49 protein-coding genes and 2 other annotated features (1 of these 51 only partly in view) are annotated in these 57,671 nt (G+C 46.4%); of the genes, 34 read left to right on the forward strand and 15 right to left on the reverse strand.

All coding sequences use genetic code 11. The annotated features are described in order from the left end of the window. Positions 1-1,371 carry the 3' portion of a cardiolipin synthase gene (gene cls, locus MKY01_RS06830; RefSeq protein ID WP_339285972.1) on the forward strand. The gene continues 69 nt to the left of window position 1, outside the view, so 1,371 of the gene's 1,440 nt are visible here — the last part of the coding sequence; its start codon lies off the left edge, out of view; its stop codon occupies positions 1,369-1,371. A 348-nt stretch (positions 1,372-1,719) separates the two neighbouring features. Beyond that, positions 1,720-2,631, forward strand: a complete 912-nt coding sequence (locus MKY01_RS06835) for a YitT family protein (RefSeq protein WP_282319107.1) — start codon at positions 1,720-1,722, stop codon at positions 2,629-2,631. 55 nt (positions 2,632-2,686) lie between these two features. Here the strand turns inward: MKY01_RS06835 and ligD are convergent, their stop codons facing one another. The 5 genes from ligD to MKY01_RS06860 all read right to left on the reverse strand — a co-directional run bounded on the left by ligD (position 2,687) and on the right by MKY01_RS06860 (position 7,995). Continuing rightward, complete coding sequence (gene ligD, locus MKY01_RS06840; protein ID WP_339285974.1) at positions 2,687-3,577, reverse strand: non-homologous end-joining DNA ligase; 891 nt, start codon at positions 3,575-3,577, stop codon at positions 2,687-2,689. Between the two features lie 40 nt (positions 3,578-3,617). Further along, positions 3,618-4,568, reverse strand: a complete 951-nt coding sequence (locus tag MKY01_RS06845) for an RNA ligase family protein (protein WP_339285976.1) — start codon at positions 4,566-4,568, stop codon at positions 3,618-3,620. Positions 4,569-4,603: 35 nt separating this feature from the next. Beyond that, positions 4,604-5,716 carry an endospore germination permease gene (locus MKY01_RS06850; RefSeq protein WP_339285978.1) on the reverse strand — a complete coding sequence of 371 codons (1,113 nt, stop codon included), beginning with the start codon at positions 5,714-5,716 and terminating at the stop codon, positions 4,604-4,606. 177 nt (positions 5,717-5,893) lie between these two features. Next, complete coding sequence (locus MKY01_RS06855) at positions 5,894-6,763, reverse strand: VOC family protein (protein WP_339285980.1); 870 nt, start codon at positions 6,761-6,763, stop codon at positions 5,894-5,896. A 317-nt stretch (positions 6,764-7,080) separates the two neighbouring features. After that, the gene (locus MKY01_RS06860) at positions 7,081-7,995 is read right to left on the reverse strand and encodes a Ku protein (RefSeq protein ID WP_047841984.1); all 915 of its coding nucleotides are present in this window, start codon (positions 7,993-7,995) and stop codon (positions 7,081-7,083) included. A 256-nt stretch (positions 7,996-8,251) separates the two neighbouring features. Here MKY01_RS06860 and MKY01_RS06865 point away from each other — a divergent pair, with 256 nt between their 5' ends. From MKY01_RS06865 to MKY01_RS06895, 7 genes are all read left to right on the forward strand, one after another. Continuing rightward, a complete protein-coding gene (locus tag MKY01_RS06865; protein ID WP_076209630.1) occupies positions 8,252-8,548 on the forward strand; it encodes a hypothetical protein in 297 nt (98 codons plus the stop codon). A 4-nt stretch (positions 8,549-8,552) separates the two neighbouring features. After that, positions 8,553-8,729, forward strand: coding sequence for an H-type small acid-soluble spore protein (locus MKY01_RS06870; protein ID WP_026081228.1), 177 nt, complete (start codon positions 8,553-8,555; stop codon positions 8,727-8,729). 259 nt (positions 8,730-8,988) lie between these two features. Then, positions 8,989-9,471, forward strand: coding sequence for a tRNA (adenosine(37)-N6)-threonylcarbamoyltransferase complex ATPase subunit type 1 TsaE (gene tsaE, locus MKY01_RS06875; RefSeq protein ID WP_076319083.1), 483 nt, complete (start codon positions 8,989-8,991; stop codon positions 9,469-9,471). Positions 9,472-9,473: 2 nt separating this feature from the next. Next, positions 9,474-10,322, forward strand: a complete 849-nt coding sequence (gene tsaB, locus MKY01_RS06880; RefSeq protein ID WP_036611559.1) for a tRNA (adenosine(37)-N6)-threonylcarbamoyltransferase complex dimerization subunit type 1 TsaB — start codon at positions 9,474-9,476, stop codon at positions 10,320-10,322. Between the two features lie 17 nt (positions 10,323-10,339). Next, positions 10,340-10,861, forward strand: coding sequence for a ribosomal protein S18-alanine N-acetyltransferase (gene rimI / locus MKY01_RS06885; protein WP_036611273.1), 522 nt, complete (start codon positions 10,340-10,342; stop codon positions 10,859-10,861). Continuing rightward, positions 10,858-11,913, forward strand: a complete 1,056-nt coding sequence (gene tsaD / locus MKY01_RS06890; RefSeq protein WP_076327293.1) for a tRNA (adenosine(37)-N6)-threonylcarbamoyltransferase complex transferase subunit TsaD — start codon at positions 10,858-10,860, stop codon at positions 11,911-11,913. The genes rimI and tsaD overlap by 4 nt, the downstream gene beginning before the upstream one ends. A 90-nt stretch (positions 11,914-12,003) precedes the next feature. After that, positions 12,004-12,362, forward strand: a binding site (T-box leader). Between the two features lie 66 nt (positions 12,363-12,428). Next, positions 12,429-12,765, forward strand: a binding site (T-box leader). A gap of 335 nt (positions 12,766-13,100) precedes the next feature. After that, positions 13,101-14,660 carry a 2-isopropylmalate synthase gene (locus MKY01_RS06895; protein WP_036611270.1) on the forward strand — a complete coding sequence of 520 codons (1,560 nt, stop codon included), beginning with the start codon at positions 13,101-13,103 and terminating at the stop codon, positions 14,658-14,660. A gap of 651 nt (positions 14,661-15,311) precedes the next feature. Here MKY01_RS06895 and MKY01_RS06900 read toward each other — a convergent pair. Continuing rightward, complete coding sequence (locus MKY01_RS06900; RefSeq protein WP_036611268.1) at positions 15,312-17,270, reverse strand: ABC-F family ATP-binding cassette domain-containing protein; 1,959 nt, start codon at positions 17,268-17,270, stop codon at positions 15,312-15,314. A 279-nt stretch (positions 17,271-17,549) separates the two neighbouring features. Between MKY01_RS06900 and MKY01_RS06905 the strand changes: the two genes are divergently transcribed. The 10 genes from MKY01_RS06905 to MKY01_RS06950 all read left to right on the forward strand — a co-directional run bounded on the left by MKY01_RS06905 (position 17,550) and on the right by MKY01_RS06950 (position 25,646). Beyond that, entirely contained in the window at positions 17,550-18,188 is a 639-nt protein-coding gene (locus tag MKY01_RS06905; protein WP_339285983.1) for a 5-formyltetrahydrofolate cyclo-ligase, read from the forward strand. Between the two features lie 15 nt (positions 18,189-18,203). Beyond that, on the forward strand, positions 18,204-18,707 hold the full coding sequence (gene moaC / locus MKY01_RS06910) for a cyclic pyranopterin monophosphate synthase MoaC (RefSeq protein ID WP_223869015.1): 504 nt from the start codon (positions 18,204-18,206) through the stop codon (positions 18,705-18,707). Positions 18,708-18,744: 37 nt separating this feature from the next. Beyond that, the gene (locus tag MKY01_RS06915) at positions 18,745-19,230 is read left to right on the forward strand and encodes a MogA/MoaB family molybdenum cofactor biosynthesis protein (protein ID WP_017690080.1); all 486 of its coding nucleotides are present in this window, start codon (positions 18,745-18,747) and stop codon (positions 19,228-19,230) included. A 214-nt stretch (positions 19,231-19,444) separates the two neighbouring features. After that, on the forward strand, positions 19,445-19,693 hold the full coding sequence (gene tatA, locus MKY01_RS06920) for a twin-arginine translocase TatA/TatE family subunit (RefSeq protein ID WP_036668966.1): 249 nt from the start codon (positions 19,445-19,447) through the stop codon (positions 19,691-19,693). A 78-nt stretch (positions 19,694-19,771) separates the two neighbouring features. After that, positions 19,772-20,554: a twin-arginine translocase subunit TatC gene (tatC, locus tag MKY01_RS06925; RefSeq protein ID WP_017690078.1), complete on the forward strand. Its 783-nt coding sequence runs from the start codon at positions 19,772-19,774 to the stop codon at positions 20,552-20,554. A 400-nt stretch (positions 20,555-20,954) separates the two neighbouring features. Continuing rightward, positions 20,955-21,236 (forward strand): co-chaperone GroES, encoded by a 282-nt coding sequence (groES, locus tag MKY01_RS06930; protein ID WP_017690077.1) that lies wholly within the window; start codon positions 20,955-20,957, stop codon positions 21,234-21,236. A 72-nt stretch (positions 21,237-21,308) separates the two neighbouring features. Then, positions 21,309-22,943, forward strand: a complete 1,635-nt coding sequence (gene groL / locus MKY01_RS06935) for a chaperonin GroEL (protein ID WP_036611259.1) — start codon at positions 21,309-21,311, stop codon at positions 22,941-22,943. Between the two features lie 198 nt (positions 22,944-23,141). Further along, positions 23,142-23,582, forward strand: a complete 441-nt coding sequence (locus MKY01_RS06940; protein ID WP_282319098.1) for a hypothetical protein — start codon at positions 23,142-23,144, stop codon at positions 23,580-23,582. Between the two features lie 586 nt (positions 23,583-24,168). Next, entirely contained in the window at positions 24,169-25,212 is a 1,044-nt protein-coding gene (locus tag MKY01_RS06945) for an NAD(P)/FAD-dependent oxidoreductase (protein ID WP_339285986.1), read from the forward strand. Between the two features lie 86 nt (positions 25,213-25,298). Then, positions 25,299-25,646 carry a hypothetical protein gene (locus MKY01_RS06950; protein ID WP_127551707.1) on the forward strand — a complete coding sequence of 116 codons (348 nt, stop codon included), beginning with the start codon at positions 25,299-25,301 and terminating at the stop codon, positions 25,644-25,646. 282 nt (positions 25,647-25,928) lie between these two features. Here MKY01_RS06950 and MKY01_RS06955 read toward each other — a convergent pair whose 3' ends face one another. Together MKY01_RS06955 and MKY01_RS06960 are read right to left on the reverse strand one after the other, a co-directional pair. Beyond that, positions 25,929-26,672 carry a hypothetical protein gene (locus tag MKY01_RS06955; RefSeq protein ID WP_076327286.1) on the reverse strand — a complete coding sequence of 248 codons (744 nt, stop codon included), beginning with the start codon at positions 26,670-26,672 and terminating at the stop codon, positions 25,929-25,931. A 94-nt stretch (positions 26,673-26,766) separates the two neighbouring features. After that, on the reverse strand, positions 26,767-29,886 hold the full coding sequence (locus MKY01_RS06960) for a glycoside hydrolase family 2 TIM barrel-domain containing protein (RefSeq protein WP_339285990.1): 3,120 nt from the start codon (positions 29,884-29,886) through the stop codon (positions 26,767-26,769). Positions 29,887-29,991: 105 nt separating this feature from the next. Between MKY01_RS06960 and MKY01_RS06965 the strand changes: the two genes are divergently transcribed. Continuing rightward, a complete protein-coding gene (locus tag MKY01_RS06965) occupies positions 29,992-30,846 on the forward strand; it encodes an AraC family transcriptional regulator (RefSeq protein WP_235200774.1) in 855 nt (284 codons plus the stop codon). 5 nt (positions 30,847-30,851) lie between these two features. Here the strand turns inward: MKY01_RS06965 and MKY01_RS06970 are convergent, their stop codons facing one another. Beyond that, positions 30,852-32,906, reverse strand: coding sequence for a helix-turn-helix domain-containing protein (locus tag MKY01_RS06970; RefSeq protein ID WP_339285992.1), 2,055 nt, complete (start codon positions 32,904-32,906; stop codon positions 30,852-30,854). Positions 32,907-33,402: 496 nt separating this feature from the next. Between MKY01_RS06970 and MKY01_RS06975 the strand changes: the two genes are divergently transcribed. From MKY01_RS06975 to MKY01_RS07000, 6 genes are all read left to right on the forward strand, one after another. Then, on the forward strand, positions 33,403-34,623 hold the full coding sequence (locus tag MKY01_RS06975; protein WP_036611244.1) for an amidohydrolase family protein: 1,221 nt from the start codon (positions 33,403-33,405) through the stop codon (positions 34,621-34,623). A gap of 61 nt (positions 34,624-34,684) precedes the next feature. Then, positions 34,685-35,851, forward strand: a complete 1,167-nt coding sequence (locus MKY01_RS06980) for a hypothetical protein (protein ID WP_036668987.1) — start codon at positions 34,685-34,687, stop codon at positions 35,849-35,851. A 256-nt stretch (positions 35,852-36,107) separates the two neighbouring features. Continuing rightward, positions 36,108-37,043, forward strand: a complete 936-nt coding sequence (locus MKY01_RS06985; protein ID WP_339285996.1) for a helix-turn-helix domain-containing protein — start codon at positions 36,108-36,110, stop codon at positions 37,041-37,043. A gap of 27 nt (positions 37,044-37,070) precedes the next feature. Continuing rightward, positions 37,071-37,559 carry a DinB family protein gene (locus tag MKY01_RS06990; protein WP_076216923.1) on the forward strand — a complete coding sequence of 163 codons (489 nt, stop codon included), beginning with the start codon at positions 37,071-37,073 and terminating at the stop codon, positions 37,557-37,559. 189 nt (positions 37,560-37,748) lie between these two features. Beyond that, positions 37,749-38,036 carry a hypothetical protein gene (locus MKY01_RS06995; RefSeq protein ID WP_101314123.1) on the forward strand — a complete coding sequence of 96 codons (288 nt, stop codon included), beginning with the start codon at positions 37,749-37,751 and terminating at the stop codon, positions 38,034-38,036. Positions 38,037-38,273: 237 nt separating this feature from the next. Next, positions 38,274-38,795, forward strand: coding sequence for a GNAT family N-acetyltransferase (locus tag MKY01_RS07000; RefSeq protein WP_127551347.1), 522 nt, complete (start codon positions 38,274-38,276; stop codon positions 38,793-38,795). Here MKY01_RS07000 and MKY01_RS07005 read toward each other — a convergent pair. Beyond that, a complete protein-coding gene (locus MKY01_RS07005) occupies positions 38,713-39,198 on the reverse strand; it encodes a hypothetical protein (protein WP_339285998.1) in 486 nt (161 codons plus the stop codon). The genes MKY01_RS07000 and MKY01_RS07005 overlap by 83 nt on opposite strands. 438 nt (positions 39,199-39,636) lie before the next feature. Between MKY01_RS07005 and rhaD the strand changes: the two genes are divergently transcribed. The 6 genes from rhaD to MKY01_RS07035 all read left to right on the forward strand — a co-directional run bounded on the left by rhaD (position 39,637) and on the right by MKY01_RS07035 (position 47,222). After that, a complete protein-coding gene (gene rhaD / locus MKY01_RS07010; protein WP_127551343.1) occupies positions 39,637-40,482 on the forward strand; it encodes a rhamnulose-1-phosphate aldolase in 846 nt (281 codons plus the stop codon). A 261-nt stretch (positions 40,483-40,743) separates the two neighbouring features. Then, the gene (locus MKY01_RS07015; protein ID WP_127551341.1) at positions 40,744-42,561 is read left to right on the forward strand and encodes an APC family permease; all 1,818 of its coding nucleotides are present in this window, start codon (positions 40,744-40,746) and stop codon (positions 42,559-42,561) included. 343 nt (positions 42,562-42,904) lie between these two features. Further along, on the forward strand, positions 42,905-43,867 hold the full coding sequence (locus MKY01_RS07020) for a sugar ABC transporter permease (protein WP_076327280.1): 963 nt from the start codon (positions 42,905-42,907) through the stop codon (positions 43,865-43,867). Continuing rightward, positions 43,864-44,685 carry a carbohydrate ABC transporter permease gene (locus MKY01_RS07025; RefSeq protein ID WP_036669010.1) on the forward strand — a complete coding sequence of 274 codons (822 nt, stop codon included), beginning with the start codon at positions 43,864-43,866 and terminating at the stop codon, positions 44,683-44,685. Before MKY01_RS07020 ends, MKY01_RS07025 begins: the two co-directional genes overlap by 4 nt. A 376-nt stretch (positions 44,686-45,061) precedes the next feature. Beyond that, on the forward strand, positions 45,062-46,420 hold the full coding sequence (locus MKY01_RS07030) for an ABC transporter substrate-binding protein (RefSeq protein ID WP_339285999.1): 1,359 nt from the start codon (positions 45,062-45,064) through the stop codon (positions 46,418-46,420). Between the two features lie 589 nt (positions 46,421-47,009). Then, positions 47,010-47,222 carry an immunity 17 family protein gene (locus tag MKY01_RS07035; protein ID WP_047842001.1) on the forward strand — a complete coding sequence of 71 codons (213 nt, stop codon included), beginning with the start codon at positions 47,010-47,012 and terminating at the stop codon, positions 47,220-47,222. Between the two features lie 253 nt (positions 47,223-47,475). On the opposite strand, the gene MKY01_RS07040 is transcribed toward MKY01_RS07035, so the two are convergent. Then, positions 47,476-50,064: a glycine betaine ABC transporter substrate-binding protein gene (locus tag MKY01_RS07040; RefSeq protein ID WP_127551337.1), complete on the reverse strand. Its 2,589-nt coding sequence runs from the start codon at positions 50,062-50,064 to the stop codon at positions 47,476-47,478. Then, on the reverse strand, positions 50,030-51,259 hold the full coding sequence (locus MKY01_RS07045; RefSeq protein WP_036611218.1) for a glycine betaine/L-proline ABC transporter ATP-binding protein: 1,230 nt from the start codon (positions 51,257-51,259) through the stop codon (positions 50,030-50,032). The genes MKY01_RS07040 and MKY01_RS07045 overlap by 35 nt, the downstream gene beginning before the upstream one ends. A 501-nt stretch (positions 51,260-51,760) precedes the next feature. Here MKY01_RS07045 and MKY01_RS07050 point away from each other — a divergent pair. Next, positions 51,761-52,336 (forward strand): transcriptional regulator, encoded by a 576-nt coding sequence (locus MKY01_RS07050; protein WP_036611216.1) that lies wholly within the window; start codon positions 51,761-51,763, stop codon positions 52,334-52,336. Positions 52,337-52,464: 128 nt separating this feature from the next. On the opposite strand, the gene MKY01_RS07055 is transcribed toward MKY01_RS07050, so the two are convergent. Beyond that, positions 52,465-54,096, reverse strand: a complete 1,632-nt coding sequence (locus tag MKY01_RS07055; RefSeq protein ID WP_164783421.1) for a helix-turn-helix domain-containing protein — start codon at positions 54,094-54,096, stop codon at positions 52,465-52,467. A 187-nt stretch (positions 54,097-54,283) separates the two neighbouring features. Then, positions 54,284-55,570 carry a DUF5050 domain-containing protein gene (locus MKY01_RS07060; protein WP_127551333.1) on the reverse strand — a complete coding sequence of 429 codons (1,287 nt, stop codon included), beginning with the start codon at positions 55,568-55,570 and terminating at the stop codon, positions 54,284-54,286. Between the two features lie 278 nt (positions 55,571-55,848). Here MKY01_RS07060 and MKY01_RS07065 point away from each other — a divergent pair, with 278 nt between their 5' ends. Further along, positions 55,849-56,835, forward strand: coding sequence for a Gfo/Idh/MocA family oxidoreductase (locus tag MKY01_RS07065; protein ID WP_164783423.1), 987 nt, complete (start codon positions 55,849-55,851; stop codon positions 56,833-56,835). 3 nt (positions 56,836-56,838) lie between these two features. On the opposite strand, the gene MKY01_RS07070 is transcribed toward MKY01_RS07065, so the two are convergent. Continuing rightward, complete coding sequence (locus MKY01_RS07070) at positions 56,839-57,633, reverse strand: MurR/RpiR family transcriptional regulator (protein WP_253506362.1); 795 nt, start codon at positions 57,631-57,633, stop codon at positions 56,839-56,841. Positions 57,634-57,671: the final 38 nt, after the last annotated feature.

The raw sequence follows: 57,671 nt of genomic DNA on the forward strand, positions 1-57,671 counted from the left end.
CGTAATCCGGCTAAAGCTGTGGCTTGGCTGTTTATTTTGTTCTGCGTGCCTTTGATCGGTTTTGTAGTGTACTATTTCGTGGCGCAGGATTATAACAAACGAAAAAAACTCCGTAAGGGTGGATCGCGCATCTTCCGTGAAATGAAGGAAACGATCTGGGAACAAGCCCACATCATTGGAGATGTCGAACAGATGCCTGGCGATCGTTTCAGCCACCAGCATCGATTGTTTAACCTGTTATCCCATCTGTCGGAGAGCCCGATTACAGGTTGTAACCACAGTACGGTGCTCACAAATGGTGAAGAGGCATTTGCGGCAATGCTGAGGGAAATGGAAAAAGCAAAGCACCATCTGCATGTGGAATTTTACATTTTCCGTGATGATGTCATCAGCACCAAGTTTCAGGATGTCATGATTCGCAAGGCACAGGAGGGCGTGAAGGTTCGGTTTATTTGTGACGGTCTCGGCAGTCACAAGATGAGCTGGAGTTTTATCCGCAAACTGCAAGATGCAGGTGTGGAGTTTCATTATTTTCTACCGCCACTGATTGCAACGATTGACCGAAGAGTCAACTACCGGAATCACCGTAAAATTGTTGTTGTGGATGGACAGGTTGGCTTCGTGGGTGGCATTAATGTAGGCGATGATTATCTTGGACAATATCCGGAGATCGGTTTCTGGCGGGATACACATGTGCAGATTGAGGGAGATGCCGTATATTTCCTGCAAAGTACATTCCTGAACGACTGGAAATTGGCTTCCGGTGAGCGAATTACCGAACCCCAACTTGCGGAATTATTTCCACCACATATCTGTAGCGGGGAAGAACGAATTCAGATTCTGGCCAGTGGGCCGGATCAGGACTGGGATGCCATTCAGGAAATGTGTTTTGGGGCCATTTCGGTAGCTTGTGAACGGATATACATTACCACACCTTATTTTATCCCTGATCCTGCCCTGTATGAGGCACTCAAAACAGCTGCTGTCAGTGGCGTTGATGTGAAAATTATCATTCCATATCAATCCGATTCAAAGCTTGTTCATTTGGCATCCCTTTCATATGTAGAGGAACTTCTGCGAGCAGGTGTTGAGTTTTTCCAATATCGCAAAGGTTTTGTACATGCCAAAGTGATGATTGTGGATGAGTTGCTTGCAACGGTAGGCACGGCCAATATGGATATGCGCAGTTTTTTTTGCAATTTTGAGTTAACGGCTGTCCTGTTCGAGTCCTCTCCGATTCGTCGTTTGATCACTGACTTTGAACGTGATCTCGGGGAATGCAGTCAGATCGATGGGGAGGTATTTCAGAAGCGTTCACGACGGCAAAAAGCCGCAGAAATGCTTTCTCGGATGCTTTCACCGCTTCTTTAGCCGATTTAGGGCAGATTTCTGAAGATAAGTTCACTTTTTGTGAATTTATCTTCTTTTTGCTAAGTATTTTGCGCAAATTTGATCTTTTATGATATAATAGATATATAAATCATGTCTTGGCGAAGGAGGGGAGTCTGCGGGAAAACAGGCTCCCTTTTGCTCTCTTTTGAAAGTGCAAACCGGGATGAATAACATTTTGAATCCATTTTATATCGCCTTTAGATGCTTGCGCTGTATAGCCAGGGCACATATAGAACGCAGTTTGCTGTTCTCCATATGTAGATTCACCCTGAGTATTTAAATGATTTATAAAATGGATTCACACACTGATTTAACGGGGGGGATACCATGTCCAATGTAACGGTGAAAGAACTAACAGCCAAGCAAGCTGACCGCGGGGTCAAAAGCTCGGTGTTTACATTAAAGCTGCTGCAACGTATTGTGATGATTCTGATCGGTGCTGCACTAATGGCTGTATCGCTTGAAGTGTTTCTCGTACCGAATGGTGTTATTGATGGTGGGATTACGGGGATTTCAATTATGGTGTCAGAACTTACACATCTGCCACTCGGAGTGTTCCTGACCTTGCTCAACTTGCCTTTCCTGATTCTGGGTTACAAGCAGATTGGTAAAACATTTGCGTTATCCACACTGCTGGGGATCGTGGTCATGTCCATCGGGACATCATTATTGCACCGTGTGCCTGCATTAACACCAGGGGAGCCTTTGCTCGGAGCTGTATTTGGCGGATTGATCCTGGGTGTGGGTGTTGGACTTGTCATTCGGTCTGGCGGTTCACTGGATGGTACGGAGATTGTGGCGATCTTGCTTAGTGAGAAGTCACCTTTGTCTGTAGGACAGATCGTATTGTTCATTAACGTATTTATTTTTGCAGGTGCAGGATTTGTATTCGGCTGGCCGAATGCCCTGTATTCCATGATTGCATATTATATTGCGATGAAGATGATTGATATTGTGAATGAAGGACTCGACCAGTCCAAATCGGTATGGATCATTAGTGAGAAATATCGTGATATCGGTTCAGCCCTGACAGACCGTCTTGGTCGTGGTGTAACTTTCCTGGATGGAGAGGGTGGATTCAGCGGGGACGAGAAAAAGATCATTTTTGTCGTGATTACCCGTTTGGAAGAAGCGAAGCTGAAGACCATCGTTGAAGATTGGGACCCGCAAGCCTTTGTGGCTATCGGTAACATTCATGACGTGAAGGGCGGACGTTTCAAGAAAAAAGGTATCCATTAGCGATTGATATATACATGAATGATAATAGCCGACACCCTTGTGATGAGGGAGTCGGCTATTTTTTCTTCAAATGTTTGAGAATGAGCTCTACCGGTTGGGGTTCAACAGCTGCGATTAAATCACCGGTTTGGTTCAAGCGTTCAATAATGTTCATCAGATGATAATCCTGGATGGAGACGTTGCTTCGAACCTCATCCCAGGTAAGGGGTGTAGAGACAGTGGCGCCGGATTTGGCACGTGGTGTATAGGGAGCGGCAAGGGTTTTGCCTCCATAATGCTGGAGATAGTCAAAATAAATGCGGTCTCCACGGTCCTTTTTGAGTCGTTCCAGTGTGAACAGATCCGGGTGCTTCTGAGTGACATATTTGCCTACAAAATAACCAACCTCTCTCAATTCATCAAAGGTTACTCCCTGCACAATGGGAACGATGATTTGAACTCCTGTTGCGCCCGAAGTTTTGGGAATGGACCTCAGACCAAGGGAAGTCAGGGTTTCGCCAACGATGAGTGCAGCTTGCATGATCCGGGGTTCATGTTCCTGAGAGGGGTCCAGATCAATCATCCATTCACTGGGCAGATGGCTTCCCACAGTATGCAGAGAAGGATGAAATTCAAGTGCAGCCAGATTACCAAGCCATAACAATTCGGGAAGTCCATTCATGACCACATAGCGGATGCCGTCGTGAACTTCAGTGCGCACATAATCTGGTACGGGCTCAGGGGCATTCTTTTGATAGAAAAATGTTCCTCCAGCGCCGTGGGGATACCTTATCGTGGTGAGAAGTCGATTGCTCGTATACGTGAGCAGATAAGGAGCCAGAGCGGCCAGCTTTTGCAAATAGATGGCTTTGGTAACACCCGCTTCCGGCCATAAGAGCTTGTCCGGGTTGGTGACCGTCAGCTCTGTGCCTTGTATTATGATGGTTCCCTGGATCTTGGGGGCCATATGGAACACCTCCTATACGTGTAATCAATCTTGGACTGATTCATTGAAGAAGCTGGTTCGCCAGACAATCCTCACGGGTTACATCCGCGAAGGTCTGAATACTGGGATGGCGTAGAGTGTTATGATGAGTCAGCTCCATATATTGCACTTTGACTCCTATTCGCGGTTCCACCCAGGTGGTCTCTGCACTGCGCTCGGGTACATTATGGAACGGTCTGTCCTGCCTGATCAGAGGCTCGACTTGATGTGTGAGTTCCCGCCACGTATTGGAGTTCAATTTGCCAGTCCCGACATGACCAATATAGACAAAATCAGGCCCATCATATACACCGACCGCGACGGCATTCACAATACCGCTCCGGTACGTGACTCCCCCGATCATGGCATATACGTCATGCATGATTTTGACCTTCTGCCAGCGCTGGTCCTTGCCCTGTATGCCATAACTGCTGGTGAGATCTTTGCAGACAATGCCTTCCATCTGATGTTGTCTCATGACCGTAAGCAGGGAAGCGGCATCAAGTGTATTGGTGACCTCCTGAACATGGGGAGCGGTGTTAAGCACCTCGTGCAACAGGCGCTGTCGATCTGCCAAAGGCTGATCCGTCACCCATTTCCCCTCATAGAACAGGATATCAAATACCATATATGTGACCGGAATCTGATGTATGGCTTGGGCGATACCTTCGGGTCTGCTCATCCGATCCCGCCGCAGAACGTGATAAAACGAAGGTTTTCCGGTATCCGGGTCCAGCGCAATAACTTCTCCATCCAAGATATAGGAGGAGCCTGAACACAGATTGCGTGGTGTTACCAGTTCGGGATACTGTGCGGTTCGATCATGTAATCTGCGATTCACCAGACGCAGCTCATGCCCGTCCTCATAGGCAAGCATGCGGACTCCATCCCACTTGACCTGGGCAATCCATTGCGGCCCTGTGGGCAAAGTATCTCTGGATATGGGTTCGAACGGAATCAGCGGTTTGAACATGGGGAACTCCTCTCTCGTACACCAATTAGCTCAGGTTAATTGGGAATTTTACTATATTTTTTGAAGCGGGACTTCATATGATGCACCAGAATGAGCAGTAATGGAAGTGCTATACCACAGGTCAGATCCCAATCAATCCAATAGGGAATAACGACCTTGAGATAAAAGTTCTCGTTTGGAGAGATTAGAATTGACATGGCGAGAATAAGCATGGCACCCGGCAGGATCAGAGAACGGTGACTGGACAAGCGAAACAGATGAGCGATGCCCAGGACAAAACCGTAGAAGAACAGAGCGGCTTTGAAGAAAACTGCAATAATCCAGACCGACGCTATGAAAGCTTCGATGCGTTGCATAAAGTTTCCGATATTGATCTTCTGTGAAAGGTTGAATGAAGCGAACCAGTGATGCTGGGTCATCCATGGTCCCATAACGAGCAGACACATACTTAGCGTCAGTGTGAGTAACAATCCGCCAATCATCCCTGCTAACAGGATGTCCTTCTCCAGATGGGGCTCATTTTTAGTGTAGGGAAAAAACATCATGAAGATGCATAGCTCACAGTAGGGATAGGTGAGTACAGCAACAAAACCTTTGAATGGATCAAGAAACCCTTGTGCCAGCACAGGTTGGATGTTGGCCAAACGTACATGGGGGATTAGACACACCGTCAGAATAAGCAGAAACAACACGATCAGAGGAAGAAAGACCTCAGCAGTTTTACCAATGCTCTCCAGACCCGACAGAAGCCCCCAGACAAGCGCACACATAAAAACCAAATGCAGAATCAGTAATGGAGATTCCGGCAAGATCTGAGTAGACATAAAATCGCCAATCTCCCTAATGAACGTTGAGGTACTGATCAGGAAATAAAAGAGATAAAAAGAGCCAAACAAGGTTCCGATCCAGGGTCCCAGTGTTCGAAGAGCATTCTGAATCAGATTTAACCGGGGATGCAGTTTGTAGGCAACTAGCATAATGAAGAGTATTCCCAAGCCCCCTACGACTCCCAATAAGGCTGATAACCAGGCATCCTGATGAGCGTAGGATGTGATCATGGAAGGGAAGACCAGAATCTGCTCCCCAATTGTGCACAGGAACATGAGTGAAGCGAGCTGTCTAACAGTCAAACGTCCCTTTTCGATCATGAGGTATCTCCTTAACATATCTTGTCTATGTATTGGTTAGAATGCACCAATTGTGCCAGTTTTATAAAAGCCAACTCAAAAAGCCCGGGTAACTGATCTCTCTGTGATGTAGAGAAATCAGTTACCCGGGCTTATTAAAATGAGATTAAGCAAACATATTGTAACGCCTAAACAAAATCAGTTCGCAGTTGTCAGACGTATACGAATATTTTGTGGGTCTACCGTAAACCAGGTATCCTCCACTTGGGTAACGACTGCACCGGATTGACGCAATTGCTCAAGTGCCTGATCCAATTGTTCCTGTGTGGCGTACACAATGGTGAAGTAGTCAATTCCTGTAGCGTTATCTGGATTAACAGGTGCGTTCACTCCCGCCCAGATATTAAGTCCCAGATGATGATGATAGCCACCTGCGGATACAAATAGTGCTGACATGTTGGCGAAGTTACCCACGATATCAAAACCGAGTATGCCAGTGTAATAGTTGCGAGCTTCTTCCAGGCTGCGGACGTGGAAATGTACATGACCAATAACGGTGCCAGTAGGCAGACCCTGCCAAAGTTCATTCTCCGAGATGGCAAACAGGCTTTCCACATCAACAGGATCACTTGCCATCACGTAGTTATTGTCGCTATCCCGTTTCCAGGTATCACGTGCACGGTCCGCATAGATCTCAATCCCGTTCTGATCGGGATCGGAGATATAGAAGGCTTCGCTGACCAAGTGATCGCCTTGGCCGATATCGATACCGGATGCAGCCAGATTACGAAGAGCAAGACCCAGGGACTTGCGGTCAGGCAGCAGGATGGCGAAATGATACAAGCCAGCGTGTGAGCGTTCCGGCAGGGTGATTCCATCCGTGAGCTCTTCCAATCGCAGCAGGGACTGTTTTCCGTCGGCTGTCAACGTGGCCACTTTGCCACTACGCTCCAGTAATTTTAATCCAACCACTTCGGTATAGAACTTAATTGAACGGTCTAGGTTCATAATTCGCAGACTCACTTCACCCAGATGGGTTGTGGCAGGGATTTGATATGTTGTATTCATGATTATATCCTCCTGATAATAGATAATATGGTTGCTCGTTTAATTGTGTATATGCGTTGAAAACGGATTATTTAATTGCATATTGTAGAAGCAGAATTACAGCGTGACTGTATATTCATAAATAAGTTACTTTTCATAAGTTAATATAAAATATAAATCAGCTTTCGTCAATCGCATTTTGCAATTATAGCTGGAGTTTTATTCACAAGAACTGTTTCAATAGTTCTGTAAAACAAAAAAATCCGACTGTGAAGCCGGATCGGAGTAAACCTCATTACATGAGTTATAAAACGGAATCGTTCTTGCCTGAGCGACATTCAAACTTTTGGTTTGGGTGTGGCCTTTTTTCTTTTGGCTGGTGCAGAAGGTGTATCCGATTCTCCTCCGGCAACCGCTTGCGCAGGCGTTTTGCGCGGTGCACGTTTCTTAGGCTTGGCCGTTGTTGTCCCAGGGTCAGCCGGAATAGGCTTCACGGCCTCGATACTTGCCTGCAAGGCAGCCATCAGATCCATCACATTGGCTTCAGGTTTGGCTGGAGCAATCTTGATTTCTTCGCCCGCCACTTTGTGCTGGATAAGATCCAGCAGTTTGCTGCGATAGTCATCGGTGTATTTACCGGGTTCAAAAGGCGTGGACAATTGATCAATCAGCAACTTTGCCATCGTGAGTTCCTTTTCATTCACGTTCTGCACTTCCGGCAAGTTGGGCACCTGGGAGACAGGACGAATCTCGTCCGGATAGAAAATCGTCTCCATGGAGAGGCAATCTTCCAGCACACGTATGGCAGCCAGACTGCTTTTCGAGCGAATGGAGATTTTGGCGATGCCAATTTTGCCGGTATCCCGCATCGCGTTCATCAAGAGCTGGTAGGCATTTCCCCCAGCCTGATCGGGCGATAGGTAATATGTTTTCTGGAAATATATCGGGTCAATCTCGGTCAAGTCGACAAAATCCAGTATGGTAATGGTTTTGCTGGTGGAATCATTTAACGCTTCCAATTCATCTTTCTCGAAGAGTACAAACTTTCCTTTTTCATATTCATAGCCTTTGGTGATCTCTTCCCACTTCACGTCCACTTCACAGGAGGGACATTGACGAACATAAGCGAGCGGGCTGCCGCAGACTTTATGGATATAGCGCATGGAGATGTCTTTGTCTTCGGTAGCCGAGAACATTTTGACAGGGACATGCACAAGGCCAAAACTGATTGCACCTTTCCAGACGGTATGCATAGATCGGCTCCTTTCAAAAGGTTGTTCAAAAATTCCATCTTCTCGGTACTGAAAAACGGACTTTTTGAACACGGATTTATATTTAATAGTATGGGCATCTGGCGCGAGGGATAATCGTCTTGTAGACGAACGAATTCGTATGGTTCGGCGAGACTCGGGGATGATAACAGAAACATGCTTCGGATTCCAACAGGAAGATGAGCATGGGATAAGTAAAGTAGTTATTCTCGCAGCACATATGCCGGGAGGTGCAATATTGAAGAACAGACGTGATGAGGAAGAAGCTCACAAGCATGCATTTTCTCCGTATCCTCTTGCCAAAGCCGAAAGTGCTGAAGAATTCTATACACCTGCTACAGCTGTAAACTGGGAAGCGGTCACTTCGGAAGAATTGCCCCTTGATCGGGAGTCGTTCATGCTTGACATTGACCGGATGGTGAATGAAGGGTTAGGCGGGGGACAGGTTACGGAAGATAACGGTTATATTGGTGAAAGTACAACAGATAGCATGGTTCGAGAGTCACATGATGATCCGGAAGGGGAGTATGAATAAGATGATGGATGCAAAGCGCGCCAAAGCGATCTATGATTCGAAGGATACCATTGCCGTTACGCTGGAGGGAGATCCAGTCTGGATCGAGAATGTGGATGAAGCCAATGGTATGGCAACCGTTCAGGTTGGCAGCAGGCCGGGAAATACCCAGACGGTTCGTGTGGATCGCTTGGAGGAGTAGATACAAGTAGCATATAGTTATTGAGGCATTCGAGAATGCTGAAATATATGCATAACACGGCCGGTACCGAGAGGTGCCGGTTTTTGGTTTTTCCCAGTAGGTGTCTGAAACTTCGAAGGAAGCGAGTTTTGAGACACGTCTAATAATGCATGTTATAATTTCCGCTTGCCTCCTTGGATGTTGCGGGGGAAGAAAGGGACCGATATAATAAGGTTCAAAGTGAACTCAGGCGGCTGGACCGCCAAAGGTGGGGCGAATATTGAATCAGACGCACGAGCAGTGGGTGTATCAATCCCATGGCATTGCAGATACAGAAGCACTCGCTTCCGCACTCGCCAGACAGGCAAACGCCGGCATGGTGATTGCTTTGGATGGTGATCTGGGCGCGGGAAAAACGGCATTTTCACAGAAATTTGCCTGGCATTTGGGTGTACGTGATGTGGTAAGCAGTCCCACATTCACACTAATTAAGGAGTACGAAGGGCGTCTGCCTTTATATCACATGGATGTATATCGCATATCGCTGGAAGAAGCGGATGAGCTTGGACTTGATGAATATTTCTATGGAGCCGGAGTCAGTCTGGTGGAGTGGTCGAGTATCATTCCCGAATTGCTGCCGCAAGAGCATTTGCATGTGCAGATTGACACAACGGGCCTGGAAGATCGAACGATTACGCTGGATGGGTACGGCGAGACTTATGCAGCCATGTGCCGACAGTTCAGACAGAATGGAGTCAAATGATGATGGAAGATTTACAAAAAGAGCCGCGTCAGCGGTTTTTGGCGTTGGATACATCCACCGCAGTGATGGCAGCTGCGATGATGGAAGATCATGCGCTTCTGGAAGAACGCAATGAACGGGCTGAGCGTAACCATTCGGTACACGTCGTACCGGTGATGGAGCAGCTGCTGGCCGCCAGCAACACACAGCCTGGGCAACTTGACGGCATTGCCGTTGGCGTTGGCCCAGGCTCGTACACGGGCATCCGCATTGCGGTGACCGCGGCGAAGACACTGGCCTGGGCGTGGGACATCCCCGTAGCCGGGGTGTCCAGCCTTCAGGCCATCGCCTGGGGCGGCTGGCACAGCGGCCTTGCCGCCAAGGCGGAAGCTGCGGCAGAAGATGCCGCAGCAGGGGCTGGCGGAACGCCATCCGCGGACCAGGGCAGCACAGGTGCTGCCCCTGTCCACTGGATCGTTCCGCTTGTGGATGCACGGCGCGGTCAAGCGTGCACCGCGCTGTTTGCCTCCGCCGGGAGCGATGCGCCCCGGCGTCTGGCGCCTGATGCCATCCGCAAGATGGACGGATGGCTGGAAGCCCTCGCCGCCCGCATGGCGGAGGCGGCGCCGGAAGAGCGGCCCGTAGCCGTCTGGATCGTCGGCGAGACGGGCCCTCATGCTGCGGCAGCGGCGGAGCTTCGCTGCCCCGCAGGAACGGCGCTCCAGCTCGTACCTTATGAACTGGAAGGCCGCTGGGTTGGGCGCCTTGGCGCCGCCGCGTTGCTTGCAGGTCAGCGTGATGACGTGCATGCGCTGGTGCCGAACTACACCCAGCTGTCTGAAGCGGAAGCCAATCTGCTGCGCAAAGGCTAAAGGGGGAGGGGAAGCAGATGGACAATGTGGCGAATAATAAGCAGGAAACAACGCTTCAGTTCAGGTTCATGACACTCGCGGATATTCCCGATGTGATGGAGATTGAACATGAGGCCTTTACCCTGCCCTGGACGGAAGAAGCATTTCAAAATGAATTGACACACAATCATTTTGCTAAATATATGGTGATGGAATTAGATGGAAAGGCCATTGGCTATGCAGGTATGTGGACAATCATGGATGAAGCCCATATTACCAATATTGCAGTCAGAGGCGCGTATCGTGGACGCAAGCTTGGTGAAAAGTTACTGGATGAATTAATGAGCACAGCGGCTTATCTCGGGATGGAACGAATGACGCTGGAGGTCAGAGTCTCGAACAGCATTGCTCAGCGTTTATATCAGAAAAAAGGGTTTGAATCGGCGGGTCTTCGTAAAGGATATTACTCCGATAATGGGGAAGATGCGATGATTATGTGGGCGAACTTGCCGTCTGCAGGCCGGAGCGGCGAAGAGGAAGGAAGCGTACTGGATTCATGAACGAAATTAATGAAAAAATAAATTCTGCACCATCCTACATTTTGGCGGTGGAGACAAGCTGTGATGAAACATCGGTAGCAGTAGTCAAAGATGGACGGGAAGTGCTGTCCAATCTGATCTCAAGTCAGATCGAGACACATAAGGCATTTGGCGGCGTTGTACCTGAAGTGGCTTCACGCAAACACGTTGAAGTTATTACGTTGATGCTGGAACAGGCGATCGAACAGTCCGGCATTCGTCCACGTGATCTAAGTGCAATCGCCGTGACGCAAGGTCCGGGGCTGGTCGGAGCACTGCTGGTGGGTATCGTTGCGGCCAAAACGATGGCGATGGCACTGGGCAAACCGCTCATTGGCACACATCATATTGCCGGGCATATCTATGCCAACCGACTTACTCATGAACTGCAATATCCAGCGATGGCACTGGTCGTATCTGGTGGACATACAGAACTCGTGCATATGGAATCCGAGGGTAAGTTCAAACTGATTGGTCGTACACGTGATGATGCCGTAGGCGAAGCGTATGACAAAGTAGCACGTGCACTGGGTTGTCCTTATCCGGGAGGCCCGCATGTGGACCGGATGGCGTCTGAAGCGGAGGATGTAGTGCCATTACCACGGGTATGGCTGGAAGCAGGTTCGTACGATTTCAGTCTCAGTGGTCTGAAGTCTGCTGTACTGAATGTGCTCAACCAGGCCAAAATGCGCGGAGAAACCTTGGAGCCGTCTGCGGTTGCACGTGGTTTCCAGGAAGCTGTTGTTGAAGTGTTGGTGGAGAAAGCCGTTAGAGCAGTTCGTGAATATGGTTCACGTCAACTGTTATTATGCGGTGGTGTTGCAGCTAACCGGGGGTTACGCTCGGCATTACAGGAGCGATGCACGAAGGAAGGGCTTGAACTGTTGATCCCGCCAATGGAGTATTGTACAGATAATGCGGCCATGATTGGAGCGGCTGCGTATCTGAAATGGCAGCGGGGAGAAATTGCTGAATTTGATGCGAAGGCAGATCCAGGACTTTCCCTGGAGGAATGGTCTGTTCAGTCCGTATAGCAAACAGTTTGAGATTAAGAGTTGACAGCAGGGATGTAAAGAATGTATATTTAGTTACAAATTTAAACAGGAATTCAGATTCCTGAACTGATAAACGCGATGAACAGGAATAGTAAGGTTATTCCCGGTCTTAGAGAGCTGCGGTATGGTGCAACGCAGTCGAAGGAAACCTGAAACTCACCTGGAAGCGGAACGATGGAACACGGTGACTCCCTGGGAGAATCCGAAGGCCGATCATGGCCCAAAGTACATGGTTACGGGTTGCCTCCGTGAATGGGCCGTTGTCGGTAGGACCGTTATTACAAGGATCGACTGACGATAACTGAGGGGGCTTTCAGGCTGCTTCAAGTGATCCGGATATGCGAAAGCATTCAGGGGTTGTCTTGAATGAACAGGAAGGAAGTCAACAAGAGTGGTACCGCGAAGGTGAACAGCCTGTCGTCTCTTGCATTATTGCATGAGGTGGCAGGTTTTTTTGATTTTCAAAATAAGGATGAATGAAGTTAGGTCATATTATAAATGTGATGAACGGGAGCAGTAGAACGATAAAGCGCTCAGAGAGCTGCGGGGTGGTGCGACGCAGTGGCTGGAATCCTTCGAATCTCGCCCGGGAACGGAGTTGTGGAAGCGTGGGGACGATATCCATCGCCCAGTTGTCCTGATGGACAACAACATGTGTTACACAGCAACGGTTAACCCCCGTTATAGGGTGTTTCTCCGAATTCCAGTGGTGTCGTGCGTGTACGTACATCCAGCGGATCGGAGACGACGAGGTGGATGGAGCCCGGCGCAAGCCTGGCCCATCAAGCGAGAGTGGTACCGCGGAGGGGATAATAACCCGCCGTCTCTTATATGAGATGGCGGGTTATTTGTGTTTGCTGCCGGCAGCAGGGTGGGCATGGGAAGAACCATATGGGGATTGAAAAGTCAGAGGATCAGGGTGTAAGTCGACGTACACTCTGTCATGAAGGTAAGCAGGATATACAACGAACGAGTAACGAACATTGAACAACAAGTATAGGCACGAAACATTCAACAGGTATTACTGATCACCAAGGACTAGGCTACAAACAACATACGCGTTTACAAACAAAACATATAACAACAGGGACGGCAATCCGCGGGTGTTCTGTGGCACGTGGATCGTAACGAAAATATTTATAAAAATTTGATGGAGGTTGATGGATATGACAACAACTAATAACAAACGCATGATTGAAATTTTTGATACAACGCTGCGTGATGGAGAACAGGCACCGGGAGCAAGTCTGCAGCCCGAGCAAAAGATTGAACTGGCACACCAACTGGCTTCTCTGGGTATCGACGTCATTGAGCCTGGATTCCCGATCTCCAGTCCAGGTGAGTTCGCGGCGGTTCAGGCGATTTCGAGACAGTTGCAGAACGTGGAGATCTGTGGATTCGCGCGTGCGGTCAAAGGTGATATCGATGCAGCTGTTCAAGCAACAGCGGATGCAGCACGTCGCCGAATTCACCTGTTTATCTCTTCTTCGGATATTCATATTGAGCATCAACTACGCCGTCCGCGCAGTGAAGTGGTGGCTACCGCTCGTGAGATGGTATCTTATGCACGCCAGTTCACGGACATCGTAGAGTTCACAGCGATGGACGCTGCCCGTACCAAGATGGACGATCTGATTGAAATGGTTGAAGTCGCCATTGAAGCTGGAGCGACTATTATTAATCTGCCGGATACGGTCGGATATGCCCTGCCACATGAGTATGGCGAGATGTTCCGACGGGTGCGTGAGGGTGCAAGAGGTGGCGATCAGGTTCGTTATAGTGCTCACTGTCACAATGATCTGGGCCTGGCCGTAGCCAATAGCTTGGCTGCGATTGCCAATGGTGCTTCTCAGATTGAAGTGACCATTAATGGTATCGGAGAACGGACAGGGAACTGTGCACTGGAAGAGCTGATTATGGCGCTGGAGACTCGGGGAGACGCAATTGGTGCAACGACGAACATTAAGCTGAATCAGCTGTATGAGACTTCACGTCAGATTAGCCGTGCGATGCACTTCCCGATTGCGTACAACAAACCAGTGGTGGGACGTAATGCATTCCAGCATGAATCTGGCATCCATCAGGATGGTCTGCTGAAGAATCGGAGCACCTATGAAATTATGGACCCGGAAGCGCTGGGTATTCCGCGCAGCATGATTATTTTGGGCAAACACTCCGGTCGTCACGCCCTGAAGGATCGGGTTCGCAAATACGGTTTTGAGCCGGATGAGCAACAGATGGAGCAATTGTATGAGGTGTTCAAAGAAACCGCAGACCAGCAAAAAGTGGTCAGTGACGATCAGTTATTACAGATGGTTAGCCAGACCATGAATATTCCTGCACAGGACTATGAACTGGTTGAATTGCAGGTGACGGCGGGCAGCATGACGGATCGAATGGCCGCCGTTCGCATTCGCACAAGCGCTGGAGAACAATCTTACTCCGCTGTTGGCGGTGGACCCGTGGATGCAACCATCCGTGCGATTGGTCAGAGCATTTCCGATGATATTGCATTTGTAGATATGGAGATGCATGCCTTGAGTGGTGGAGAGGGTGCAAGTGCAGAAGCTGTAGTTACCGTGGAGCGTGCAGGACGTGAGTTCCGGGGAACAGCAACACATAATGATATCGTCATGGCTGCCGGTTTGGCTTATGTAGCGGCTTGTAATGCTGCTGGGCTGAAGGCCGAGTCTTCCGAACATCATGAACAAGAAGCACATGCGTAAAACATCTTTTGCCAGATCGCATCTACAGCGGCAATAGTAGCAATTGCAATTCGTTGTAAATATGCATGGCATATAGTAAATAAATGACGGGCAGGCCTTGAACGACAAAGGTCTGCTTTTGTCTTATTATGGAGGTACATTGAGGAGTAGAATGATGCATTTGTCAAGGTGTTATTATAGTTATCCACATATCCAGTGTAATTTGTGGGTAACTATCCCAAAGCCAAACCAGCATAGTTTTCGAAACGAAAAGGGTTTAGGGGATAGAATGACTCCTTACTATCCACAAAGTTGTGGATAAAGTGGATAACTTGGTGGATAAATATGGTTTTTGTGTGCAAAAGGCTATTCTACCGCTGTATAATTAAGCTTATTAATGTGCTTGCTATCTTGCTTTCTTGTGGATAAGTGTAAGGGACAGGGGGATAAAAATATTTCTCTTCATTCGAGTAAATTTGACAAAAGTCAAAACAGCTCCCCTAACCTCCGTATGTTAGAGTTCAATCTCAAGGAACATAAAGAAGATAGGGTGCTTAGCTTCAATACGCATCCTCAACAAACAAAAAGCTGATCCCAATAAGGAATCAGCCGGTGGTACTACTATAATTGTATGACGCGATTAAGCCATGGGCTGAGTCTGTACTATTCGTACTATTCCATAGCTAGTTCTTCCCAGTCCTCGTATGCTTTGGTGAGTTCTGCTTTGTGTTCCTCCGATTGTTGCTGGAGTTCTTGCAGCTTCATATAATCCTGATAGATTTCAGGCAGAGCCATCTGTGCCTCAAGTTCGGTAATCTTTGTTTCCAACTCCGCAATCTGTTGTTCCAGAGCTTCCTGCTTGCGTTGTCGGTTGCGCTCTTCACGCTTCGCCTGTTTTTCCGCTTCGAATGAAGCCGCTCCGGATTTTTCGGTTGTGGCTGTGTTCAGATCGGATTTGGACGAGTTCTTGGACGAAGCCTGACGTGCCTCAGCAGCTTCACGTGCGATGTCCTCAAGCTCCTGTTTTTTCTCCACATAATCATCGTAATTACCGAGATATTGCTCTGTGCCGCCTGGATGAAGTTCAACAATGCGTTCAGCCATTTTGTTGAGGAAGTACCGGTCATGGGAGATGAACAGCAGGGTGCCTTCATAATCCATTAATGCCGCTTCCAGCACTTCTTTGGCAAACAGGTCGAGATGGTTCGTAGGCTCATCCAGAATGAGCATGTTGGCTTCCTTCAGCATCAGCTTGGAGAGAGACACACGTGCCTTCTCACCGCCGCTGAGGGAGGAGATTTTCTTGAGCACATCGTCACCGCTGAACAAAAAGTTCCCCAGTACGGTCCGAATGCGTGCTTCTTCCATCCCGGGATAGGCACTCCACAGTTCTTCCAGAACCGTGTTGGATGGATTGAGCCCAGTCTGTTCCTGATCGTAATAGCCGATCTGCACTTTTGTTCCCCATTGGATCTCTCCGGTTACCGGACGTAAACTTCCTGTAAGACACTTCAGCATGGTGGATTTACCAATACCGTTCGGTCCAATCAAAGCAACCGTTTCCCCACGCCGCAGATCGAAGGATACATTGCGGAATAATGGAGAAGCCTCGTCATAAGCGACAGACAGCTGATCCACTCGAAGCACTTCCTTGCCGGACATAACGGCGGTTTCGAAGGAAAAATGGGCTTTTTTCAAATCTCCCATTGGTTTATCAAGACGCTCCATTTTGTCGAGGGCTTTGCGCCGGCTTTGCGCCCGTTTGGTCGTCGAAGCACGTACAATGTTTTTCTGGACAAAATCCTCCATCTTGGAGATTTCACCCTGTTGTTTCTCATATTGCTTCATCTGAGTTTCATATTCGGCAGCTTTGAGCTCCATATAACGGCTGTAATTTCCCGTATATTTTTTGGAGCGGTGACGTTCGATCTCAACGATGGTCGTTACGAGTCGATCAAGGAAGTACCGGTCATGGGATACCACGAGCAGTGCGCCTGAATAACCTCTCAGATAATCTTCCAACCAAGTAAGGGTGGCGATATCGAGATAGTTGGTAGGTTCGTCCAGCATGAGCAGATCGGGTGCCTGAAGCAAAATACGAGCAAGGGCAAGGCGTGTCTTCTGCCCGCCGCTCAGAGTAGCAATGGGGGTGTCTGGCGAAAATTCGCCGAATCCCATTCCGTGCAGTACGCTGCGAATGCGGGTTTCCATTTCATAACCGCCATGGTCCTTGAACCAGTCGGAGCGTTTCGCATAACGTTCCAGCAGGTCAGCATACTTTTTCTCATCTTCCATCTGGGCAGGGTCGGCAATATCGCGTTCCATCTGACGCAAATCGGCTTCAGCCTGTGTCAGGTGAGCGAAGACGTTCATCATTTCTTCCCAGATGTTACGGTCGGATTGCAGCCCGCTGTTCTGAGCGAGGTAACCGAGCGTCGTTTCTTTGGACTTGAAAATCTGTCCTCCGTCATAGGACATTTCACCGGCTACAATTTTGAGCAAAGTGGATTTCCCTGCACCGTTTACACCAACGAGGCCGATGCGCTCGCGTTCTAATATTTGTAAGTTCACGCCGTCCAGGATTGGATCGACACCAAAACGTTTGATAATTCCGGATACTTGCAGCAGCATAAAATTAAGTTCCTCCATAGGTCCAGTTCTTGATATGACAACTATATCCCAGTTTACATGAAATACAGAGCAATTGCACCGATTGGGAACGCATGGGGTATGTAGTCTTTTTGATCAATCAATGATAAACTGAAAGAAGGCATGTTATTACATGAGGATTTTGCAGAAAATGAATCATTTTAACCATTTCAACAAGATGACAACTGGTCATAACATATAAATTGTTTTTAATGAGAGCTTTTTTCTACCTTCCCTATCAACAGGAGGTTATTCAAGGATATGCAGGATCATGCGGAACTGAAAAGTCAGCTTCGATCCAGACTGAGACAGAGCCGTGATCTGATGGATGCAAACATGCGTCAGCAGGCAATGACTAAGATTAACGCTGGAGTGAAGCGGGAGCTGGAGCGCCTTAGACAGGCCAAGAGCAAGGTTGTGAACAAACCACTCGTTATATTCAGTTATTTGTCCTATGGAAGCGAAGCGTCCACAGCTTTTCTGTTTCAAGAGGGCTGGAATCATGGAGATGTGATGTTTGCACCAAAAGTGTTGGCGAATCCACCTCGAATGGAGCTACGGCGAGTGACTGGAGAACAAGATCTGGAGCCAGGCATATGGGGGATACCGGAACCCAAGGATTCCTGTGAAGTCCTGACGCCTGATGATTGGCCGGATATCGATCTCATATTGGTACCGGGGCTTGGTTATGATCTCCATGGCGGGCGTATTGGTTATGGTGGCGGTTATTATGATCGTTTTGCCGAGACGCTTGCAGCAACCTGTGTGATGACGGGCAAGAATCCGTTGATGGCTGCGATGGTATTGCCGGGTCAGCTACAGGAGGAGATCCCGATGGACCTGCTCGATCTGCGGATTGATCTGTTGATAACAACCGAAGGTATATTACATATCGAATAAAGGGTTGTGATGTGATTGAGTTCAGAAGTGAACAACGGCCAGGCTTCCGGTGGTAAACTGACCCATTTTAATGAACAGGGGCGGGCCCGGATGGTTGATATCTCAGGTAAGGAAATTACCGTACGTACGGCTGTGGCTGTAACCAAAGTGACGATGAATCCAGATACACTGGAAGCGATTCGGGAGGGCCGAATTGGCAAAGGTGATGTTCTGGCTGTGGCTCAGATTGCCGGGATTCAAGGCGCGAAGAAAACGTCGGACTGGATTCCGATGTGCCATCCGCTGGCACTGACGGGTGTGGATATTCGTTTTCATGATAACGGAGTGGATGAATTACACATTGAAGTTACTGTCAAAACCGAAGGCAAAACGGGTGTTGAGATGGAGGCGCTCACGGCTGCCTCAGCTGCAGCACTGACGGTCTATGACATGTGCAAGGCCATGCAAAAAGATATGATTATCGGTCCAACCATGTTGAATTCCAAGAGTGGTGGCAAAAACGGTGATTACAGCCGATAGGTAATATTTATTTTCATAGAGGAGAAGGGTGATCTTTATGGTGTGGAGAACAGCAATCCTGACAGCCAGTGACAAAGGAGCCCGCGGGGAACGTGAGGATACGAGTGCACAAGTCATTCGGGAGCTGGTGGAAGAAGAGCTGGGTGGTCAAATCGTGGAGTACCGTATCGTTCCGGATGAACCCGATGAGATTATTGCGGCTTTGATTGAGATGACGGATTATTTTCACGCCGATCTGGTGCTGACTACCGGTGGCACGGAGCTGGCCATTCGTGATATTACTCCGGAAGCGACCCGGCGCGTAATTGAGCGGGAAGTTCCCGGGATGGCGGAGGCCATGCGGTACAGTGTAATGAGCAAAAACCGTTCTGCAATGCTGTTCCGCGGGGTATGTGGCATTCGTGGACGCACGCTGATTGTTAATCTGCCAGGTACACCAAAGGGTGTGCATGAACATCTGGCGGCCATTATGGATCAGCTTCCGGAAGCGCTGCTGATGGTTACGGGTCAGTTCAAGCAATAATCGAGCACGGACTCTGGGGCAAGATATCCGATTAGCCATGAACCGGTGTTAGATTGTTCTAGTGACATCTCTTATCTTATTTGTGAATTTTGCGGGTTATGTAAGTGGTTACATCTATGGTATGATGGGCTTAAATTAAGAACGCAGCAGAGACATCTATGAACATCTGGCCGAGTATGCGCATCTTCGAAGCTTGAGACGAGGAGGAATATCAATGTTTAGTTCCATTGGACCAACGGGCTTTATTTTGCTGGCCGTGATTGCATTGTTGTTGTTTGGACCCAACAAACTTCCGGAACTGGGACGTGCAGTTGGGCGTACCTTCCGTGAATTCAAAGAGGGCGCTCGCGAGATTATCTCTGAGGATGACTCGTCCAATCGCAAAGAGCAGGAGAAGGCGAAACCGCTGGCGGCTGAGAGCACACCTGCAGACAAGCCTGCTGATAAACGCCTGCCGGAATAATCTTGACGGCAATGAAAGAGAAATCCCTTCCTGCCGGAAGGGTTTTGTATTTTAAGCTGGCAATAATGGGGGGCAGGCATGACGCAGCAAATGGAAGAAATGTCGATTACGGAACATCTGAGCGAGCTGCGGAAGCGGCTGATCTACGTATTAAGTATTTTTGTGCTGGGACTGATTGCAGGATTTTTTGTGGCGGACCCGGTATACCAATATCTGACCAAGGCAGAGTCGGCAAAAGGTTTTGTATTACATGCCTTCTCGTTCTGGGACGGGATTGGCATCTATATGAAGATTGCAGGGTTGTTCTCACTTATTATTACACTGCCGTTTACGGTGTATCAGATCTGGAAGTTTGTTAGTCCAGGGCTAAAGCCGCGCGAACGAAAAGCGACGCTGAAGTATGTGCCCTATGTGTTTCTTTTATTTCTGACAGGTATGGCTTTCTCGTATTATGTTATTTTTCCGATGGCACTTGCCTTCACAACAGCGATAACGGAGAAGATGGGGCTTGTGGAGACCTATGGGATGAAACAGTATTTCAGCTTCCTGTTTGGCATTGTGCTGCCTGTGTCCCTGTTATTTGAACTTCCTTTACTTATTATGTTTCTGACAGGACTGCGGATTCTGAATCCAATTCGTCTTCGCAAGATGCGCAGAGTCTCTTACTTTGTTCTGATCTTCATTGCAGTGGTCATTACACCTCCAGACTTTATTTCCGACCTTCTGGTGATGATTCCCTTGCTCTTGTTATATGAGATCAGTGTGTTATTATCCGCAATCGTATATCGCAAGCAGCTTGCAGCCGATGAAGAGATCGAATCCCGCTACGTTCGTGCCGAGGATAAGAAACATGCGGGCTGAATGAGGATAAGCTGTAATGTGCCCGGAAAAGACGGTATGTTCTTATCCGGGTTATTTCTGTAGACTGCCGACCAACACGACAGGACAAGCAGGCATATTATGTTCAACAATGGATACAATGGGGAAGGGACTGTCTGTTAACGTTGCAGAAGGGTTAAACAATTTCGTAGAATAAGATTAGTGAATTGCAACATAGAACCAGGCACAGCGGGTGTAATTTGGCTATGTTTGTGTAAATTCAACGTAAATTCTCGCAGGAATTCGTCAAAAGGACTTGAAATCATGCTTCAAGTTGAGTATCATAAAGTTGGTTGTTAGCACTGAACACTGTCGAGTGCTAATACATATGGCTACAACCTACAATGTAACGTTATATAATTTCAAAAGGAGGCTATTTTTCATGATCAGACCTTTAGGTGAACGCGTATTGGTAGAACCACTGGAGCAAGAACAAACAACTTCTTTCGGGATCGTACTCCCGGACTCCGCCAAAGAAAAACCGCAAGAGGGTAGAATCATTGCAGTTGGTGCTGGAGTATTGAAAGACGGCGTACGTGTAGCTCTGGAAGTGAAAGAAGGAGATCGCGTTATTTTCTCCAAATATGCCGGTACAGAAATCAAATTCGAAGGTAAAGAATATTTGATTATGAAAGAAAGCGATATTCACGCGATTCTCGACTAATTCAAATTTAATCGGATAACCGAACCATATAGCACTACCATTTTCCAACAAAACTAGGGAGGTTTTCTTAACATGGCTAAAGACATTAAATTCAGTGAAGACGCTCGTCGCTCCATGCTTCGTGGTGTGGACGCATTGGCTAATGCAGTAAAAGTAACACTCGGTCCTAAAGGCCGCAACGTGGTTCTGGAGAAAAAATTCGGAAGCCCGCTCATCACTAACGATGGTGTAACCATTGCTAAAGAAATCGAACTGGAAGATGCATTCGAGAACATGGGTGCACAACTGGTTAAAGAAGTAGCAACAAAAACCAACGATGTTGCCGGTGACGGTACTACAACAGCAACTGTATTGGCGCAAGCGCTGATCACAGAAGGTCTGAAAAATGTAACTGCAGGCGCTAGCCCAATCGGTATCCGTAAAGGGATCGACAAAGCGGTTAAAGCTGCGGTTGCTGAATTGCAATCCATCTCCAAACCAATCGATTCCAAACAATCCATCGCACAAGTTGCAGCAATCTCTGCAGCTGACGAAGAAGTAGGCGAACTGATCGCTGAAGCTATGGAAAAAGTAGGTAAGGATGGCGTAATCACTGTAGAAGAATCCAAAGGATTCGCTACAGAGCTTGAAGTGGTTGAAGGTATGCAATTCGACCGTGGATACATCTCTCCTTACATGATCACTGATACGGACAAAATGGAAGCTGTTTTGGACAATCCGTACATCTTGATCACAGACAAAAAAATCTCCAGCACGCAAGATATCTTGCCATTGCTTGAGAAAATCGTTCAACAAGGCAAACCGCTGGTATTGATCGCTGAAGATATCGAAGGCGAAGCACTGGCTATGCTGGTTGTGAACAAATTGCGTGGTACATTCAATGCTGTAGCTGTTAAAGCTCCAGGATTCGGTGACCGCCGTAAAGCAATGTTGCAAGACATCGCTGCCCTCACTGGTGGCCAATTGATCACGGAAGAATTGGGTCTGGACCTGAAATCCGCTGTGGTGGAACAACTGGGTACAGCTCGCCAAATCCGTGTAACAAAAGAAAACACAATCATCGTTGACGGTGCTGGTAACAAATCCGATATCGATGCACGTGTTAGCCAAATCCGTACACAACTGGAAGAAACAACTTCCGAGTTCGACAAAGAGAAACTGCAAGAGCGTCTGGCTAAATTGTCCGGCGGTGTAGCAGTAATCAAAGTTGGTGCGGCTACTGAAACAGAATTGAAAGAACGCAAACTTCGCATCGAAGATGCCCTGAACGCAACTCGCGCTGCGGTTGAAGAAGGTATCGTATCCGGTGGTGGTACAGCGCTCATGAACGTATATAGCGCGGTTGCGGCTGTAGCTCTGTCCGGTGACGAGCAAACAGGCGTAAACATCGTCCTGCGTGCTCTGGAAGCACCAATCCGCACAATCGCAGCTAACGCTGGGGAAGAAGGTTCCGTAATCGTGGAACGTCTGAAAAAAGAACAAACAGGCATCGGCTTCAACGCTGCAACTGGCGAGTGGGTTAACATGATCGAAGCTGGTATCGTTGACCCTGCGAAAGTAACTCGTTATGCATTGCAAAACGCGGCTTCCGTAGCAGCAATGTTCTTGACTACTGAAGCAGTTATCGCTGACAAACCAGAACCAGCAGGTGCTGGTGGCGGAATGCCTGACATGGGCGGTATGGGTGGAATGGGCGGCATGATGTAATAAAGGTGTAAAAACCTTTAAAGCATCATGTGCCTGGCAGAGTGAATTCTCGTTACGATGTGACAAGAATTTGTGAGGCGGCCACTGCTAGAAATTATAAATAATACAAAAACCACTTCTTAATTAAGGAGTGGTTTTTGTGTTGTTGAGTATTTGTATAATCAAAGTTAGTATCAAGAGATATGGAGGGCATATATCATGAAACATATTAGAAAAATGATAGTGGCAGGTTTAGTGTCTGCTGCTGTTATCATCTTAATCTATAATTTCACTTCTGATTCCGAACGTAAATTTGTAAAAGTAAATGAAGCTAGTGATACTATATTAACTACATTCACAGTAATTAATAATGAGAATTTCGCAGGTACTACAAATACGCATCGGTTTGATATTCGGGCAGGATTTAGTTATGTTAAAGTGAGTTTTAAAAACACGGGTTCGAAACACTTCACGTTCACGATCAATGAAGGATCACCTAGTGGAACTGAAATATTGTATGGCAGGGTCCCGGCAGACGGAAAAGAGCATACATATTATAGTGACAAAGCATTGTCGACGGGTTCGTATTATGTAAGTACCTCTTCTGCGCAAGGGATGTCGGGCATATTGGATGTTTCTCTTGGAACTGATGTTAATTAAAGATTCGGTAATTCGCTCTAAATGTAGATTTGAAGCCCTGTGATTGAAACCTCGTTCCTATGGTTTCGTATGTACTGTGATACATAGAGAGCTTATCAGTAACGACTTGAGGAGGAAATGATTTGAGAAAGGGTACAAAGTGGACATTATGGATTCTGTGCTTGATGCTCGCTGCAATATTTATCAACTTTTTTATGAATCTATATAGCTTTGCTTATGCACTGATTACTGTGCTTATACTTGCCTTTATGGGGTGGGGTTTCTTAGTGAAATTAAAGAACGACGTTCGTCAGCATGAAGATTACCATAGAAGAGAGCATCAGTCTGCGAACGATGACATCGATAGATACACCAGGTAGAATTCAACCAACCTATCATACTTTGCACGTAGCATACATGAGAAGTTATAAGAAACTTGCACTGAAATGATTAAAAGGCTCCCGTGAGGGAGTCTTTTTAATGGCTGATCTTGTAAAAGGAAGTAGTGATGTTTTCTTCTATTGCTAAACAGATAGTTGTTAAGTAAAATAAACATATGAATAAGTACTCATGTATTAATATATAGACGATACTGGAGATGATACATATGTACGATGTATTGGTTATAGGAGCTGGGCAAGCAGGCTTGGCAGCAGGTTACTATCTTCAACAGTCGGGGTTAACCTTTTTAATCGTTGATGCTGCCTCGTCTGTCGGGGAATCTTGGCGTAAACGGTACGATTCCTTACATCTTTTTACCCCACGAATGTATGATGGGTTACCGGGAATGCCTCTTAGTGGAAATGAAAATAGCCTGCCAAGCAAAGATGAAATTGCAGATTGTTTTGAAAACTATGCTAAACAAATGGAGCTTCCAATAAAGTTAAACTGTAAAATCTCCCGTCTCTCGAAGCAAGATGAGGTGTACTATGCTGAAACCAATGATGGAACGATTGAAGCGCGCAATATTATCGTTGCCACGGGGCCTTTCCAGACCAAAAATGTTCCTCATTTTGCGAAAGCATTATCCGAGAATGTGATTCAGCTTCACTCATCAGAATATAAAAATATCTCTCAATTGCTTCCTGGAACAACAGTAGTTGTAGGCGGAGGGAATTCAGGTGCCCAAATCGCCGTAGAGTTGACATCAGATGAACAACAAACCGTATACATATCCATAGCTCGAAATATTACCTTTAGGCCTTTGCATATTATGAGACGAAGTATATTCTGGTATTTTGAAAAGCTTGGAATATTACGTGCAAGTGCAGATCGTATGGTTGGAAAATGGTTGAGAAATCAGCCTGAGTACGTATATGGCTATAAGTTAAAAGAATTGATGACCCAGGGAAAAGTTAACCTGCGCCCACGTGCCATTAATGCAATAGATGACCGCATCCTATATGAGGATGGTAGTGAGACACGCATAGACAATATTATCTGGGCGACTGGGTTTAAGCGAAATGATAGTTGGATCGATATTAATACTGCTTTTGATGCCCAAGGTGTAATTATACACGAGAGAGGCGTATCACCGGTTGCTGGACTGTACTTTGTAGGGCTACCTTGGCAAACATCACGGGGTTCAGCACTGTTGGGATGGGTTAAATACGATGCTCAGAAAATCGTTAATCATGTGATACAAAGGTAAGACGCATTATATTAGGCAGATGCTCGGGATGAGTAGAAAATATCATAACTCACATTTTTGGGTATATTACTAAAAGGAGGGATATTATGAAATTATTTAGACTGCCATTGATTCTTTGTGTTATAGTACTTTTATCTATTGTCTCAGCTTGTGGTGCGGATGATATAATACACGGAAAGAGCGATAACTGGGATGTTTCTCTACAGAGATCAACAGGGAACTATAGTATTACTTATATAGGTGATGAAAAGCGTATAAAGGATTTTGTGTTTGACCTTACCGGCAATAATATAGAACAACAGGGGAAAGCGCTTGAAGAACAAGGGGTACCATTCAGTATGTCGGGAACGGTTACTGAGGCGGAGAAAACGAAAGACCCGATTACCTTTAAAATGAGTTGGAACAATCAAAGCGAGATTGTAACTTTTGAGTAACTCTTGCATGCGGGAGGTGTTCATCATTGGACTTATGGCAACTATTAATCGCCTGGGTATGCATTGTTTGTTGGATTGTCACTTACAAAGATAAGATCAGTAAATGGATACTGTACCCTGTATCGCTTTTTTGTATAGTGATTACTTTAATTTTTTGGCTTACTAATCCCTAAAATAGGAAAATGTTAGATCAGAGACTGTGACTACTGAATTATCCAAAAAAAGTACATATCACACGATAGGCCGTTCCTTCATGGAGCGGCCTTTTTGCACAATCGCATCTTATCTCGCAACAGTTATTTCAAAAGTAGAGTGCTCAGAATCCTGAACGCTGAAGCGATATTCTAATCCGTTGCGAATAGTCGCTCCATCAAAATCAGACTGATTCACATCACGATCCAATAGACTGATATCCTGGATGACATCTTGTGCATCGTTATACGTGTACTCACTATTGGTTGTGAGAATGAGTGTGGCGATAGCAGTCAAAAAAATTCCACCTGTTGGTTTACGCGTATCACCAGTTCCGTACAACCTGACTTCCTGTATGCTCTCATCTGCATTCACTGCACCAACCAAGCGTAATTCGTCATTGAATACATACTCGAAAGTGTCAGTGCCCTGCTCGGAAGAGTCTTGTATATTCAAGCGGGTAATACTCAACCCATTCAGTCGGTATTTGCCTACGGCGCCATTAAACTTGTTTTTAAATTCTTCGGTAGTCATGTGGAGGCCAGAAAGTTTAATCTGGGATGAAGGGGTCTGATCTATTTCAGACTGAGTAGAGTTCGAAGATAAATTCAGCATCCCATACAAACCTATTGAAGCAATCGCAAAACAGGCCGTTGTTAGAAAAATAAATCTGATTGGCAACCTATTACCTTTGCGAATAGACAAGATCATCCCAACAACAAATCCCAAAAAAGCGATAAATCCAAGAATGAAGAGAGTGGTAAACAGATATTGCAAATTCTCACCTCGTAATAGAGTAATAGCTGGTACAAATCTTTCTTGCACCTCATTCATTATAATGTTCCCATGACAAAGTTCAAACTCCCACTATTCACTGCCCCAACAAAAAAAGCACTGCCGGCATGCTGCCAGCAGTACTTGCTTGATGTTATACAGGTCTTACCGTAAAGGTGAAGTGATACGCGCGGTTGGCTGGCAAGGTGTATTCGACATGGGTACGTGCGCTCCAGCTGTCATCTCCGCCAACACCCATTTGTTTGTAATTGATGCGGGCGACAGTCTGTGTGCTCTGAGGTAATTTGTACACATGGTCGTTTGCTTCCAGTTCTTCCGGTGTCCACGGCAACGCATTAATTTCAAATGGTATGGTGGCTTCAACATGAAGGCCAAGCTGACCATCCGCTGACGTAATTTCAGCGAAGCGTACATCCGTTTTGTTACCACACTCTTGTGGTTTCAGATAAGGGACGAATTGATCTCGAACCGCACCTGTGTAATAACCGAGACGTGCACTGGTTAGACGGTCTGCATAATTGTCATGCGGGCCTCTGCCGTACCAAGAGATTGTATCCAAGCGGTTATTCAGTTGTAGCAGCATACCAAATTCCGGTAGATCAGGTAAGCCTACGCCTGGAATAAGGGTTTGACTGATTTCCAATACACCATCCGCATCAATTCGGTATGTGATGGACAGCGTACATCCCGGATGTTGATCCCACGTATAATCGGTCGTTACAAGAATACCTTGTTCGTCTGCATGGTGCTCAAAGCGAATTAATCTGCTGGTAGCGTGAGCATCTCTCCAGAAGGCAGAACGCTCATTCAGGCGGTTCCCCATATCATTGTCTGTCATGGCTCTCCAAAAATTCGGCCGGACAGGTGCGAGCAATTGCTCCTGATTGTTAATCTGATAGGATGTTAACGCGCCAGTGGCTGGATTGAAGCTCAACCTGACTTGGCCTGTAGTCACTTTCAATTCATCTTGCAGATCCTGCACCTGCGGCGCATTGTCTTGTCCTTGACGTATCGGTTGGATTGGACGCAATCTCGGAGATACCACGAACTGATCCCAGGCAATCTCATGACCTACTCCTGCCCATTTGGTTGCCACTTTGGTAACCAGAGATACAGTCAGCACCGCTTCCTGGAACAGATCGGAAGATGGCGTATAAGGGATTCGGACTTCAACCGATTCGCCAGGAGGTACCGCGATATCCAACGTACCGTTCTCTACAGATTTGCCATCGTGAGTTACTGTCCATACGAGCGAATATTCGCTCAGATCCGTGAACAGGAACTGGTTTTTGATGCGCAGCAGGCCGTCTTTGACATCAACGGTTTCCATACGAACGTTCTGATAACATTTCTTCACTTCTTCCAGCTTCGGTGTAACCGTCTTATCCGCCAGAATCAATCCGTTCCCGCAGAAATTGCCATCATGAGGAGATTCACCGAAATCGCCACCATAAGCAAAATATTCTACACCGTCTGCCGTAGTGGTACGAATGGACTGATCAACCCAGTCCCAGATGAATGCACCCTGCAACACATCATATTTATCGAACAAATCCCAATACAGATGCAGACCTCCACAAGAATTACCCATGGCATGGCTGTATTCGCAGATAATATAAGGTTTCTTCGGTCCCTTCATGCGCGCGTATTGCTCCACATCTTGTGGGCTGATATACATCGTTGATTCAATATCGCTTGCCGAATCGGAAGGGCGATAATGGTAGGTACCTTCATAATGAACGAGTCGTGTTGGATCGACCTGCTTCAGATAATCGTACATGGCAATGAAGTTATCGCCGCCGAAGGATTCATTGCCAAGGGACCAGATGATGACGGACGGATGGTTTTTATCCCGCTGGAACATGGAGTTACAGCGATCTATTACGTTATTACGCCATTCCGGCTTGCTCGCGGGAATATTGTTCTCGTTCATTTCCTTTTGCCCATATTCCCAGGTGCCGTGAGTTTCCAGATTCGTTTCGTCAATGACATAAAGGCCATATTCATCACACAGTTCGTACCAGAGAGACTGATTTGGATAATGGGATGTGCGCACGGCGTTAACGTTATAGGATTTCATCAACTCGATGTCACGGATCATGTCTTCCCGCCCAATGGCTCGACCCTTATCGGGGGAAAATTCATGACGATTGACGCCTTTAAATACAATGCGTTTGCCATTGATTTGCATCAGGCCGTCCTTCAGTTCAAACTTACGGAATCCGATTCGGCTACGGACTGCTTCCAGTGTTTCGCCTGATTCGTCCTGAATGGACAGCACAAGTGTATACAGGTTAGGGGACTCAGCGCTCCATAGTAGCGGCTTCATAACCTCTGCTGACAACTGGAATGAAAGTTCATCCTCGCCCTGGAAAGTAACGGCCGCAGTAAGTGGTTGCTTCAGCACTGTCTGCTGTTGTGCATCATAGAGCTGCGCCTGAACGGACAATCCGGCAGGGGTCTGCGCGGCATTATGATTAAATAATTTCAAATCCAGCAGTAGCTCCGCATCCTGATACGCGTCATCCAGTTCAGTACGAACAAAGAAATCGGCGATCTGAACTGGTGAAGGTGAATGCAGGTATACACTACGGAAGATTCCGCTTAACCGCCAGAAGTCCTGATTCTCCAGCCAGCTCGCATCACACCAGCGATATACCTCCACAGCGAGCTTGTTCTCACCTTCCGTTAGATACGAAGTGATATCAAATTCTGCGGGTGTGAACGTGTCTTCACTATAACCGACGAGTTCCCCGTTGACCCATACATAAAAGGCGGATTCAACACCCTCGAAGTGCAGCAGGACAGGACGGTCTTTCCAGTCAGCAGGAACAGTAAACGAGCGGATGTACGAACCCACCGGATTATAAGTTGTTGGTGCAAATGGTGGCTTCAATTCAGGCTCACGCTCCACCCACGGATACGTCATATTTGTATAGTGGGGATAATCGTACCCTTGTAGCTGCCAGTTAGAAGGAACGGCGATCTCGTCCCAGTCACTGGCATCATAGTTGTTCTCATAAAAGGATGTAATCCGTTGCTCCGGTGTCTCCGCAAAGGCAAACTTCCACGGACCATTCAGTGATTCGTACCATGGCGATGCGCTGGAATCATTGGACAATGCTTCTGTTATAGATGGAAACGCTACCATAGAAGCATGTGCGGGTAGACGGTTTACTTGAAAAGTCTCGGGATTATTGTTCCATTCCGGGTATCCATTTGCCGGAGGGGTGTGTACCAGTTTCTTTCGCATAACAGCAACTCCTTCTGAAATGTTATAATATTGTCATTATAGAATTGAATTGATACTTAGAGAATAAAGAATATTGCCCATATATATCACAATATGAAACTAACGATGAAGAAAGTGGTGTACTGGATGGATACCCGGATTTTTTTTGGTAAAACAGAAGAAGCTGCTCGTCTGCCGATCTATATGACCACGGTTGGTTACTGGGAACACCAATATGAAACCGAGCGTCCAGAGGGATTCCCGGATTATCAGATCCACCAGATTATTCATGGTCAGGGGAGACTGATTATACAAGAAGACGAGTATATCGTCGGACCGGGTGACGTTTTCTTTCTGTACCCTGATGTACCGCATCGATATTTGCCCATTAGTGACCGTTGGGAACTGGCTTGGGTCTCGTTTCAAGGGAGAGAGGCTAGCCAGTTATTATCTTATGCGGGGATAACCGGCTCACGCGTATACAGACTCAGGACAGCAACGCTGCTGCGTGGCCTGGAGCAACTTCTGGTTAGAGGAGAGAATGGCGGTGATACGGATTACGCAGACTACGATGTTGAATGCTCCAAACAATTATATGCCCTGCTGCTGGATCTGAAGCCACTACTCATCGCATCCGCCAATTATAATGATGAACTGGAGCGCTTGAAGCCTGTGCTGCGTTATATCGCAGAGCATCTGGATCGTTCACTTTCCCTGAAGGAACTGGCCGATGTGGCTGTGGTATCTCCCCAATATTTGTGCAGGCTATTTCAGAGGGCACTCCATACCAGACCTGTATTTTACGTGAACCAGGAACGGATCAATCGAAGCAAACAACTCATGTTCAGTGAGAGAGAGCTTCGAATATATGAAGTTGCTGATCGGGTGGGTTACGAGAATGCCAGTTATTTCTGTGCGATGTTCAAAAGGCATACAGGCATGAGTCCAGAGCGTTTTCGCAAACTGCATGGACTGAATTGATGGAGTTACAATTTTAGTGCTCCACTCGCGGTAGGAGCAACAGAGTATACTTCGCTTAAATGACATGCCAGATACACCTTCATCCAACCCTCGGAATCGTTCAGATCAACACCTAGAATCTCCTCTATTTTGCGCAGGCGCAGATACAACGTATTGGTATGAATGTGCAGACGTTCGGCTGTGACTTGCACAGATCGATTCGCGGCAATGTAGGTTTTGAGTGTGAGTTCAAGCTCTCCTGATTTTTGCTGTTGAAGAGGGGACAGAATTTCGTGAATGTAGTTCTCGATATCGGAAGGTTCCTGATTCAGAAACAGCCGATTGATCCCGATTTCTTCGTAGAGCATCAGGCCCGCTTTGTTTTGTTTAAGCAAAAAGGACAACGAGCGTGTAGCCTCGTCATTGCTTTTGCACACATACTCAAGCCCTTGATAAAGTCCACCGATACCAATGGATAGGGCAGGAGTCTTAGGGGTGGTCCATTTCTCCACAGCCGTTTCCAGCCTGCTGATGATCCAGTGTCTGACCTTGGGCTCGGATGCCGCAGCCAGAATCGTAATTTTGTGATGTGCGCTGAACAATAGATGTTCGCGGGTGCCCAGCTCCTTTTCGATAAATCCAATCAACTTGCGCACCCAATTTTCAGTTGTTTTCATATCGGGATGTTCCCCATAGAGCTGCAATTGAGCGACGAACAAGGACTGATGGGCTGGCAACCGAAAGCTGGAAAGTCGTGCCTCCAACTGCTGTGGTTCTCTATATTGCACGAGATCGCTGAAGAAATCATGGTTTTTCCGATAGGACATCTCGGTGAGTGAGTAGGTATTCACCATCTCCAGCATCACAATAGCTCCGCCTTGTTCCAAAATCACATGATCCAACTGACCTAACGGATGATCTAATTGGATGGCAAAACAGCCAAGCACCAGAGATCCGTTCACAATGGGATAGAGGTAATGATCGCTATGATCCGTTCCACCGGATAAGGTGATGGGGTTAAACTGACTGTCCAGAGCAGTATAGATATCGAGCTCACTTAGCAAGACACTTTCCGGGATGAGCGGGTACCAGTCATTTCTCGCCATGTCCACATAATAGGTGGGAAGTTTCAGCATCGACCCAACCGTCTCAATGATATGTCCGAGGCTCACATGTTCAATGGAAAGTGCCGTGAATTGATTATGAATTTCATTGCGGCTAACGAGATATCGGTTCGTCTCCAGCAGTTCTGAATACATGGTGGCGTTGGAGATGGCAATGGCTGCCTGATCCGCAAATCCCTGCATCACATTCAGATCATGTGGGGCAAATCGTCTGTTTTGTTCAAATTGGTATACCAGCATTACACCGATTTTGTGAGTATTCATTGTCACGGGAACGGCGATAAGTCCTTTTGCCATATTACCGTCAGGCAGTGAACTTACAATGATATCCGCATTCTCCTGACTAACATTGCCCATATCTTTAAAGGCATCATCCGGTGTGCTATACATTCGGCCAATGCCTTCCTCGTATACTTTTCCCGTAATGCCCTCATCCAGCTCGCCCTGATATTGATACACGCTATCCTGAAAACCGACCTTGGCTCTAGGAATCATCTTGCCAGAGTTCGGATCAACCATCATGAACAGCCCGCAGGAAAGGGAGGGGATGACATGGAGCGCACTCTCCATGATTTTGAGTAACAAATCGTTCAGCTCCAGGGAACAGGTCAGCTCCCGCAGTCCGGTCAACCATCGATCATTGTGTGCACGTTCCATCTCAATCTGTTGTTTCAGCAGTCCTTCCCGAATCAAAGACTCCAGACGTTCACTCTGTAACAGGGTAAGTTGCTTCTGGGTATCGATAACCACACGAATGTTGATATTAGACAAAAAAACAAACGTATACCTGAGAATTTTCCAGGATGATTCAATCTGTTCTTGATCTGTATATTCAGGTAACTCTCCTTCACGTAGCCAGTTATTCCACTGGAAATCATATTCATCCTTGATCCAGATTCCGTACGGAACAGACCCAAAGACTTGAGCCATAAATGAGCGAACCGCTTCATGAATCATAGCAAACGTACTCCTTTTGTGTTCACATGGCAAAATGCTTACATATATAACATGATCTTCACTATGCTGTGTGATTTATATTTTGTATTGTGTATATCACCATAATTAATATTAGAATGCTGTTGCTGTCAACAATGACATTATACATATGCAACTTATATAATGTCATTAACTTTAACACAATACAATTTCATCGTAGTAAAACAGTAGAGCTGTAAATCGAACAGATATACGTAATATTTAAGTTCAACTTAACTTTTTACACGAGAACGGAGAGGACAGAAATAACGTGAAGAAGCAAAGCGTTCGCCTAAAAGCTTTCGCAAGAAAGCTACTTCGGAAGCATACGCTATCCCCGGATTTTCCCTTTGGAGAAGGGAATCAAAAAAAATCTGGGGATAACAGCGATCGGAAGGTTATTCTGTCATCGGAGTGGTCAGTGTAAATATTCTTTAGTTGAACTTACAATCAAGTCTGAAAATGAGGTGGAGTACAGATGAGTCAAATTACTGCTTTTGTAGGTGCATTGTTGATTGATGGACAAGGTGGAGAACCTGTTTCTGATAGTGTGGTCCTGGTTGAGAACGGGAAATTCATAGCAGCGGGTGCAAAAGCAACCGTTCCAATTCCGGAAAATGCCGAGCTTGTTGATGTAACAGGCAAAACGGTGATGCCGGGACTAATCGATGCCCATGTCCATGTACACGGGGCCAAAAATCTGAATATGGCTGCGGTGGCGCTGGAAGCCAATGAACTCCAGATGGGGAGAGCACTTCAGGATCTGCCGAAGCTGATCAACGCAGGATTCACAACCGTCAGGGATGTCGGTAGCCATGTTGCTGTATACATTCGCGATCTGATCAAGGAAGGTGTGGTGAAGGGGCCGCGGATTAAAACTTCCCGTCATATGCTCTCTCAGACGGGTGGACATGCAGATATCCATATGATTCCAACGGAACTGAATATCTTCACCGTGTGTGACGGCGTTCCCGAAGTCATTAAGGCAACACGCACGCAGTTCCGTGAAGGGGCGGATTTCATTAAAGTGTGTTCCACAGGCGGGGTACTTTCGGAGAAAGATGACCCTCGCTGGTCGCAATTCCGCATGGATGAGCTGAAGGCGATCGTGTATGAAGCGGAAGCGGTACAGTCTTATGTGGCTGCACATGCGCAAGGTGCACAGGGGATCAAAAATGCGTTGGAAGCGGGCGTACGCACCATTGAACACGGGATCTATATTGATGAAGAAGGCATTGGCATGATGCTGGATCAAAAGGCGGTTCTGGTGCCAACGCTGGCGATTGTACATCGGATCATCAAAGAAGGGCATAAATACGGTGTTCCCGAATTTGGCATCCGCAAAGCCAAAAGTGTATATCAGGAGCATATTGAGAACATGATTATCGCGCGTAAGGCAGGCGTAACCATTGCAGTAGGGACAGACTTCTGCACATGTGCACCTGTTGAGCATGGCGGGAATGCACTCGAACTTCGATTGCTTGTTGAAGATGTTGGATTTACGCCGATGGAAGCGATTGTAGCCGCAACAAGAGATGCGGCGAGAGCGATGCAGATGGAAGCGGAGATCGGTACGATTGAACCTGGCAAAGCTGCTGATCTGCTGGTACTGAATGTGAATCCGTTGACGGATATTGGACTGCTCGAAAACACAGAGAATATCGAACAGGTCTATTTATCAGGTGAACGCTTGAAATAAGAACGATGGTTCTACGTGTACTGAACTGCACTGACAACATAGAGAATGGGGAGAAGTCACCATGTTTAGTCAACCGATATATATCGCCACAGTATTGCTTGTTATTTTAGCTATAGGGGAACTGGTTTCGATCTGGTCCAAAGCGCGAATTCCTTCCTTGCTTGTTATTCTGATCGGATATTTGCTGCTGAACTGGGCGGGGTTATTTCCTAAAGGAGTGGTATCCAGCTCTGCTCTGACGGCGTTCGGGGCTCTCATGGTGGCTCCGCTGATTGTACACATGGGAACATTAATACCGCTGAAATTAATACGTTCCCAATATAAAGCAATACTGATCTCATTGTTCGCATCACTCACGGCGACAGGTCTTATCCTGTTAATCGTATCACCGTTCTATGGTTATCCTACGGCTGTTGCCGGATCAAGTCCGGTTGTTGGTGGCATTATCTCTTATCTGATCACAACCACGAAGCTGCAAGAGATGAATCTGGGTCATCTGATTACAATTCCGGCTGTTATTCTGGGTATTCATTCCCTCGTGGGGATGCCGATTGCAACCAATATGTTGCGCAGATATGCGTTAAAACTGCAGAAGCAGGGCGCTTTTGAGAACAAGGTTGCAGGGGAAGGCCATGTGAACATTAAAGAAGCGAATGCCAAAACATTCCTTCCGCAGCGATTCCAGACCGCACCTATTCTGCTGTTGCTCTTGTTCATTATGGGTAGTCTCTCCATTTATCTAGGTAATGTAACCGGACTTAGCTACAGTATCTGGGCTCTGTTGCTGGGGGTTCTCGGACATCTGATCGGACTGTTCCCATCTCGTATTCTGGATAAAGCAAGTACATCGGGAATTGCCATGATAGGTCTGATCGTAGTCGTTATGACAAGTATGGAGTCGATCACTTTCGATGCGGTGGTTAGTTCCATTATTCCAGTGTTGTTCATTATCGCAATCGGTGTGATTGGGGTGCTGATCGGTGGATTTGTTGGCTCCAAGCTGTTCAAATGGGACCCGCTCAAAGGTCTGCCTGTGGCACTGACTGCACTATTCGGTTTTCCGGGGGACTACATCATCTGTGAGGAAGTAAGCCGTTCAGTTGGACGTGATGAAAATGAACGCAAAGCCATCCTCGATGAGATTTTAACGCCGATGCTGGTAGGTGGATTCACAACGGTCACAACAGCATCCGTGTTAATTGCGTCCATACTGATCAAGACACTTTAAGAGGTTGTCAAAAATGGTCTTTTTGAACACGCACTATAAGAAAAATTGATGTTCTTTTCATCCCAATTTCAGTTTCCATTAAGGTTGGGAAGGTAAGATAAGTCTTGTAAACCCCTTCTCGTGTTAAATAGATGTGTGACTGGCCCTATCGGATTGTCCTCCGGTAGGGCACTTTTTTTTCTTCATTTCTGCGGTTGATGGTATGATAGATGAATACATAATGTGTAACCAACTCTAGTGACCGGAGGATGGAATTGTGGATCACAGTTTGCACCCGTTGTTTAAGCCTATTCAGATGAATGGAACGTACCCTAACAGTTATTATGTTGAGAAAGTACCTGCTGCTGGTCTGATGGCTTATGTGGCCTGTTATTGGGAATCAGGATCTCTTCCGAACACACATGCGGATGTTGCTAAGAGAGAAGGTCCAGAGCGATCGATGATGACGGTACCTGCCCGGGTATTACCGGATGGTTGCACGGACATGCTGATTACATACGACCCGGTCTGTTCAAAGCACTCCTATGCTTACTGTGGCAATTATACACATCCGTTCGCTGTACCTGAGCCATCCGATGATGGCTCCCCTGCTGGAGACTACACCTTTGGTGTCCGGTTCTTCCCGGGTGGAGCGCATGTCTTCCATGGCATGCCTCTGGAGTGGTTTACGGATAAGCGAATTACACTTCAGGAATGTTGGCCGGAGAAGCTGAACGAGCTTCAGGAACGGATGGCCGAAACGAATCATTTTGCAGAGCGAGTAGAGGTTATGAATGCGTACTTGAGTCCGTTGCCCGTGCAGGGAAGCACATCGGAGAACGATCTGATGAAAAACGTGCTTCACCGTATCTTTATGGATGGGGGACGTATGAGTGTCCAAGAGCTGGCGATGCGTGAAGTGATCAGTGAGCGGCAGCTGCATCGCAAGTTCTCGGAGTGGGTTGGAATCAGTCCCAAACGATTCAGTGAGGTGGTTCGTTTTCATCGTGTGTTGAGTGATATTCATCAAGGGAACACGGCAGACTGGGCAATGCTTGCCCAGAATCATGGATTTTTTGACCAAGCCCATCTAATTCGGCAATTTCGCAAGTTTTATGGAGAGACTCCGTTGACGGCAGCCAGGGAGCACGGCAAATTGTTGTCCGATTTGTACAATAGATCTGCAGCACCTTCGGTTATACTGAAGTCGTGAGAATAAAAGATAAGGGAGACATCATATATGAATGGAACATTGCAGATTCGGGATCACTTGTTAAATGAATTGGAAACAGGCGTACGGACGGGGGCTTCGTTAATTCGCTTGATCCGTTCGGAGGATTGGTCGTATCGTCCACAGGAGAATATGCGTTCATTGGTGGAGCTAGTGCATCACTTTATCCAAATCACGGCATCGGATCTTGCCATTATGCAGGAAAAAGGTGAAGCTGAGGTTGGGCTGGTGGAGAATAGTCTGTCGGGGATTCAGGATATCGAGAAGCTTGAAGCAACGTTATGGAGTAATTTCGAATCCTACAAAGCGTATATCACGGGATTGAGCGAAGATGACTTTTTGAATCGTTCAACAAAAGCTTTTTATATGGAACATGGTCACTTGCAGGTTCAATGGCAGATTGAAACGGTAACGCATGTATTCCATCACCGTTCGCAGCTGTATAACTATCTCAAGCAGCAGGGCCATGAACTGAACTTTTTCATGCTGTATGCGTAATTAAACCTGTAATATTAAAGTAAGCTTAGTTGGCTCCACCGGATGGTCCGGTGGGGCTTTTTTTGCGTACATTCGTCTATCAATCTATGAAGTCTATTAAAATTGGACATTATGACGCTGGTAATTCACCGTTGCTTTAATAGATTTCAAGCATAGAATACCGTATCAAAGCAAAAGGAGGTGATTTCAATGGCCATCCTTTTACCGCAACAGTTTTACAATCTTCCAGCCGGTGTAGGCAAGTCTTACTACGAAAACTTGGCTGGAGGCACCAATGCCAGCGCTACAGTGAACAACTTTGGACCCTTTCCTGTATCTCTCGTGATCACACGTGTTAATGCACCAGTAGTCACTTACGTTGTTCCTGTAAACAGCAGCCTTACCATTTCTGCAGGTGGAGTTCTGGTGTTTGCTTTGTTAGCTAACCTTGGGGGCGCAGCTTCCGGAACAATTCAATTTGCCGTAGGTGATTTGTAATTGGTGTGAACTGGATTGGAATGGCCTCTGTCGGACATCTTGTCGGCAGGGGTTTTCTTTTTTTATGGATATACATAGATTTAAATTAATTAAGTGGCTTGTTTACGATTACATCTGTATTCGATGCTTTAAACGTTAACAGCGCCTTTATACAGGCTTGTTTACTTTGGCATTCATTCGATTAATTTAAGGTATAGGCGGCACGCAGATTGGTGTTGGCATACAGGAGGTTAGTGGATGATGAATAGAACAATCTTATTTGAAACGGAACGGTTGGAATGTGCGACTTGGAACGAAGGAGATCGTGCGCTGGCGTTTGCATTGTGGGGCGATCATGAGGTTGCCAAGTGGATTAGCAGCAAGGGATTTCTGAGCGAGGATGAGGTAGAGGCACGATTGACACAGGAGATTCAAAGGCAGAAGGAAGCGGGTGTACAATATTGGCCCCTTTTTGAGAAAGAGTCGGAGGTGTTTGTCGGTTGTTGTGGCCTGCGTCCGTATTCTCCAGAAGAGGATATGTATGAACTGGGATTCCATCTAACCCGGGATCACTGGGGCAAAGGGTATGCCCAGGAAGCAGCGCGTGCGGTGATTACGTATGCCTTTGACGAAATGAAGGCGAAGGCACTGTTTGCCGGGCATCATCCGGATAATGAAGTGTCACGTCACATCTTGATCAAGCTGGGATTTGAGTATACAGGTGATGAACGTTATGAACCGACAGGAAAGAAGCATCCATCGTATGTGCTGCGAAAATAAGAAACCCCCGACCAATGAAGGACAGGGATTGAGGGCATCTGGTTTCCTCTTTTTTATAGAACAAGTTCATTCGAAACAATACGATGTGCAGTGACGATTTGCCCGTTGCTGTCTTTTCCCACACTGAAATTTCAGTTAATGCAGCTGCGCCTCCACCCGTTGTGAATACATATTCGTATCCATCCAGGTTGGCATAGTAGGTTTGAGAGAAGACTTGCCCGGGGGTCAGATTAACGGATTGCAGCACATATAAGGTCCTCGTTCCATTCAGGAAATAACCTTCAATGAGTACATTGGACGTATTGATGGAATCGGTGTTGACCATTTTGATGGTGACCTGTTGTGTAGGCCTGCTGCCACCGGAGAGGTTGTTCTCGATCGGGCCTGTAGAAAGGACTGCCATAGGTCCAACTCCTTTTTTATGAATGACTTTTTCTGAGAAAAGCTAGAATAGCATATGTTAGAATCGACAAAAGCGTTTGGACAGAGAGAGATATGTACTGAATGAAAAGGAGGAACTGAATCTTCTGTCCCAAGGAGATATATGTTTTCATGCTTTTTTTATTTCGCTTTCAGCTTCTATTAAGGTAGCAGAGGTAAGATAAGTCTTGTAAACCCCTTCTCGTGTTAAATAGATGTGTGACTGACCCCGCCGGGCGCCGGTGGGGTATTTTTTTTGTTTTATTTTCAAATAAACAAAACTAAACAAAGAAAAATAAAAGGTTAATTCTGTGTTTGTTATTGACTATCAAATATAAACAAAGGTATAATGAATGTGAAATAAGGAACTTACTATGTACGTGGCAAGCCATTTGATTTTCAATATAAGGAGAGATTGATCATGAACGTGACCCTTAGCAATGAAACAACGCAGGCTGCAGGTTTCCATATCCCATTTGTTCGTGAGATGGCTGAGATTACACAACATATGTGGAAAAATGGCTGGGATGAGCGCAATGGCGGTAATGTCAGCTATCTGCTGGAGGTAGAGGAAGTTGCCCAATATATCGATATCCATCATGTGATTCGCAAGATCAAACCGGCATTTTCGGTGCATGAGCTGGCAGGCAAGTATTTTATCGTGACCGCATCGGGCAAATATTTCAAAAATGTACTCGCTGATCCGGAGAGTAATCTAGGGTTGCTGCGTGTATCGCAGGATGGACAGGAGCTGGAAGTACTCTGGGGATTGAAGTCGGGGGCGAATCCAACAAGTGAGTTGCCTACACATTTCATGAGCCATATCGAACGTTTGAAATTGGACCCGAACCACCGGGTTGTCATGCACAACCATGCCACTCATGTATTGGCTATGACGTTTATCCACGAATTGGATGAAGCTAAATTCACGAAGACCCTCTGGCAGATGTGCACGGAGTGTGTGGTTGTATTTCCGGATGGGATCGGCATTATTCCATGGATGATTCCTGGATCAAACGAGATTGGCCGCGAAACGGCTGAGAAAATGAAAGAATATCACGCGGTCATCTGGCCGCAACATGGCATATTCGGAACAGGCGCAACGATTGACGAGGCTTTTGGTCTGATTGAGACGATCGAGAAGGCAGCCCAAGTGTATATGCTGGTCGCTGGTCACGAGATCCGGCAGAGAATTACAGATGAGCAGCTGACCACACTGGCACAAGCGTTTGGTGTTACCCCTCGTCCCGGAATTCTGGGCAGATAAAATAGTCAACGCATAGATCAAGGAAGTGGTCTTTGGTTCATTGAACCAAAGGCCATTTCCTTTTTTTTGACGAACAATCGTCATTTTGGTTCAAAAAAGTTCAAATTGCTGAACAAGAATGGCTTTGTTATCGATTATTGAATCGTAGAATGCATTATCACGCGCTGGCGAAATTCGGGTGAAATGACGTATTGTCAACGGCTCTGCGATTTTGCATAATAACAATGCTTCACAGATGAGAGACGGAAGGAAGTTATGATCATGCTTGGCAAAATGAAGAGAATCTTAATAGGCAAGCCCATGAAATCGGCTGAACTGGATGGAGAAAAATTGGGGAAATGGAAGGCACTCGCCATCCTGTCCTCGGATGCCCTATCGTCCGTTGCCTACGGTACGGAACAGATTTTGCTGGTGCTCGTTGCGGCCGGATTCGCCGCCCTGTGGTACTCCGTTCCGATTTCCATCGCCGTGCTGGGATTACTCGTCATTTTAATTTTTTCTTATCGCCAGACGATATTTGCTTATCCAACAGGGGGCGGCGCTTATATCGTAGCCAAGGATAACCTGGGTACAACATCCAGTCTGATTGCCGGAGGATCTCTGCTGGTCGATTATATTTTGACCGTTGCGGTAAGTTCGTCCGCAGGGACGGATGCGATTACATCGGCTTTTCCTATGCTGCATGACTACAGTGTTGTGATTGCTCTGATTATGATTGTTTTTCTAACCATTATGAATTTGCGGGGAGTGACGGAGTCAGCGTCTGTGCTGGCGATCCCCATTTATCTGTTTATCTTTTCGATTGCGGTTCTGATTATCTCGGGCGGAATCAAATTTCTTGCCGGGGGGATGGAAGCAGCTGCACCAGAATTCGGAACTAGTCTATCCCATGTGAGTGTGTTTCTGTTATTAAAAGCATTTAGCTCCGGTTGTTCGGCTTTGACTGGCGTGGAAGCGGTAAGTAACGCAATCCCGAACTTCAAGCAACCTGCTGAGAAAAATGCCGCGGGTACATTACTGCTCATGGGTTGTATATTGGGAGCCATGTTCATCGGTATCACCTTACTGGCTTATGGGTACGGAGTGAAGCCTGATCCCAAAGCAACGGTCATTTCCCAGATTGCTGAAGCGACGTTTGGCAGGGGCACGATGTATTTTATCATCCAAGGTGTAACGGCACTGATCCTGTTCCTCGCAGCCAACACAGCTTATTCGGCTTTTCCGCTGTTATCCTTCATGATGGCAAAGGATAAATACATGCCGCATGCATTTATGGTCAGAGGAGACCGCCTTGGTTTCTCAAACGGGATCATTTTCCTCAGTGTGATGTCTGCGCTGCTGGTGGTCGGGTTCAAAGGGAATACGGAAAGCCTGATTCCGCTCTATGCGGTAGGGGTGTTCATTCCATTTACCCTGTCACAGCTCGGTATGATGATTCGCTGGATCAAAGTCAAGCCGTCTGGCTGGCAGATGAAGTTGCTGGTCAATACCGTCGGTATGCTGACCACATTATCGATTACCCTGATCTTTATTTTCACCAAGTTCACACAGACATGGGTCATCTTTATCTTTTTGCCGCTCGTTGTGTATGTGTTCATGCGTATTCACCGTCACTATTGCAACATTGCAGATGAGCTACGGATTGATATTCAGGTTGATAAGCCAGCCAAAAAAGGCAATACGATAGTCATTCCTGTTGCGGGCATTACCCGGGTCGTTATGAATACGATCAGTTACGCCCAGACGATGTCGGATCACGTGGTCGCGCTGTACATTGGATTCGATGATGAGGCCATACGCAAGATGGAGCAGAAGTGGGAAGAGTGGAATCCAGGCGTTCGTCTGGTCGTGATCAAATCGAGATACCGTAGCATTATGGGGCCGCTGAAGAAATTCATTGATACTGTAGAGTGGAAAACGGCCGAGACCGATCACATCACTATATTAATCCCGCAATTCATCACCAAGCACTGGTGGCAAAATGTACTGCACAACCAGACCAGCTTCATGATCCGAGCCTATCTGATCAATTACAAAGACGTGATTGTCACCACGGTGCCATATCATCTTAATCGTTAACTCGAACGGTTAATCGCTTTACCTCGTTTGGAAGATTTACAGATTATTGTAAAATGAGTCGCTTTTATTAATAAGCAAACGTTTATATTCCATTTACACATCAAACCGCAGGGATATCTCCAAACAGTGGAGTTCTTGCGGTTTTTTGTCATGAAATCCGGTTTGGATACCGCTTTCGAATGGATGCACATTTCCGTAAAGTCCCTTGTCCATGATTAACGTTACGTTGATTCAGAATGAATTTTGCTGTGACATTCGACTCTTACACTAGATAACGTGGTGCTGAAGTGGATCTAACATTTCACACACACTGAATGCGTGAAACAAGGGGGAAGAAAATCCGATGAGTGAGCTTGATAACCGGATCAGCTTGCCCGCCGCCAAACGGCGCGTATCCGGTACGAGTGAGCGCCGGACAGCCTCGCTGCGTGTGCAGCGAATGCGGGAGAATCTGCTGGCCTATGGTTTCCTGGCACCATCGCTGCTTTTGTTTGCAGTGTTTCTGTTTTACCCGATGTTTAAGTCCGTGTACCTGAGTCTGCATTCCACAGATCCGACGGGGCAGATTGCGGCTTATGTAGGACTGGATAACTTCAAGGCCGTGTTCCAATCAGGACTGTTTATGCAAGGGATGAAAGTGACATTACTATTTGTACTGTTTACAGTGCCTACGGGCATGCTGGCTGCTCTGATTCTGGCTGCACTGACCCACAACCGGTTCAAGGGAATGCGTGTGTTCCAATTTGTATTCTCTCTGCCCGTGGTGTTATCCGTCGGTTCGTCAGCGGTGATCTGGAAGTTTCTATTCCACCCGACCCTGGGCATGCTGAATTATCTGCTTGGCAAAGTAGGTATGGATCCAATTCCCTGGCTCACCAGCCCGGATTGGGCATTGATCTCAATTTCCATCATGACAATTTGGATGAACCTTGGATTCAACTACATTATTCTATCCAGTGGTTTGGCGGGCATCCCGGATGAGATCTACGAGAGCGCCAAGATTGACGGTGCAGGACCATTGCTGACGTTTCGCAAAATTTCGATGCCGCTACTGTCACCAACGTTGTTCTTTGTCACGGTTGTATCAATCATTGGTGCTTTTCAATCGTTCGGTCAGATCAACATTCTAACCCGGGGTGGTCCGATGGACAGTACAAATGTTTTTGTATATTCCATCTATCAGGAAGCCTTCGTTAATTTCCGCTTTGGTACAGGTAGTGCACAGGCACTGATCCTGTTCGTGGTGATTATGTTGCTGACCCTGATCCAGTTCAAATGGGTAGAAAGGAAAGTGCATTACCAATGAGTGCGACATGGACCAAAACGCTGTTGTATGTATTACTGACGATCTGTGCAGCGCTTGTGCTGTATCCGGTGATGTACACCTTTTTCATGGCCGTGATGACGCCGGAAGATGCGAGTGCTTATCCGCCGCATATCATTCCAAATTCCATCGATCTGTCCAACTTTAGCGAAGTATTTGATATTGTTCCGATCGGTCGATTTATCGGCAATACCTTTCTTGTCGCAGGACTGACAACGCTTGGTCAATTGATTACAGCGAGTATGGCAGCCTATGCTTTTGCGAAAATGCAGTTCAAAGGCAAAAACGTCATCTTCAGCATGTTTGTCGCAACGATGATGATTCCATGGGAAGTGACGATGATCCCCAACTACCTGACGGTTCGCAGTTGGGGCTGGCTAGATAGTTACCAGGGGCTTACCGTGCCGTTTCTGGCAACGGCGTTTGGTACATTCCTGCTAAGACAGTTCTTCATGCAGCTACCCAAGGAATTGTTCGAGGCGGCGAGGATTGACGGTTGTGGTCATATTCGCTATTTCATATCGCATGTCTTGCCTTTGTCCCGTCCGGCACTTGGAACACTGGCAATCTATTCATTCCTTAGCATGTACAATTCGTATCTCTGGCCGCTGCTGGTGACAAACACACCGGAAATGAGAACCGCACAGATCGGGATCTCGATGCTGGAGTTCCAGGAATCCACAGCGTGGAATCTGGTATTTGCCGGAACAGCAATGGTCATTCTACCATCCTTACTGCTATTGATTTTCGGGTTGAAACAGCTTGTCCGCGGAATGGCCGCAGGCGCACTGAAGGGGTAAGTAGAGAAGGTTTTACAAGTATTTAATTGAAGTGGAAGCTCTGAAGGTTTTGATCTAAAGATTTTGATTTTGAGGTTTTGAATTAAACCTTGTATCTTCGTACAAGGTCCAAGGTTTGGATACCAGGAGCGAATAAAATGAGGCTTGTGCTTCAAATAAAATGTTGAAATGAACGACGGTAGTAGTGGAGGGGACGAAATCGATTCTGAAGAAGCAAAGCGTTCGCCTTTATCCCCGGATTTCCCCCTTTGAAAGGGAATGAAAGAAATCCGGGGATAACAGCGATCAAAAGAACGATTCGTAACCGTAACGGCCACAACGCGTTATCCTCAAGATTTTATTGTACGCGAGTCATATAAAAGGAGAGCGATTTCGTTTGAAAAAAAGAGGAACATTCGCATTAATGCTGGCTGCACTCATGTTGGTCATTTCCGCTTGCGGAACAAAAGCTGAAACAAGCAGCCCGGCAAGTGGAGCACAAGCAGAAGCGGCCGTAGCTGAAACAACACAATTGACGTGGTGGCATTCCATGTCTGGCGCTGGGGAGAAAGCCATTAACCAACTCGCTTCCGATTTTAACGCTAGCCATCCCGACATTCAGGTGAAACCCATCTATCAAGGGAAGTACGATGAAAGTCTGAACAAACTCAAAGCATCCATGGGCTCAGACAGCGGTCCAGACATTATCCAAGTCTATGAGATTGGTAGCAAGTTCATGATCGATTCGGGCATGATTACGCCAGTACAACAGTTTATCGACAAGGATCAGTTCGACCTGTCCCAACTGGAGCCAAACATCATCCGATACTACACCATCGATGGCAAATTGAACGCCATGCCGTTTAACACATCCAACCCGATCCTGTATTACAACAAGGATATGTTCAAAGCAGCAGGTCTGGACCCGGAGAACCCGCCGAAGACGTATGAAGAGTTTGAGCAAGCAGCAAAAGCACTGGCGAAAGACGGTAAGCCAGGTGCATCCATGGCGATCTACGGCTGGTTTATGGAACAGTTCTTTGCAAACCAGAATGCAGATTATGTAAACAATGGAAACGGAAGAAATGAAGCAGCTACAGAGTCTCTGCTGAACTCCGAAGCTGGAGTGAAGACTTTAACGTGGTGGAAAAAGATGATTGATGAGAAGACCCTCTCCAATCTGGGACGTAGCACAGACGATACAACAGCAGCATTTACCGCTCAGCAAATCGGTATGACTCTTGATTCCACAGCTGGCCTGCGTAAAATCGTAGAAGGTTCAGGTGGCAAGTTTGAACTGGGAACAGGCTTCCTGCCTCGTCCAGCGGATGCCAAAGAAGGCGGCGTTGTAGTGGGTGGAGCGAGCTTGTACATCATGAATAACAAATCGGAAGCGCAACAGCAAGCGGCGTGGGAATTCATCAAGTACTTGGCTACACCAGAGGTACAAGCGAACTGGAGTGTTGCGACAGGATACTTCCCTATTACGACAGCAGCCTACAATGAGCAAGTATTAAAGGATAATATGGCGAAGTACCCGCAATTCCAGACAGCAGTCGATCAATTGCACGCTTCCGCCGATTCGACAGCAACATCAGGGGCATTAATGGGTGTATTCCCGGAAGCCAGACAACTTGTCGAAGGAGCGATTGAAACGGTCTTGAATGGACAAGGTACACCACAGGAAGCATTGGATGCAGCAGCTAAACAAATTACAGACAAGATTGCGCAATATAACAGTACGGTGAAGAAATAACTGTAGGCTAATTTCACATTACAACCAGATGCGGCGTTCATCAATGATCGTCGCATTGTTGTAATTTTATGATATCCTCTGAGACCTAAGACGGATTTTTCATAATGTACAACCTGATTGAACAAATGATTGCAACATTGATAACATGATGAACATTAACAGGTTATGTCTGATCATAGGCCAAGTAACAAAAGTATGGCTTAAAAGAGTGAGGGATTGTATGTCAAAATAAAAGATATTTAATTAACATGTGTCAGTAGTTCGATTTTATATACCACGGATAGGCCTAAAGTCGAGATGACGATTTATGTAAAAAAACCTCCTACGTGCTAACAATCGGCAAAACCTACGAATAATTGCAGAATGTACTCATTCTCCAGACAAGATATAGCTTAGAAAGATTTCGCGAAAATCAGCAGGTATTGTAGAAATTAGTTCTCTATGGGCAAATGAATATAATATGTTTAACTCCCTAAAAGAGCTTGCAGACTCCCATCTGCAAGCTGATTTTTTTTTCTAATTAATGCCTGTTAATTTTCACCAAGTGAAGGTATAGTAGACAGGATTATACTGAAGGAGTGTTGACGAAATGCAAGATCAACCCGTTTTAATCGCACTATTTGCCATAGCGGCAGGAATTTTTAGTTTGCTCGGTGGTATCAACAATTGGGATTGGTTTATGAAGAGCTTTAGAGCAGGAATTTTTGTAAAGACTATTGGACGGCAGGGCGCAAGGGTGGTATATGGTATTCTAGGTGTCGTCATGATTGTCATTGGTGTATTACTGTTACTGATCGGATAGTTATTGGGAAATTAACGAACTCACTAAGTATCATCTACATACGATGTTTATGATTTAAGGCAAAGTAAGAGGATATGTGAGAAGAGTCAAATGGAAAAAGCGTTTGAATGCTTAAAACAGCAGTATGCAGTAAGACCAGGATAGAATATCAAATCAAATAGCATGCCTGAAAAAAACATAGCCATAACAAAAAGACCACCGAAAAATTTCGGTGGTCTTTTACCAAATTCAGGTTTATCCATCTCAATCTGGTTTAATTATCTTTTAAGTCTTCAACAGAGTTGATCTCCATGTACGTTGGAACAACCAGACCTTGTTTAACTCCTGTCATGCTGACAGCGATATCTTCAATCTTGTCTCCATATGTCTTCCAGTAGTCCCCATGTGTGAGCGGGAGCCATACGGCTGGAGAAGCATCGATATCACCTGCTGCCAAGCCTGCCCACATGGGGCCAGCTTCGACTTGCAGTGCTTTGACTGTGTAACCCAGATCCGTCTCAAGCACATACTTCATCAGGTTGGTACTCGCAATTTCAGAGTCCCATGCAACATAACCGAGACGTAAATTGTCACCTTTAACCGGGGTTAACCCCGTGGTCCATTCTTCAATTTGGTCCGGATGTTTTTCCGCATAAGTCTTGGCAGCTTCTTCAGGCGAAACGCCCTTTTGAATGTCTACCATGATTTCACTCATTTGATCTGCAGTCCAATTAAAACGAGAGAAGAACTCATAGGCAACGGGATGATCTTCCTTGATTCCCTTACGTCCAACCGTGTGAACTTCCTCTGCATCGCCGAAAATTAAGTCGGGATCATCCAAATACTTCAGATCATACTGATTGAACATCCAGTGTGGAGTCCAACCCGTAACGATAATGGGTTCTTCATTTTTATAAGCTTTGTCCAACGATGCAGTCATTGCTGCTCCGGAGCCTTCAATCAGATTCCAGTTAGACAATTCATAATGTTTAATGGCGTTTGCTGTGGCCTTCATCAGACCTGCACCCGGGTCAATACCAACGATTTGGTGATTAACCTCTTCGCCCACATTAGCACTTGCCGATGGAGTGGAAGAAGCGGCACCTGTCTCCAGATCTGCAATCGAGTTTACTTCAGTCATGTACTTAGGAACCACGAGGCCTGTACGTACACCTGTCATATTAGCCCCCAGATCGTCCACCTGGTCTTTGTAACGTTCCCAGTAGTCTGCGTGTGTCAATGGCAGCCAAGCTGCTGGAGAGGCATCTACGTCGCCTGAGGCAACACCCGTCCACATTGGTCCGGCTTCGACTTGCAGAGCGTTAACTTTATAACCCAATTTGTTTTCCATCACATATTTTAGCAAGTTCGTACTTGCGATTTCGGAATCCCAAGCCACATAGCTGAGTTTGAATGCATCACCGTTCACTGGAGTCAGACCTTTGGTCCACTCAGCAATCTGATCGGCATGTTTCTCAGCATAAGCTTTAGCTGCTTCTTCTGCAGATGTGCCATCTTGGATAGCAGTCATCATTTCACCCATTTCATCCGATGTCCATTGGAAACGGGACAGGAATTCAAACGCAACAGGGTGATCTTCTTTCAGACCTTTACGGGCGATGGTGTGAATTTCTTCAGCATCACCGAAAGATTTTTCTGGATCTTCCAGATATTTCAGATCATATTTGTTGAACATCCAGTGCGGAGTCCAACCTGTAATAATGATTGGATCTTCATTTTTGATCGCTTTGTCCAGCGTGGCTGTCATGGCTGCACCAGAGCCTTCAATCAGAGTCCAGTCAGTTAATTTATAGTCTTCGATCGCTTTTGCAGCAGACTTCATGATACCAGCCCCTGGATCGATACCGATAATCTGATAGTTTACTTCTTGACCTACAGCATTGGCTGCTGAATTGTTGCCACCAGCCGAAGTTGTGCCACCAACGAAGTATTGTGAGAAACCAGCTACAAGCACAAGGAATGTTGCTGCAGCAGTGATCCATGCTTTTTGCTTGGCTGTAATGCGTGAGGTTTTTTTGCGACCTGGCATAAATACATTTTGTGTAAAACGGTCCAGAACAATCGCGAGTACAACAACGGCCAGACCGGCTTCGAAACCTTTACCGATTTGAAGCTGTGTTACAGCACGATAGACTTCCGCACCAATACCTTGTGCACCAATCATGGATGCAATAACAACCATGGACAGTGATAGCATGATGGTCTGGTTAATACCGGACATCACGGTAGGCAAAGCGAGTGGAAGCTGTACTTTGAACAACTTTTGCATGGAAGTTGAGCCGAATGCATCAGCTGCTTCAACCAATTCGCCAGATACCTGTCTGATACCCAGGTGAGTCAGACGAATCGTTGGCGGAATCGCAAATATAACAGAAGCGATAACACCTGGAACGACACCTAGACTAAAGAATGTGACCGCAGGCAGCAAGTAGACAAATGCAGGCATCGTCTGCATGAAGTCAAGCAGCGGTGTAATGATACGCGCCGCAGTTTTACTGTATGCGAGCCAGATTCCGACAGGTACACCAAGCAGGATCGAAACCAATCCTGAAGTGATAACCAGGCCGAGTGTGTCCATCGATTGGGACCAGTATCCCAAGTTATCTACGAGCAAGAACCCGATAACCGTAAATAGTGTCAGTGGGAGTCGTCCTACGAGGAACGCAAGAACACCCAATATGGCAATGAACAGGAGTGGATGGGGCAGCATGAACAGCCCGGAGAAGAATCCAACTACTGCCTGAATAACAATAGAGATTACATTAAACAATCCGGAGAGCGAGGAGCTCATCCAGTCAACGATGGATTCAATCCACGATGCTAGTGGTATTTTGGGAATCATTCTCAAGTTCCTCCTTTACTGCAACTTCACCGCTAAGTGCACCCAGCAGGGCACCGCGGACGATAACACCTTGCAGACGGCCATTCTCACCAACAACAGCGAGCGGCACATGGGCAGAACTTACAATCTCAAACAATTCATGAATCAGGGTCTCAGGCGACACTGTCGGCCCGTCCGTGATCAGAATGTCATTTAATACTTTATTTTCGCGCATTGCACGGGTTGCATCTTCTGCAGTAATGACACCAAGTAGCTTCTTCGAACGGTCAATGACAAACAGATTAGAGACACCATTTTCGCGCATGAGTTCGAGGGCTACCCGAGGACCGCGGTCAAGTGTGATTGTCTCAGGGCGACGCATGACGTGAGCGGCAGTGAGGACCTTGGACAGATCCACGTCTTCGACGAAGCGGGCCACATATGAGTTGGCCGGTTGAATCATGATTTCTTCCGGTGTACCGATCTGCACAACTGCGCCGTCTTTCATGAGGGCAATACGATCGCCGATGCGCAGCGCTTCGTCCAAGTCATGGGTAATGAAAATGATGGTCTTTTTCATTTTATCCTGAAGCTCGATCAACTCGTCTTGCATATCACGGCGAATCAATGGATCAAGTGCACTGAAGGCTTCATCCATCAGTAGTACTTCCGGGTCATTGGCAAGTGCACGCGCCAAGCCGACACGTTGCTGCATCCCGCCACTGAGTTCATCTGGCATTTTGTCTTCCCAGCCCTTAAGGCCAACCAGCTCAAGTGAGGTTTTTGCCTTCTCCCGGCGTACTTCCTTATCTACTTTTTGTATTTCCAATCCATACTCCACATTATCAAGAACGGTACGGTGCGGGAACAACGCAAACTTCTGGAAGACCATGCTAATCGTTTTCCGGCGCACTTCGCGCAATTGTTCTTTGTTCATCTTGCGTAGATCCTTACCATGGACCAGAATTTCTCCGGATGTTGGTTCAATCAGACGATTGAACATCCGAACCAGTGTGGATTTACCACTCCCGGACAGTCCCATAATAACGAAAATCTCGCCTTCCTTAATGTCCATGTTGACCCGGTTGACACCAACCGTTATCTGTTTTTCTTTGGCCAACTTTTCTTTACCCCAACCTTGCTCCAGTAATTGCAGACCTTGCTCGGTTTGGGGTCCAAACAATTTACTTACGTTTTTCACTTCAAGTATGGTCATGTTTTCACCCCTTCTGATGTGTTGTGCACTTCGAACGGCTTTCAGCATCCATAAGCCCATACACTTATGCGCCCAGCCACGAAATCCGGTAATTGTTGCTTCGCTTCCCGTCTTTCTGGGTAACGTTTTTAAGTCTAACAATACTTAACCAGTATATCAACCGAATAAACAGTACATAATGTTTGTACAGTAAAAACTGTACAAAGTTTTTCGTCCAAATACTCCGTCATTCTCCTTATTCTGGCTAATAAGGCAGCTTTACATTTGACATTGCTTTTCCTACAATAGAAAATGAGCTGAATTGAAGCTGAATTTTTTGGTTAAAAGATAGTCATAGGCAATTGTAGCCTGGTAAAGTTCCCATTTTCATACATTGGGTGAATGAAAGCCCTCTGGCATATATGATGTCCGGCCGAGTGCTTTCCCATGTAAGCAGGACTTTTAAAGTGTTGCAATTATTTCGCCAAAGACTGTGGAATGTTCAGAATGGAGGTTGCAAGCATGGGCTTGGACCATTTACAAGAGGAACAGCAGGCAACCGTGCTGAAGATTCGTAAGCGCGTCATTGAAGCCATTGGACGTAATATGGATCTTTACGGCGTTACGCTGTCGACGGGACACTTATATGGATTGCTATTTTTTGCAGACAAACCAATGACCCTTGACGATATGGGACGGGAAATGGAAATGAGCAAAACGAGTATGAGTACAGGTGTACGAACACTGCTGGATTTGAAAATGGTAAATAAAGTGTGGAGCAAGGGCTCCAGAAAAGACCTATATGAAGTGGAATACGACTGGCATCAGACGTTTACGGATTATTTTGCGATTAAATGGAGAAAAGCCGTGGAGAGTAACCTTCAGATTCTACGCAAATCAATTGAAGAACTGAATCGACTAGTCGAAGGTCTGGATGAGCAGGCAGACGCTGAACTTATCCACATTCTGATGGAAGACAAACACAAAGTTTTGCAAGCGGAAGCATATTACAAATGGTTGGATCGGTTGATTGATACCATGGAAAATGAAGAGATATACAAGCTTGTTCCGAAGGAAGAGATTAAGGAACATTCATAATTACATGCAAAGGGCCCTTTCCGTTATAGGAGAGGGCCCTTTGGCCTGTGCAATATCTTACTGAATTATTAATGAAGGAACACGATGAAAAAGATAATCTTGCCCATCGTATCGACCTATGTTCACATCTAATGTCCGATCAGACCTGCCTGAGGAAAGACTACAGACTGCTGAGTAATCTGTTCCAGTTCGTTCAGAATCTGCAACCGGCCACCCGGGGTCCAGCATAACCGTTGCCAGTTCGAAATATCGTGAACGTTACCATACAATACAGCAGGAGATCGATTCCATGATGCCGTTTGTTTCATGCGTCGGAACACCTTTTCACTGGCAGGTTGAAGCGAAGCACGATGAATTAACAGGTAATCCGTGTCCAGCACGGGAATACTATCCGCTACATACTCATTTCTGGAACTTTGGGGAGATACAAGCTGAGCAGGCTGAAGTCCCAATTCAGCATACAACAAGTGATTTAATGGATGCTCGCCAGTCCCTTTTAAGCGAATGGACTGATTCGTAACCTCCATCAGAGCCAACCGTTTTTGTCCGAAATAGGGTTGCAGGTTCAGGCTTGCTTCAAGCTTGCGAAACTCAAGTTCTTTGAAATTCAGCAACGCTTGTTTCTCACGTCCGACCAGTTCGGCTATGCGAATATGGTTCTCTTTCCAGTCCTCAGTAGACTCCAAGATGATGGTGGGTGCAATACTTTTCAGGCGATCGTAATAGGGCTTGTGGTAAAAGTCACCGATGATCAAGTCTGGCTTCGCCTGCCGAAGTTGATCGAATTGTCTGGTTAATCGGCGTTCTTGTTCATATTCATCCGATTCTCGGTCAAACACTCCTTCACCTTCCAGCACAGCTACCGGGCGCAGTCCAAGCGAGGCCAAGTTCTCATGGAATCCCATAATGGATGCCGTAGCTACGCGAAGTTGATCTCTTTTCATATATACGCTGGGAGCAATCCCCAAGGTTTGTTTGAATTTTCGGCTAAAATAATATTCATTGCCATACCCGACAGATACCGCGACGTCTTTGAGGACACAGGATTCCTCTGTCAGCTGTTTTTTGGCTTCTTTTATACGTAAACGATTCAGGTAATCGGTCGGTGACATGCCTTTGGCCTTCTTGAAACTGCGTGAATAAGAGCTGGGGGTGAGTCCAGCAATCTTGGCAAGCTGATCCATGCTGATTCCTTCACTCATGTAACGTCGCATATACATAATGCTGCGTTCCAAGGCAGGGTCCACTTTCTCATGATTGGCTTCTAGCCTGTTCTCTGAGAGAAATTGCAACAGCTCATGCAGTTGGCTATGTATGCTGATAAAGTGATCCGGTTGAAGACCGCGATAGGTTTCATACAGTTGTTCCAAACGTAATACAGCCTGCTGCTCATGACGAACCAGCAACCTGCCTGTCTCCCAATCCAGCGGGAAGGCGGGTGATGAGGTCATTTTCCATTCACCGCGCACTTGCTGCAAACAAACCGTATCCATGCTTAGCAATATACATTCGGTAACGTTCGAGCGTGCAGCGGCCTCGATGGTTGTTCCTGGCTTCAGTACAAACAAGCTGCCCGCTTGCGCCGTATAGACTGTATCATTCAGGACCAGAACACCGTCTCCTTGCAAAATAAGACAGAGCATGGGCCGTGACACCGTCTTGCCTTGCACACGGAAATTCTCCCCACGACGCACACGGCACATGGAGGAGAGGAGCGGTAGAGATGAGGTTTCAGCAATGAAGGGAAACTGTTCAGTCATACGGACCATCCTTTTGTCTTATTTTTATTAATGATAACAATTATCATTCTCATATGGAAGATGTTTTTGAAAAATAGTTTTCGACAACCAAAAAAGGACTACCAAGAGCCGTTATGGCTGCATGGTAATCCTTTTTGTTATGGACATGTCCGTTGAATGGGCTATACGCCTGAATCAACATGATATGTTAGTACGGTGTCACCAATAGAATATTGTCGAGGAAAACGTCACTCATAACTTTTTTCCCTGTTCCAACCGTTTGCACGTGATACAAGCGATATTGATCTTTGGCATTGATGTAGAAGAGGCCCGCAACATCATCTCTGATATGGAATGCATCCCATTCGTCCCCGGTAAGTTTCGTTACCTTGAGAGCTGTATTAACCGAATAGAGTCCATTGTTGCCCGAGATGTATGCAGCCGTAGATGTACCATTGGTCAATTGATTCGCAACATACGTTACATTGTTCAGGTTCAGGTTGGCAGACTTGGTCACTTTGTTGCCCGAGACCGTTTTGGCATAAGCCTTTTTGTCTGCATCAATAAGGACAACCTTGTCTGTACCTAAGGCACTTACTTCACGAACGCTTTTGTTATGAAGCTGAAGTGTTTTGGCTGAAGTTGTTAACGCAAACGCTTTGCCTTTGGCATAATTGTAATCCTTATTGCTGTCGAGAACGATTCCTTTGTTATACACGTAAAGATTGTTTCCCCAACCACCGGAATATACAGCATTCACATCCAGTTTGGCTTTGGGATTAACCGCAGTTGCTTTGCCAGTGTTGTAGTTCACCTTATACATGACAACAGCATTGGTGGAATAAAACTCCTCGTAGGGGTCTGTATTTACCATCAGTTGCAGTTCGTTTTTGGCTTGATTCGTAAAATAACGTCCTTCCACTGCGCCTGCGGCAATCCGTTGCACAGCTCCAGCACCGTTGGACGTTTTGGACACGATCCACGTGTTTCCATTAACCAACGCATTATAGTAGGCACGCCCTTTGGTTACCAGGAGGAATGGGAAGTCGGTATCAGCCTTGTCAGCAATCTTGGTGACAGATGAAGCGTCACTATTGCCATTCGCACGATAAATGGTACCTGTAGCATCCAGATAATAGATGAATCCGTTATCCGTGTAATAGCTGAGTACATCTGTAGCAAATGTCTCTGCCGCATCGCTGGACCCGTCATTCGGAACCCGAAGCAAGGTTGTGGAAGAAGCAGTCTGCGTGTAGTAGAGATAAGAGCCTGCCGCGAGCAAGTCCACACCTTGGAAATCAATTAATACTTCTGTTGTATTGCTGCCATCCGCGGATACTTTGTACAAAACTCCGTCGGACTCATAATACACTGTGGATTGGCTAAGTGAAGCTGCCTCGGCTACGGTTCCACCTCCCAATGTCACTGCTGCAATGAGTGTAAATAACAGCAATGTACAGATGGTGCGTTGTACGTATGTATACCCTGTTTTCATTCGTTCATCGTCCCCTTCATTCTTCTATATGTATGTCGTTAATTCCTTATGTTATATCGGTAAACTATGGAATATATGTTAGATCTCAAACATGAAAAAAAGAAGAGAATGAAATTGAATTTCATAGTCATTCAAACCTGAAATCGAATTGCGCATGATGCTGCCAATCCCGTCCCAAAGCATTCTCCGCCTGACTTGATCGTGATAACATTACACTCAACCAGAGCAGCGAAGAGAGCCAACTGACAAACAACCAACGACAGGAGCGAAACGATATGATGAATATAGCAACGATTGGTACAGGGTCCATTGTAGATGCCATTTTATCTGCGATCAATGAGCTGGAAGATGTTACGTGTACAGCGATGTACTCCCGGAAGAGAGAGACAGCACAGGAGCTTGCGGGTAAGTATGGGGTCGATACCATCTATACGGACCTGGAATCCCTATTTTCAGATACAAATGTAGATCTCGTATATATTGCTTCACCAAACAGCATGCATTACGAACAGGCCTATCAGGCACTTCAACATGGCAAACATGTCGTCTGCGAAAAACCGTTCACGTCCATGCTTCAGGAAGCAGAAACGCTGATTGCACTTGCAAAAGAAAAGAATCTGTTGCTGTTTGAAGCCATCTCCAACATTCATCTGCCCAATATTAAAGTCATACAGGAGCAACTACCAAAGCTTGGTCCGATCAAACTCATCCAGTGTAACTACAGTCAATACTCGCGCAAATACAATGATCTGCTTGCAGGGGAAACGCCGAACGTATTCAATCCACATTTCTCTGGTGGCGCGCTGATGGATATCAATATTTATAATCTGCATCTGGTCATGAATCTGTTTGGCAGTCCGAATACCGTATCGTATACCGCGAACAAGCATGCAAACGGCATTGATACGTCAGGTGTAGTGGTTCTCCACTATCCGGAGTTTATTGCGGAATGTGTAGGTGCCAAAGACACAAACAGCATGAACTTTGTGCTTATTCAGGGCGAGAAAGGTTATCTTCAGGTTGTAGGAGGAGCTAACGGTTGCCGGGAGATCAAGCTTCAGATCGGGAATGAGCCTGCTGTGGCGTATAATGCGCAGACCAAATTGAATTGGCTGTACTATGAGTGGGAAGCGTTCAGGGACATCCATGCAAGTGGTGATCACAAACGGTGTTACGAACTGCTCGAACACAGCCAGTCTGTAATGAGTGTACTTATGAGTGCACGTAAGGATGCCGGGATTGTATTTACAGCAGACCAGCGTTAATCGTTAATACGTATCGCTAATGCTCCCCATGTACAACATGTCGAAAATGTAGAGTACCGAGACCATCGAAGACATTTTGGACAGTCTTAACTGTTCATTGTATCCGTAAGCCAGCAGCGTTTCATCACAGTGTCTGGACAGGGTTGAATGGTTGTTGCCCGTGACCGCGATGACTTTCATCTGTTTGTTGCTCAGCACTTTGGCAGCTTCAATCATGGATTGATTCTCACCTGTGTGCGAGATAACAAAAGACAACGTCAGGCTGTTGGGATTCATCGTGTTCAAGTAATGCATGTTGGGACTATTATGAGCAATCGCAGATATGCCGAGTTCATTCCACTTGGCACAAGCCTGCTGAGCCAGATAATAATTCATATCACTGCCATAGATATCGATACGTCCGGATTCTTTGACCCAGTTCGCGATTCGTAGCAAAACAGGAGCATTTAACATCCGGCGCGTATCATCTAGCGCCTGCTGGTACAGGTAAGGAACGGAATCGATGGCAGCCAGCACGTTGCCTTGTTCTGCAATTGCATGATCCTGCGTCTGCAACGCGGAAGGTATCTGTTGATATTCAAGAGCAAGTTTTAACTGAAAGTCTGGGTACCCCTTGGTACCCAGCTTTTTGCATAAGCGAACAATGGTGGATGAGCTTGTATAGGTCTGCTGAGCCAGTTCATGGGCTGTAGAATCAAATACAACTTCGGGATTGCTTAGGATATAGTCCACAATATGCTTCTCCTGTGCCGTTAATTGTGAAGCATATTTTAATTTTTGAAGTAGTTTGGATTCCATACAGTTGTTCCATTCCTCTCTATAAATCATCCCATAGC

This window comes from Paenibacillus sp. FSL R5-0486 (assembly GCF_037975155.1).
Lineage (GTDB): Bacteria > Bacillota > Bacilli > Paenibacillales > Paenibacillaceae > Paenibacillus > Paenibacillus amylolyticus.

Coding starts and splice junctions, on each gene's coding strand:
- MKY01_RS06945 (WP_339285986.1), top strand. CDS start 24,169: ATGTACGATGTATTGGTTATAGGAGCTGGGCAAGCAGGCTTGGCAGCA.
- MKY01_RS07015 (WP_127551341.1), top strand. CDS start 40,744: ATGCTTGGCAAAATGAAGAGAATCTTAATAGGCAAGCCCATGAAATCG.
- MKY01_RS07000 (WP_127551347.1), top strand. CDS start 38,274: ATGATGAATAGAACAATCTTATTTGAAACGGAACGGTTGGAATGTGCG.
- MKY01_RS07065 (WP_164783423.1), top strand. CDS start 55,849: ATGAATATAGCAACGATTGGTACAGGGTCCATTGTAGATGCCATTTTA.
- MKY01_RS06990 (WP_076216923.1), top strand. CDS start 37,071: ATGAATGGAACATTGCAGATTCGGGATCACTTGTTAAATGAATTGGAA.
- tsaB (WP_036611559.1), top strand. CDS start 9,474: ATGGAAGATTTACAAAAAGAGCCGCGTCAGCGGTTTTTGGCGTTGGAT.
- MKY01_RS06955 (WP_076327286.1), bottom strand. CDS start 26,672: ATGAATGAGGTGCAAGAAAGATTTGTACCAGCTATTACTCTATTACGA.
- MKY01_RS07035 (WP_047842001.1), top strand. CDS start 47,010: ATGCAAGATCAACCCGTTTTAATCGCACTATTTGCCATAGCGGCAGGA.
- MKY01_RS06980 (WP_036668987.1), top strand. CDS start 34,685: ATGTTTAGTCAACCGATATATATCGCCACAGTATTGCTTGTTATTTTA.
- MKY01_RS06835 (WP_282319107.1), top strand. CDS start 1,720: ATGTCCAATGTAACGGTGAAAGAACTAACAGCCAAGCAAGCTGACCGC.
- MKY01_RS06845 (WP_339285976.1), bottom strand. CDS start 4,568: ATGTTCAAACCGCTGATTCCGTTCGAACCCATATCCAGAGATACTTTG.
- MKY01_RS06995 (WP_101314123.1), top strand. CDS start 37,749: ATGGCCATCCTTTTACCGCAACAGTTTTACAATCTTCCAGCCGGTGTA.
- MKY01_RS06975 (WP_036611244.1), top strand. CDS start 33,403: ATGAGTCAAATTACTGCTTTTGTAGGTGCATTGTTGATTGATGGACAA.
- MKY01_RS07060 (WP_127551333.1), bottom strand. CDS start 55,570: ATGAAAACAGGGTATACATACGTACAACGCACCATCTGTACATTGCTG.
- MKY01_RS06855 (WP_339285980.1), bottom strand. CDS start 6,763: ATGAATACAACATATCAAATCCCTGCCACAACCCATCTGGGTGAAGTG.
- MKY01_RS06950 (WP_127551707.1), top strand. CDS start 25,299: ATGAAATTATTTAGACTGCCATTGATTCTTTGTGTTATAGTACTTTTA.
- tsaD (WP_076327293.1), top strand. CDS start 10,858: ATGAACGAAATTAATGAAAAAATAAATTCTGCACCATCCTACATTTTG.
- MKY01_RS07070 (WP_253506362.1), bottom strand. CDS start 57,633: ATGGAATCCAAACTACTTCAAAAATTAAAATATGCTTCACAATTAACG.
- MKY01_RS06895 (WP_036611270.1), top strand. CDS start 13,101: ATGACAACAACTAATAACAAACGCATGATTGAAATTTTTGATACAACG.
- MKY01_RS06965 (WP_235200774.1), top strand. CDS start 29,992: ATGAAGAAAGTGGTGTACTGGATGGATACCCGGATTTTTTTTGGTAAA.
- groL (WP_036611259.1), top strand. CDS start 21,309: ATGGCTAAAGACATTAAATTCAGTGAAGACGCTCGTCGCTCCATGCTT.
- MKY01_RS07005 (WP_339285998.1), bottom strand. CDS start 39,198: ATGGCAGTCCTTTCTACAGGCCCGATCGAGAACAACCTCTCCGGTGGC.
- MKY01_RS06860 (WP_047841984.1), bottom strand. CDS start 7,995: ATGCATACCGTCTGGAAAGGTGCAATCAGTTTTGGCCTTGTGCATGTC.
- MKY01_RS06900 (WP_036611268.1), bottom strand. CDS start 17,270: ATGCTGCTGCAAGTATCCGGAATTATCAAACGTTTTGGTGTCGATCCA.
- MKY01_RS06940 (WP_282319098.1), top strand. CDS start 23,142: ATGAAACATATTAGAAAAATGATAGTGGCAGGTTTAGTGTCTGCTGCT.
- rimI (WP_036611273.1), top strand. CDS start 10,340: ATGGACAATGTGGCGAATAATAAGCAGGAAACAACGCTTCAGTTCAGG.
- MKY01_RS07020 (WP_076327280.1), top strand. CDS start 42,905: ATGAGTGAGCTTGATAACCGGATCAGCTTGCCCGCCGCCAAACGGCGC.
- groES (WP_017690077.1), top strand. CDS start 20,955: ATGATCAGACCTTTAGGTGAACGCGTATTGGTAGAACCACTGGAGCAA.
- MKY01_RS06960 (WP_339285990.1), bottom strand. CDS start 29,886: ATGCGAAAGAAACTGGTACACACCCCTCCGGCAAATGGATACCCGGAA.
- ligD (WP_339285974.1), bottom strand. CDS start 3,577: ATGGCCCCCAAGATCCAGGGAACCATCATAATACAAGGCACAGAGCTG.
- MKY01_RS06905 (WP_339285983.1), top strand. CDS start 17,550: ATGCAGGATCATGCGGAACTGAAAAGTCAGCTTCGATCCAGACTGAGA.
- MKY01_RS07040 (WP_127551337.1), bottom strand. CDS start 50,064: ATGATTCCCAAAATACCACTAGCATCGTGGATTGAATCCATCGTTGAC.
- MKY01_RS07050 (WP_036611216.1), top strand. CDS start 51,761: ATGGGCTTGGACCATTTACAAGAGGAACAGCAGGCAACCGTGCTGAAG.
- rhaD (WP_127551343.1), top strand. CDS start 39,637: ATGAACGTGACCCTTAGCAATGAAACAACGCAGGCTGCAGGTTTCCAT.
- MKY01_RS06915 (WP_017690080.1), top strand. CDS start 18,745: ATGGTGTGGAGAACAGCAATCCTGACAGCCAGTGACAAAGGAGCCCGC.
- MKY01_RS06970 (WP_339285992.1), bottom strand. CDS start 32,906: ATGATTCATGAAGCGGTTCGCTCATTTATGGCTCAAGTCTTTGGGTCT.
- MKY01_RS07055 (WP_164783421.1), bottom strand. CDS start 54,096: ATGACTGAACAGTTTCCCTTCATTGCTGAAACCTCATCTCTACCGCTC.
- tatC (WP_017690078.1), top strand. CDS start 19,772: ATGACGCAGCAAATGGAAGAAATGTCGATTACGGAACATCTGAGCGAG.
- MKY01_RS06870 (WP_026081228.1), top strand. CDS start 8,553: ATGGATGCAAAGCGCGCCAAAGCGATCTATGATTCGAAGGATACCATT.
- MKY01_RS06850 (WP_339285978.1), bottom strand. CDS start 5,716: ATGATCGAAAAGGGACGTTTGACTGTTAGACAGCTCGCTTCACTCATG.
- MKY01_RS07025 (WP_036669010.1), top strand. CDS start 43,864: ATGAGTGCGACATGGACCAAAACGCTGTTGTATGTATTACTGACGATC.
- tatA (WP_036668966.1), top strand. CDS start 19,445: ATGTTTAGTTCCATTGGACCAACGGGCTTTATTTTGCTGGCCGTGATT.
- MKY01_RS07045 (WP_036611218.1), bottom strand. CDS start 51,259: ATGACCATACTTGAAGTGAAAAACGTAAGTAAATTGTTTGGACCCCAA.